This is a genomic window from Streptomyces chryseus (assembly GCF_014650755.1).
GTDB lineage: Bacteria > Actinomycetota > Actinomycetes > Streptomycetales > Streptomycetaceae > Streptomyces > Streptomyces chryseus.
On record NZ_BMVO01000011.1, the window covers coordinates 57,157 to 114,827 of the forward strand.

At 72.2% G+C, this 57,671-nt stretch carries 45 protein-coding genes, 1 tRNA gene and 1 pseudogene (1 of these 47 running past the window's edge); 25 read left to right on the forward strand and 22 right to left on the reverse strand.

All coding sequences use genetic code 11. The features are described from left to right. Positions 1–317 carry the end of a MarP family serine protease gene (locus tag IE185_RS18215; RefSeq protein WP_138894037.1) on the forward strand. Its footprint begins 883 nt before the window's first position, so only the last 317 of its 1,200 coding nucleotides appear in the window; its start codon lies off the left edge, out of view; the stop codon is at positions 315–317. A gap of 35 nt (positions 318–352) precedes the next feature. After that, positions 353–1,741, forward strand: coding sequence for a 6-phospho-beta-glucosidase (locus IE185_RS18220; protein WP_138894038.1), 1,389 nt, complete (start codon positions 353–355; stop codon positions 1,739–1,741). 18 nt (positions 1,742–1,759) lie between these two features. On the opposite strand, the gene IE185_RS33195 is transcribed toward IE185_RS18220, so the two are convergent. From IE185_RS33195 to IE185_RS18245, 6 genes are all read right to left on the reverse strand, one after another. Further along, positions 1,760–1,948 (reverse strand): hypothetical protein, encoded by a 189-nt coding sequence (locus IE185_RS33195; protein WP_078606705.1) that lies wholly within the window; start codon positions 1,946–1,948, stop codon positions 1,760–1,762. 150 nt (positions 1,949–2,098) lie between these two features. Beyond that, a complete protein-coding gene (locus tag IE185_RS18225) occupies positions 2,099–3,037 on the reverse strand; it encodes an alpha/beta fold hydrolase (protein WP_138894039.1) in 939 nt (312 codons plus the stop codon). Then, on the reverse strand, positions 3,034–3,498 hold the full coding sequence (locus IE185_RS18230) for a phage holin family protein (protein WP_138894040.1): 465 nt from the start codon (positions 3,496–3,498) through the stop codon (positions 3,034–3,036). Before IE185_RS18230 ends, IE185_RS18225 begins: the two co-directional genes overlap by 4 nt. 42 nt (positions 3,499–3,540) lie before the next feature. After that, positions 3,541–4,977: a Na+/H+ antiporter NhaA gene (nhaA, locus tag IE185_RS18235; protein WP_138906832.1), complete on the reverse strand. Its 1,437-nt coding sequence runs from the start codon at positions 4,975–4,977 to the stop codon at positions 3,541–3,543. Between the two features lie 363 nt (positions 4,978–5,340). Next, entirely contained in the window at positions 5,341–7,296 is a 1,956-nt protein-coding gene (gene acs / locus IE185_RS18240; RefSeq protein WP_138896501.1) for an acetate--CoA ligase, read from the reverse strand. Positions 7,297–7,641: 345 nt separating this feature from the next. After that, entirely contained in the window at positions 7,642–10,092 is a 2,451-nt protein-coding gene (locus tag IE185_RS18245) for a bifunctional SulP family inorganic anion transporter/carbonic anhydrase (protein ID WP_138896502.1), read from the reverse strand. Positions 10,093–10,380: 288 nt separating this feature from the next. Here IE185_RS18245 and IE185_RS18250 point away from each other — a divergent pair, with 288 nt between their 5' ends. Continuing rightward, on the forward strand, positions 10,381–11,667 hold the full coding sequence (locus tag IE185_RS18250; protein ID WP_138896503.1) for a polysaccharide deacetylase family protein: 1,287 nt from the start codon (positions 10,381–10,383) through the stop codon (positions 11,665–11,667). Here the strand turns inward: IE185_RS18250 and IE185_RS18255 are convergent. Continuing rightward, positions 11,645–12,646, reverse strand: coding sequence for an ATP-binding protein (locus IE185_RS18255; RefSeq protein WP_138896506.1), 1,002 nt, complete (start codon positions 12,644–12,646; stop codon positions 11,645–11,647). The two genes, IE185_RS18250 and IE185_RS18255, sit on opposite strands and share 23 nt — an antisense overlap. Positions 12,647–12,742: 96 nt before the next feature. Between IE185_RS18255 and IE185_RS18260 the strand changes: the two genes are divergently transcribed. After that, positions 12,743–13,567, forward strand: a complete 825-nt coding sequence (locus IE185_RS18260; protein WP_138896504.1) for a Fic family protein — start codon at positions 12,743–12,745, stop codon at positions 13,565–13,567. 368 nt (positions 13,568–13,935) lie between these two features. Here the strand turns inward: IE185_RS18260 and IE185_RS18265 are convergent, their stop codons facing one another. Beyond that, positions 13,936–14,811: an HAD family hydrolase gene (locus IE185_RS18265; RefSeq protein WP_138896505.1), complete on the reverse strand. Its 876-nt coding sequence runs from the start codon at positions 14,809–14,811 to the stop codon at positions 13,936–13,938. A 432-nt stretch (positions 14,812–15,243) separates the two neighbouring features. On the opposite strand from IE185_RS18265, the gene ssd reads away from it, so the two are divergent. From ssd to IE185_RS18300, 7 genes are all read left to right on the forward strand, one after another. Then, a complete protein-coding gene (ssd, locus tag IE185_RS18270) occupies positions 15,244–16,365 on the forward strand; it encodes a septum site-determining protein Ssd (RefSeq protein ID WP_189715528.1) in 1,122 nt (373 codons plus the stop codon). After that, positions 16,362–17,510: a TadA family conjugal transfer-associated ATPase gene (locus IE185_RS18275; protein ID WP_138899423.1), complete on the forward strand. Its 1,149-nt coding sequence runs from the start codon at positions 16,362–16,364 to the stop codon at positions 17,508–17,510. Before ssd ends, IE185_RS18275 begins: the two co-directional genes overlap by 4 nt. Continuing rightward, complete coding sequence (locus IE185_RS18280; protein ID WP_229843575.1) at positions 17,507–18,367, forward strand: type II secretion system F family protein; 861 nt, start codon at positions 17,507–17,509, stop codon at positions 18,365–18,367. Before IE185_RS18275 ends, IE185_RS18280 begins: the two co-directional genes overlap by 4 nt. Further along, a complete protein-coding gene (locus IE185_RS18285; protein ID WP_194552807.1) occupies positions 18,364–19,152 on the forward strand; it encodes a type II secretion system F family protein in 789 nt (262 codons plus the stop codon). The genes IE185_RS18280 and IE185_RS18285 overlap by 4 nt, the downstream gene beginning before the upstream one ends. 36 nt (positions 19,153–19,188) lie before the next feature. After that, entirely contained in the window at positions 19,189–19,395 is a 207-nt protein-coding gene (locus IE185_RS18290) for a DUF4244 domain-containing protein (protein WP_373303740.1), read from the forward strand. After that, the gene (locus tag IE185_RS18295; RefSeq protein WP_189715530.1) at positions 19,382–19,753 is read left to right on the forward strand and encodes a TadE family type IV pilus minor pilin; all 372 of its coding nucleotides are present in this window, start codon (positions 19,382–19,384) and stop codon (positions 19,751–19,753) included. The genes IE185_RS18290 and IE185_RS18295 overlap by 14 nt, the downstream gene beginning before the upstream one ends. A gap of 227 nt (positions 19,754–19,980) precedes the next feature. Further along, entirely contained in the window at positions 19,981–20,358 is a 378-nt protein-coding gene (locus IE185_RS18300; RefSeq protein WP_373303741.1) for an Rv3654c family TadE-like protein, read from the forward strand. Here IE185_RS18300 and sftH read toward each other — a convergent pair. Then, positions 20,261–22,798: a DEAD/DEAH box helicase gene (sftH, locus tag IE185_RS18305; protein ID WP_138897337.1), complete on the reverse strand. Its 2,538-nt coding sequence runs from the start codon at positions 22,796–22,798 to the stop codon at positions 20,261–20,263. The genes IE185_RS18300 and sftH overlap by 98 nt on opposite strands. A gap of 81 nt (positions 22,799–22,879) precedes the next feature. On the opposite strand from sftH, the gene IE185_RS18310 reads away from it, so the two are divergent. From IE185_RS18310 to IE185_RS18360, 11 genes are all read left to right on the forward strand, one after another. Beyond that, positions 22,880–23,233: an STAS domain-containing protein gene (locus IE185_RS18310; RefSeq protein ID WP_028810414.1), complete on the forward strand. Its 354-nt coding sequence runs from the start codon at positions 22,880–22,882 to the stop codon at positions 23,231–23,233. Between the two features lie 93 nt (positions 23,234–23,326). After that, entirely contained in the window at positions 23,327–23,800 is a 474-nt protein-coding gene (locus IE185_RS18315; protein WP_138897336.1) for an ATP-binding protein, read from the forward strand. A 270-nt stretch (positions 23,801–24,070) separates the two neighbouring features. Then, complete coding sequence (locus IE185_RS18320) at positions 24,071–26,488, forward strand: sodium-translocating pyrophosphatase (protein WP_138897335.1); 2,418 nt, start codon at positions 24,071–24,073, stop codon at positions 26,486–26,488. 208 nt (positions 26,489–26,696) lie between these two features. After that, positions 26,697–27,275, forward strand: coding sequence for a small secreted protein (locus tag IE185_RS18325; RefSeq protein ID WP_138897334.1), 579 nt, complete (start codon positions 26,697–26,699; stop codon positions 27,273–27,275). 152 nt (positions 27,276–27,427) lie between these two features. After that, complete coding sequence (locus IE185_RS18330) at positions 27,428–28,954, forward strand: DUF7059 domain-containing protein (RefSeq protein WP_138909048.1); 1,527 nt, start codon at positions 27,428–27,430, stop codon at positions 28,952–28,954. 260 nt (positions 28,955–29,214) lie between these two features. Further along, on the forward strand, positions 29,215–29,412 hold the full coding sequence (locus IE185_RS18335; protein ID WP_138906451.1) for a hypothetical protein: 198 nt from the start codon (positions 29,215–29,217) through the stop codon (positions 29,410–29,412). Positions 29,413–29,624: 212 nt separating this feature from the next. Beyond that, positions 29,625–32,522: a type I DNA topoisomerase gene (gene topA / locus IE185_RS18340; RefSeq protein WP_138898048.1), complete on the forward strand. Its 2,898-nt coding sequence runs from the start codon at positions 29,625–29,627 to the stop codon at positions 32,520–32,522. 138 nt (positions 32,523–32,660) lie between these two features. Next, a complete protein-coding gene (tmk, locus tag IE185_RS18345; RefSeq protein ID WP_189715532.1) occupies positions 32,661–36,032 on the forward strand; it encodes a dTMP kinase in 3,372 nt (1,123 codons plus the stop codon). Positions 36,033–36,589: 557 nt separating this feature from the next. Continuing rightward, on the forward strand, positions 36,590–37,804 hold the full coding sequence (locus tag IE185_RS18350; RefSeq protein ID WP_138899155.1) for a DNA polymerase III subunit delta': 1,215 nt from the start codon (positions 36,590–36,592) through the stop codon (positions 37,802–37,804). Positions 37,805–37,895: 91 nt separating this feature from the next. Further along, positions 37,896–39,431: an alpha/beta hydrolase gene (locus tag IE185_RS18355; protein ID WP_189715533.1), complete on the forward strand. Its 1,536-nt coding sequence runs from the start codon at positions 37,896–37,898 to the stop codon at positions 39,429–39,431. A 98-nt stretch (positions 39,432–39,529) separates the two neighbouring features. Next, positions 39,530–39,603: transfer RNA gene (locus IE185_RS18360), tRNA-Thr, on the forward strand. A 47-nt stretch (positions 39,604–39,650) separates the two neighbouring features. On the opposite strand, the pseudogene IE185_RS33200 reads toward IE185_RS18360, so the two are convergent. From IE185_RS33200 to IE185_RS18375, 4 genes and pseudogenes are all read right to left on the reverse strand, one after another. Then, a pseudogene (locus IE185_RS33200) lies at positions 39,651–39,882 on the reverse strand (tyrosine-type recombinase/integrase); the annotation flags it as partial. A gap of 28 nt (positions 39,883–39,910) precedes the next feature. Next, positions 39,911–40,471: a hypothetical protein gene (locus IE185_RS18365; protein WP_138897645.1), complete on the reverse strand. Its 561-nt coding sequence runs from the start codon at positions 40,469–40,471 to the stop codon at positions 39,911–39,913. A 3-nt stretch (positions 40,472–40,474) separates the two neighbouring features. Beyond that, on the reverse strand, positions 40,475–42,274 hold the full coding sequence (locus IE185_RS18370; protein ID WP_211362588.1) for a DEAD/DEAH box helicase: 1,800 nt from the start codon (positions 42,272–42,274) through the stop codon (positions 40,475–40,477). Between the two features lie 2 nt (positions 42,275–42,276). After that, entirely contained in the window at positions 42,277–43,191 is a 915-nt protein-coding gene (locus IE185_RS18375; RefSeq protein WP_138897646.1) for an MFS transporter, read from the reverse strand. 711 nt (positions 43,192–43,902) lie between these two features. On the opposite strand from IE185_RS18375, the gene IE185_RS18380 reads away from it, so the two are divergent. Continuing rightward, positions 43,903–46,182 (forward strand): catalase, encoded by a 2,280-nt coding sequence (locus IE185_RS18380; RefSeq protein ID WP_189715535.1) that lies wholly within the window; start codon positions 43,903–43,905, stop codon positions 46,180–46,182. A 170-nt stretch (positions 46,183–46,352) separates the two neighbouring features. After that, positions 46,353–46,889, forward strand: coding sequence for a 2'-5' RNA ligase family protein (locus IE185_RS18385; RefSeq protein WP_229843578.1), 537 nt, complete (start codon positions 46,353–46,355; stop codon positions 46,887–46,889). A gap of 3 nt (positions 46,890–46,892) precedes the next feature. Here IE185_RS18385 and IE185_RS18390 read toward each other — a convergent pair whose 3' ends face one another. Next, complete coding sequence (locus IE185_RS18390; RefSeq protein ID WP_138897359.1) at positions 46,893–47,852, reverse strand: SIS domain-containing protein; 960 nt, start codon at positions 47,850–47,852, stop codon at positions 46,893–46,895. Positions 47,853–47,981: 129 nt separating this feature from the next. Between IE185_RS18390 and IE185_RS18395 the strand changes: the two genes are divergently transcribed. Beyond that, positions 47,982–48,776: a DeoR/GlpR family DNA-binding transcription regulator gene (locus IE185_RS18395; RefSeq protein WP_138897360.1), complete on the forward strand. Its 795-nt coding sequence runs from the start codon at positions 47,982–47,984 to the stop codon at positions 48,774–48,776. A gap of 84 nt (positions 48,777–48,860) precedes the next feature. On the opposite strand, the gene IE185_RS18400 is transcribed toward IE185_RS18395, so the two are convergent. From IE185_RS18400 to IE185_RS18435, 8 genes are all read right to left on the reverse strand, one after another. After that, complete coding sequence (locus IE185_RS18400) at positions 48,861–49,892, reverse strand: beta-sandwich domain-containing protein (protein ID WP_138897361.1); 1,032 nt, start codon at positions 49,890–49,892, stop codon at positions 48,861–48,863. A 31-nt stretch (positions 49,893–49,923) separates the two neighbouring features. Then, positions 49,924–51,381, reverse strand: a complete 1,458-nt coding sequence (locus tag IE185_RS18405; RefSeq protein WP_138897362.1) for a Gfo/Idh/MocA family protein — start codon at positions 51,379–51,381, stop codon at positions 49,924–49,926. A 641-nt stretch (positions 51,382–52,022) separates the two neighbouring features. Beyond that, positions 52,023–52,838 carry a VOC family protein gene (locus IE185_RS18410; protein ID WP_138897363.1) on the reverse strand — a complete coding sequence of 272 codons (816 nt, stop codon included), beginning with the start codon at positions 52,836–52,838 and terminating at the stop codon, positions 52,023–52,025. 94 nt (positions 52,839–52,932) lie between these two features. Further along, positions 52,933–54,351, reverse strand: coding sequence for a cytochrome P450 (locus tag IE185_RS18415; protein ID WP_189715544.1), 1,419 nt, complete (start codon positions 54,349–54,351; stop codon positions 52,933–52,935). Between the two features lie 46 nt (positions 54,352–54,397). Continuing rightward, positions 54,398–54,799: a Dps family protein gene (locus tag IE185_RS18420; RefSeq protein ID WP_373303739.1), complete on the reverse strand. Its 402-nt coding sequence runs from the start codon at positions 54,797–54,799 to the stop codon at positions 54,398–54,400. A 188-nt stretch (positions 54,800–54,987) separates the two neighbouring features. Continuing rightward, on the reverse strand, positions 54,988–55,398 hold the full coding sequence (locus tag IE185_RS18425; RefSeq protein WP_138899113.1) for a DUF6479 family protein: 411 nt from the start codon (positions 55,396–55,398) through the stop codon (positions 54,988–54,990). Positions 55,399–55,543: 145 nt separating this feature from the next. Continuing rightward, complete coding sequence (locus tag IE185_RS18430) at positions 55,544–57,241, reverse strand: bifunctional 3'-5' exonuclease/DNA polymerase (protein ID WP_189715546.1); 1,698 nt, start codon at positions 57,239–57,241, stop codon at positions 55,544–55,546. Positions 57,242–57,427: 186 nt separating this feature from the next. Beyond that, complete coding sequence (locus tag IE185_RS18435; RefSeq protein WP_170198454.1) at positions 57,428–57,580, reverse strand: hypothetical protein; 153 nt, start codon at positions 57,578–57,580, stop codon at positions 57,428–57,430. Positions 57,581–57,671: the final 91 nt, after the last annotated feature.

Genomic DNA, 57,671 nt, shown 5'->3' on the forward strand with positions numbered 1-57,671 from the left:
TCGCGGGCTTCCCGGAGAACGGCGCGTACGACGTCCGGTCCGCCCGCGTCCGCGGCCGGATCAACGCCAACGGCCCGGACATCTACCACCGCGGCACGGTCCAGCGTGACGTCTACTCGCTGTTCGCGACCGTCCGTCAGGGCAACTCGGGCGGCCCGCTGCTGACGCCCGACGGCAAGGTCTTCGGCGTCGTCTTCGCCAAGTCCCTCGACGACGCCGACACGGGGTACGCCCTGACGGCCGACGAGGTCCAGGAGGACGTCCGCCTCGGCCGCGCCGCCAACCAGCAGGTCGACAGCGAGGGATGCGCGCTCTGAGCGGAGCGCTCCGAAGAGGCGGCGGGGAGAAGCACATGCGTCTGACGATTCTCGGCGGTGGCGGCTTCCGCGTCCCCCTCGTGTACGGCGCGCTCCTGCGCGACCGCGCCGAGGGCCGCGTCACGCATGTCACCCTGCACGATCTCGACCGGGCGCGGCTCACCGCGATCGCCCGGGTCCTGGCCGACCAGGCCGACGGGGTCGCGGACGCGCCGTCCGTGACCGTGACCACCGACCTCGACGAGGCGCTGCGCGGCGCCCACTTCGTCTTCTCCGCCATCCGGGTCGGCGGACTGGAGGGCAGGGCCGCCGACGAGCGCGTCGCGCTGGCCGAGGGCGTCCTGGGCCAGGAGACGGTCGGCGCGGGCGGCATCGCGTACGGGCTGCGTACGGTCCCGGTCGCCGCCGACATCGCGCGCCGGGTGGCGCGGATCGCCCCCGAGGCGTGGGTCATCAACTTCACCAACCCGGCCGGACTCGTCACCGAGGCCATGTCCCGCCACCTCGGCGACCGCGTCATCGGCATCTGCGACTCGCCGGTGGGCCTCGGCCGCCGCGTCGCCCGGGTGCTCGGCGTCACGGACCCGGCGCGGGCCCGGCTCGACTACGTCGGCCTCAACCACCTCGGCTGGCTGCGCGGCGTGTACGACGACGAGGCCCCCGGTCGCGGGAACCTGCTCCCGGCCCTGTTCGACGACGAGCGGGCGCTGACATCGTTCGAGGAGGGCAGGCTGTTCGGCGCCGCCTGGCTGCGCTCGCTCGGCTCCGTCCCCAACGAGTACCTGCACTACTACTACTTCAACCGTGAGACGGTCACCGCCTACCGCGAGGCGAAGCAGACCCGGGGGGCCTTCCTCCGCGACCAGCAGGCGCGGTTCTACGACGGCATGACGGACCGTACGTCGGGCGCCCTCGCCGCGTGGGACCGTACGCGCGCCGAGCGCGAAGCCACGTACATGGCGGAGAACCGGGAGGCGGCGGGCGCGGGAGAGCGCGCCGCCGACGACCTGGAGTCCGGTGGCTACGAGTACGTCGCGCTCGCCCTGATGCGGGCGATCGCCCGCGACGAGCGCGCCACGCTCATCCTCAACGTCCGCAACGGCCTCGGCGGGGACGACGGCACGGTGCCGTTGTCGCTGCTCGACGAGGCAGCCGTCGTCGAAGTCCCGTGCCTGGTCGACGCGACCGGCGCGCGCCCCGTCGCCGTATCACCGCTGACCGGCCATGAGGCGGGCCTGGTGGCCGCGGTCAAGGCGGTGGAGCGGTGCGTACTGGAAGCGGGGGAGAGCGGATCGGCGCGGGCGGCGGTGAAGGCGTTCGCCCTGCACCCGCTCGTCGACTCGGTCGGGGTGGCGCGGCGGCTGCTCGACGGCTACCGCGGCGCGCACCCCGGACTCGGATACCTCAGGTTCGAAGCGGAGTAGTACGGATCTCGAACTGCCTCAGTCGCGGGGATGGCGCAGTCGCGCCGAGACCCAGCGGGCCCGGCGGCGGAGGATGCGCGGAATCCCGATCGCGCGGGAGGGCGGGCCGTGGCCCTGGTCCCGAGGACCGCCCCCTTCGTGGGTGCTCAGCGCTGTGGCGGAGCGGCGGTTGCGTGCTGCGTCACCGTAGTCGTGCGTCCAGCCCATACCCCGACGTTTGCCCGGGCCCCATGGTCCGTAATCGCGTTGGGGGCAGCCAATTGGCCTATGCGCGAGGCAATTGGCTGTTCGTAGGACAAGCGTTCCGGCGGGGCGTCGGGCGGACGGTGACCGGCCGCCGGCTCGCCGGGCGGTGGGTCAGCGGTCGGGCTCGGGGTCCTTCAGCCAGTTGACCAGCTCGGTCGAGAAGGCCACCGGGTCCTCCTCGTGCGGGAAATGGCCCAGACCGTCGAACAGCCGCCACCGGTAGGGGGCTTCGACGTACTCGCCGGAGCCGGCCGCGCTGCGCGTGCGCATCACCGGGTCCAGCGATCCGTGCAGATGCAGTGTGGGCACCCGTACGGGCCGCTTCATGCGCCGGTTGAACTGGACGCCGTCCGGGCGCGCCAGAGACCGCACCATCCACCGGTACGGCTCGACCGAGCAGTGCGCCGTCGACGGAATCGACATCGCCCGCCGGTACACGTCGACGTCCTCGTCGTCCGGCAGCCGGGGCCCGGACCAGTCGCGGATCAGCCGGCCCACCAACGCCGAGTCGTCCGCCGTCAGCTGACGCTCCGGCAGCCACGGCCGCTGAAAGCCCCAGACGTGCGATCCGGCCCGCGTCTGCGACAGGTCGGAGAGCATCGCCGAGCGCCAGCGCCGGGGGTGCGGCATCGAGGAGACCACCAGGCGGCGCACCAGCTTGGGCCGCATCACGGCCGCCGTCCACGCCAGGTACCCGCCCAGGTCGTGCCCGACGAGCGCCGCGTCCGGCTCGCCGAGCGAGCGCACCACGCCGGTGATGTCGAGCGCGAGGTTCGCCGGGTCGTATCCCCGGGGCGTACGGTCGCTGCCGCCGACGCCCCGCAGATCCATCGCCACGGCCCGGAACCCGGCGTCCGCGAGCGCGGTCATCTGATGCCGCCACGTCCACCAGAACTGCGGGAAACCGTGCAGCAGCAGCACGAGCGGGCCGTCCCCGACCTCCGCGATGTGGAAGCGCGCGCCGTTGGCCGCGACGTCGCGATGGGTCCATGGGCCGTCGGGGCGTACGACGGACAGAGGGGTGGCGGAGCCGGAATCTGGGGCGGTCATGTGGATGAGCGTGCCACAGCCACCGCCTTGTCACCGACCTGGCGCGGGTGAGGCTTGACGCCCTGCAGTACGGCCGCCGTCTGCTTGGCCGAGGCGATGCTCTTCTCCGGCGGCTTGACCTTCTTGAACTTGGTGACGGCGATCAGCGCGAGCAGACCCGCCAGCAGCAGAAACGCTCCGCCGACGATCAGGAAGGACCAGGCGAGCCCGAGTCCCAGGTTGTGGATGCCGTACGCCGCGGCGAAGCTCAGCACCGGCAGGGAGAAGAGCGCGAACACCCCCGCGACACCGATCGCCGTGCCGCCCATGCCGACGCGCTTGGCGTCCTGCCGCAGCTCGGCCTTGGCCAGTGCGATCTCGTCGTGCATGAGTGCGGACATCTCGGCGGTCGCCGACGCGACCAACTGGCCGAGGCTGCGGTCGACGCTGTCAGCCGTCGCTGTGCGGGCGGGGTCGCTCATCGCTCTCTCCCTCTTCTCCGTCTGTCTGTATCTGATGTCGAATCATGCCGGACTGTCGTCCTTGCCGCTGGATGCCCCCGCGAGTTCCGCGAGCTTGCGGTGCTCGGCGGCCTTCGCGTCGTGGATCGCGGCCATTCTCAGGTGGTACTCGCGCTGGCCTTGCTCGTAGATGTCCGGAATGCCGTCCTGGTCCTCGTCGCGCTCCTCCTCCTCTACCATCGCGCGGTACTTGCGTACCCGAAGCTTGAGCAGGATCCCGGACAGCACGGCGGCGATCAGCGAACCGGCGAGCACGGCGGCTTTGATCCGGCCGGTGAGTGCGGCGTCACCGGTGAAGGCGAGTTCGCCGATGAGCAGGGACACGGTGAAGCCGATGCCGGCCAGCGAGGCCACGGCGAAGACGTCCGGCCAGGCGAGGTCGTCGTTGAGCTCGGCCCTGGTGAAGCGGGCCGCGAGCCACGTGCCGCCGAAGATGCCGACGGCCTTGCCGACGACCAGGCCGAGGACGACGCCGAGCGTCTCGGGCCGGGTGAACACGTCGCCGATCGCCGCCCCGGACACGGAGACCCCGGCGGAGAAGAGGGCGAACAGCGGTACGGCGACGCCCGCGGAGACCGGCCGTACGAGGTGCTCGATGTGCTCGCCGGGGGAGTGCGCCTCGTCCTCCTCGCGGGTGCAGCGCAGCATCAGGCCCATCGCCACACCGGCGACGGTGGCGTGCACGCCGCTGTTGTACATCAGGCCCCAGATCACCAGGGCGAGCGGTACGTAGAGGTACCAGCCGCGCACCCGCTTGCGCAGCAGCAGCCAGAAGACGGCCAGCGCGGCCACCGCTCCGCCGAGCGCGGCGAAGTTGAGGTCGCTGGTGAAGAAGACGGCGATGATCAGGATCGCGAACAGGTCGTCGACGACGGCCAGGGTGAGCAGGAACGCGCGCAGCGCCGACGGCAGCGAGGTGCCGATGACCGCGAGGACGGCGAGCGCGAAGGCGATGTCGGTGGCGGTCGGGACGGCCCAGCCGTTCATGCTTCCGCCCCCGGCGGCGTTGACCACGACGTACACGAGGGCCGGCGCCAGCATGCCGCTGAGGGCGGCGATGACGGGGAGTGCGGCGGCCCTGGGGTCGCGCAGTTCGCCCGCCACCAGTTCGCGCTTGAGCTCGATGCCCGCGACGAAGAAGAAGACGGCGAGGAGGCCGTCGGCGGCCCAGTGCTGGACGGAGAGGTCGAGGCCGAGGGAGGCGGGTCCGAAGTGGAAGTCGCGTACGGACGCGTAGCTGTCGCTGAGAGGGGTGTTCGCCCAGACCAGCGCGGCGATGGCCGCCACGAGGAGCAGTACGCCGCCGACCGTCTCGGTGCGCAGCGCGTTGGTGACGAAGGTGCGCTCGGGGAGCGAGAGGCGTCCGAGGAACTTCCGGCCGCCGGGCGGTGCCGGTGGTGTCGAGGGGCCGGGCGGGGCGGTCGGACGGGGCGCGGTCACGGGGGGAACCTCCGGTCGGTGGGCAGCATGGAGCACATTGCCGACCAGACTTCCCGGCGCACCTCTGGAATTTTGACGCGTTCCTGACGCGGTCGACCACTCTACCCGGAGGGCGCAAGGGCGTAATCCGGAGATCTTTACCTTACGAGTGGAACGCGCCTGATGTCCTTTAACTGCCAGAGTAGGAGGTACGCGTACGAACGGGCACCCGGCGCGGGGGCCGGGTGCCCGTTCTGGACGCTCGCGGAGCTGCTGACGTGGATTGCTTGCCGCGTCACTGCCGCGTATCGCTGCCGCGCACCGCTTCCGTGTACCGGTGCGGCGGGCGGCCCTCGGGGCGGAGGCCGCCGGGGTGGAGGGCCGTCAGTCCTCGCTGGACGCGCTCGGCAGCTTCGTCTGGATGAGGTCCATCACCGAGGAATCGGTGAGGGTGGTGACATCGCCCAGCTGCCGGTTCTCGGCGACGTCCCGCAGCAGCCGCCGCATGATCTTGCCGGAGCGGGTCTTGGGCAGCTCGGCCACCGGCAGGATCCGCTTGGGCTTCGCGATGGGACCGAGGGTGGCGCCGACGTGGTCGCGCAGCTCGCCGACGAGGGTGTCGGTCTCGGAAGCCGTACCGCGCAGGATGACGAACGCGACGATGGCCTGGCCGGTCGTCTCGTCGGCCGCGCCGACGACCGCCGCCTCGGCGACGGACGGGTGCGACACGAGCGCCGACTCGACCTCGGTGGTCGAGATGTTGTGGCCGGACACCAGCATCACGTCGTCCACCCGGCCGAGCAGCCAGATGTCGCCGTCGTCGTCCTTCTTCGCGCCGTCGCCCGCGAAGTACTTGCCGGGGAAGCGCGACCAGTAGGTGTCGAGGAAGCGCTGGTCGTCGCCCCAGATCGTACGGAGCATGGACGGCCACGGCTCGGTGAGGACGAGGTAGCCGCCGCCCCCGTCGGGCACCTCGTTCGCCTCGTCGTCGACGACGGTCGCGCTGATGCCGGGCAGCGCGCGCTGGGCGGAGCCGGGCTTGGTGGCGGTGACGCCGGGCAGCGGCGAGATCATCATCGCGCCGGTCTCGGTCTGCCACCAGGTGTCCACGATCGGGGTCTTGCCCGCGCCGATGTTCTCCCGGTACCAGATCCACGCCTCGGGGTTGATCGGCTCGCCGACCGACCCGAGCACGCGCAGGCTGCTCAGGTCGAACTTGGCGGGGATGTCGTCGCCCCACTTCATGAACGTGCGGATCGCGGTCGGCGCGGTGTAGAGGATCGTGACGCCGTACTTCTGCACGATCTCCCAGAAGCGCCCCTGGTGCGGGGTGTCGGGCGTGCCCTCGTACATGACCTGCGTCGCGCCGTTGGCCAGCGGCCCGTACACGATGTACGAATGCCCGGTCACCCAGCCGATGTCGGCCGTGCACCAGTAGACGTCGGTCTCCGGCTTGAGGTCGAAGACGGCGTGGTGGGTGTACGCGGCCTGGGTGAGGTAGCCGCCGGAGGTGTGCAGGATGCCCTTCGGCTTACCCGTCGTACCGGACGTGTAGAGGATGAAGAGCGGGTGCTCGGCGTCGAACGCCTCGGGGGAGTGGTCGGCGGACTGGCGGGCGACGATCTCGTGCCACCAGACGTCCTTGCTGGCGTTCCACGCGGTGTCCTGACCCGTGCGGCGTACGACCAGGACGTGCTCCACCTGCGGGCACTTGGCGACGGCCTCGTCGATGGCGGGCTTGAGGGCCGAGGGCTTGCCGCGCCGGTAGCCGCCGTCCGAGGTGATGACGATCTTGGCGTCGGCGTCCTGGATGCGGGAGGCGACGGCGTCGGCCGAGAAGCCGCCGAAGACCACGGAGTGGGCGGCTCCGATGCGGGCGCAGGCCAGCATCGCGACAGCGGCCTCGGGGATCATCGGCAGGTAGACGGCGACCCGGTCGCCCTTGCGTACGCCCAGTTCCGTCAGGGCGTTGGCGGCGCGCGCGACCTCGTCCTGGAGCTCCGCGTAGGTGATGGCGCGGGTGTCGCCGGGCTCGCCCTCGAAGTGGATGGCGACCCGGTCGCCGTTGCCGGCCTCGACGTGGCGGTCCACGCAGTTGTACGCCACGTTGAGTTTGCCGTCGGCGAACCACTTCGCGAACGGCGGGTTCGACCAGTCGAGCGTCTCCGTCGGTTCGGTGGCCCAGGTGAGCCGCCGGGCCTGCTCGGCCCAGAACCCGAGCCTGTCTGCCTCGGCCTGTTCGTACGCCTCCGCCGTGACGTTGGCGTTGGCGGCCAGCTCAGCAGGCGGCGAGAAGCGGCGCTCCTCCTTCATGAGGTTGGCCAGGCTTTCGTTGCTCACGACATCTCCCATTCCCAGGGCGTCCGATGTGTCCCGTGCCCTAGCTCATCAGTCCCGTGCCCGGGTGACAAGAGCCTTCCGGAAATTGGTTTAGACCTGTGAGCCGAGGTGGGGTGCATCCGTGCCGGTGTTGGTGGTGGCGTACGGCCCCTCCTCGCAGGGCGGCGCGAGAAGGGGCCATACGGTCTCACGGACGCGGCGGCCGGTTGGTTCAGACGCGTCGGCACAGGCGCGTCGGTTCGGCGATCCGATTCAGGCGGTCCGATTCAAGCGGTCCGGTTCGGGTCGCGGTTCTGGCGCGTCGGTTCAGGGGCTCGGCTCGGGCACACGGCTCCGGCACGCGGTTCAGGCGCGCGACTCTTCGAGGGAGCCTTCCGCCTCCGGGTCCTCGACGGGGCCGACCCGGTCGAAGACCGCGTCGGTCTCACCGATCCGGATGCCGTCCTGGAGCAGGTACGCCTGGGCCTCGCCGACATGGAAGTACATGCCGTGCAGTTCGAGCGTGCCCTCGTCGAGCCGCCGGCGCACCGCCTCGTGCGCGTGCAGGTGCTCCAACTGCTGCACCACGTTGGTCAGGCAGAGCTGCTCGACCGCGTCGGCCGGCAGCCTCCCCGAGATCCTCGCCCAGGAGTGCTTCTTGCTGCGCATCCGGTCCAGGCTGGGCGCGGCGTGCCGCAACCAGCGCCGCAGCGGCGTCCGGTCCTCGTCCGGCGGGGTGTCGGCCGGCGAGTTCAGCAGGGCCTGCATCGCACCGCAGCCGGAGTGCCCGCAGATGGTGATGGACTGCACCTTCAGTACGTCCACGGCGTACTCGATGGCCGCCCCCACCGAGTCGTCCGCGCTCTCCGCGCCGGGCGGCGGCACGAGATTGCCCACGTTGCGCACGGTGAAGAGGTCGCCGGGACCGCTGGACGTGATCATGCTCGTGACGAGCCGGGAGTCGGCGCAGGTGATGAACAGCTGCGACGGCGTCTGCCCCTCCCGCGCCAGCCGGGCCAGCTCCTCGCGCACCAGCGGCGCCGTGTTGCGCTGGAACGCGCTGAGCCCGGTGGCGAGTTGGCCCGCGCTGCGGCCGCTCCGGCCCGGTGCGGCCGGCGACGGGGCGTCGGCGCGGTGGTCGCAGTGGTGGTTGCGCCAGGGGGTCCACGGACGGCAGCAGGTGTGGGTGGAGTGCGCGCCGTGGGATCCGGTGCCGGTGGATTCGCCGGCGCTGGCGCCGGTGACCGGACCGGTGAACCGGTTGCCCGACCGGCCGGTGATCTCGACCTGGCCGCCGCGCGCGGTGTGCGCGTCCTGCCAGTACTGGAGCGTCTCGTACGCCGCGTGGTCCATGAACGACCCGTCCAGTTCGACCACGACGGCCGTTCTTTCGGGCACCTGGTTCAGAGCCCGGCTGAGCCGGGGCACCGCGAGGAACGTCAACTGGCCGCGCACCTGGATGTGATGGGCGCCGTCCGTCGTGGTGGCGGTGGTGATGTGCGTCTTGGCCAGCCGGTGGAGTGCCACGGCGACCGCCATGGCGATGCCGATGGCCACTCCCTCCAGTACGCCGAGGAGGGCGACACCGGCCACCGTCACCGCGTAGACCAGCATCTCCCGGTGTCGGGAGGCGCTGCGGATGTGCGTGATGCTCAGCATCTGGAAGCCGACGACCATCACCAACGCGGCGAGCGCGGGCAGCGGGATCAGGTCGATGGCCGGTACGAGGAACAGCGCGGCGAGGACGATCCACAGGCCGTGCAGCATCGTGGAGTGCCGGCTGACGGCGCCCGCCGAGACGTTGGCGACGCTCCGGACGGCGACGCCCGCGACCGGCAGACCGCCGAGTGCGCCCGACACGATGTTCGCGGCGCCCTGCCCGGCCAGCTCGCGGTCGAGGTTCGAGCGCTGTCCGTCGGTCGGCGGTTCCTTGCGGGCGGCCACCAGCTTGTCCACGGCGACGGCCGAGAGCAGGGACTGGACGCTGGTGACCAGAGTGACGGTCAGGACGGCCGCGGCGATCCCGAGCACGGGGCCTTCCGGCAGCCCCGGCAGCGCGTGACTGCTCCAGGAGGGCAGGTCGACCCGCGGCACGTTCATCCCGGTCAGCACGGTGAGCACGGCGGCGGCGGTCACGGCGACGAGCGCTCCGGGGACCTTCCGGGCGATCCGGCCCGTACGCCCCGGGAGGTGCGGCCAGGAGAGCAGCACGGCGACGGTGAGGGCGCTCACCAGGACGGCGGGTCCGTGCAGGTTCGCCAACTGGGCTGGCAGCACCCGGACGTTGTCGACAGCTGAGCTCTCCGGGCTGCCGCCGAGGACGATGTGCAGTTGGGAGAGCGCGATGGTGACGCCGATGCCGGCGAGCATCCCGTGCACGATCGCGGGGCTCACGGCGAGGGCGGACCGGGCCACGCGCACGGTGGCCAGTACGAGTTGGGAGAGGCCGGCCAGCGCGGTGATGGCGCAGGTCGTGCGCCAGCCGTACCGCTGGATCAGCTCGGCCGTGACGACGGTGAGGCCCGCGGCCGGCCCGCTGACCTGAAGCGGGGCTCCGCCGAACCGGCCGGCGACCAGTCCGCCGACGGCGGCGGCGACCAGTCCGGCCTGGAGGGGTGCGCCGGTGGCCAGCGCGATGCCCAGGGAGAGCGGCAGCGCGATGAGGAAGACGGCGATCGAGGCGGACAGGTCCGCTCCCGCGATACGGAAGCGGCGGCGGGGGCCACCGCCGGTCGGGGGGCTGTGCGGACGCTGGAACTGGGACGCGTCCGTGGTGGACGAAGAGTGGTCGGTGCTGGTCGGGACGCAAGCAGTCATGGTTCCCGTCTCCTCCGGGGCAGCGCGGTCGCGGAACGTGGGGACGCGGCCGTGGGTCACGGCGTGCAGCGGCGGGATCTTTCAACTCTCGGTAAATGAATCGTAATGCTGAGTAAAGAACGAAGGGTGCGAATAGGGCCAAACGGCGCAAGTTTTCACCCTTTGTGGTGACGTGAAAATCTAAGCGGCTTGTCATATCAATACCCCTGTCGGGACGTGCGAAGTTTGCACCGCTGTGTAGGCATTTCAGCGGATAAGCAGATAAATCCGACAGGAAGAGGTGGGCGGATGATGGCCGCTACGAAGAGGATGGCCTTCGGCGTCGCCGCCGCGGCCCTGGCCGGCGCGCTCGCCGCCTGCTCGGGGCCACCCGGGGGCGCTTCCGGAGCCAAGGAAGGCGCGCACGGAGCGAAGAAGCAGGCGCCCAAGGCGGCGCCCAAGAGCGCGGTGCGCCTGATCGGCGACGGCTCGACGGCGTACACCGGCAAGCAGCCGCACGTGTCCCGGCCCGAGCGGCTGAAGCCCGGTCAGACGCCGCCGCAGTTCGTCGTGTTCTCGTGGGACGGGGCGGGTGAGGACAGCCAGCGGCTCTTCTCGCACTTCCGCGAGGTCGGCAAGAAGTACAACGCGACGATGACGTACTTCCTCAGTGGCGTGTACCTGCTGCCGGAGGACAAGCGGCACCTCTACGACCCGCCGCAGCACTCCCAGGGGCGCTCCGACATCGGCTTCAACGACGTCGCGGGAATCAGCGACACCGTCGACCAGCTACGCGGCGCGTGGCTCGACGGCAACGAGATCGGGACGCACTTCAACGGCCACTTCTGCGGCAAGGACGGTGGCGTCGGCACGTGGTCGACGGAGGAGTGGAAGAGCGAGATCGCGCAGGCCAAGGCGTTCGTGAAGCGCTGGAAGACCAACTCGGGCCTCAAGAACGCCAAGCCCCTGCCCTTCGACTACGACAAGGAACTCGTCGGCGCCCGCACCCCCTGCCTCGAGGGGCAGAAGAACATGATGCTTGCGGCGAAGGAGCTGGGCTTCCGCTACGACTCCAGCGGTGTCGGCAAGCAGGTGTGGCCGAAGAAGACCGAGGGCCTGTGGGACATGCCGCTCCAACTGGTCCCGGTGCCGGGGCGGGCCTTCGAGACGCTCTCGATGGACTACAACTTCATGGTCAACCAGTCGGGAACGGTCAAGGGCGACCCGTCCCGGCACAGGTTCTGGGGCAATCAGATGCGCGACGGTCTGCTCCAGGCCTTCGACCGCTCGTACAACGGCAACCGCGCCCCGCTGATCATCGGCAACCACTTCGAGTCCTGGAACGGCGGCACGTACATGCGCGCCATCGAGGAGACGATCAAGACGGTCTGCGTGAAGCGGGACGTGCGCTGCGTCTCGTTCAAGCAGGTCGCCGACTGGCTGGACGCGCAGGACCCGGAGGTCCTGGCGAAGATGCGCACCCTGGAGGTCGGAGAGGCGCCGAAGGAGGGCTGGGCTTCGTTCCTCACCAAGCGGGCCACGGCCGCCCCGAGCGCCGGGGCGGCCTCGCAGGTCAAGCGGGCTGAGCGGCACTAGCCTCCGCGAAACGCTCCCCGAGGACGAAGGCGGGGTCGACCTGGGCAGCCAGGTCGGCGCCCGTCTTCGCGTTGCCCCAGCTCTCGGCGTTCCGCAGGTGGAAGTGCACCATCTGGCGCGTGTAGCGCTCCCAGTCGCGCTCCGCGTACGAGTCCTCCGCGGCGTTCTGCAGGGTCTGCAGGGCCAGGCGGTTGTCCGCCTCCAGCAGCTCGAAGCGGGACGGGCGGCCCTTCTCCATGGACCGCACCCAGTCGGACGCGCGGACGGTGACCAGGAGGTCGTCACCCACCTGCTCGCGCAGGAAGTCGATGTCGTCCTGCCCCTGCACCTTGTTGCCCACCACCTTGAGGGACACCCCGAAGTCCCGTGCGTACTCCTTGTACTGGCGGTACACGGACACGCCCTTGCGGGTCGGTTCCGCGACCAGGAAGGTCATGTCGAAGCGGGTGAACAAGCCGGAGGCGAAGGAGTCCGAGCCGGCCGTCATGTCGACGACGACGTACTCCTCGGGGCCGTCGACGAGGTGGTTCAGGCACAGCTCCACCGCTCCCACCTTGGAGTGGTAGCAGGAGACGCCCAGGTCCGACTCGGTGAAGGGGCCCGTGGCCATCAGCCGGATCTCGCCGTCGTCGAGCCGGACGGTACGGGCGCACGCGTCGTACACCGGGTTGTCCTCACGCACCCGGAGCAGGCGCGAGCCCTCTCCCGGCGGCGTGGTTTTGATCATCGTCTCGGCGGAGGTGATGCGCGGGTTGGTGCCGCGCAGGTAGTCCTTGATGAGCGGCAGGTGCGCGCCCATCGCGGGCAGCGCCTCGGCCTGTGCCTCGTCCAGGCCGAGGGCGGCGCCCAGGTGCTGGTTGATGTCGGCGTCCACGGCGACGACCGGGGCCTCGTTGGCGGTGAGGTGGCGGATGAAGAGCGAGGACAGCGTCGTCTTGCCGCTGCCGCCCTTCCCTACGAAAGCGATCTTCATGTTCACCAAGGGTAATCGCATGATTGCTTGCCGTGCCCACCTGAAGTGAAGAAGACCACTCCAAGGTGGGGTGCGTGCCATGGGTGCGTAGGCTCCTTACTTATGAGTACGACTGCTGATCCACTCGCGGCGCTGGGCGCGCTGCCCGGCGTGCCCGAGGCCGTGGACTCCGTACGCAAGGCCGTCGACCGGGTCTACGGACACCGCGTCATGCGGCGCCGCAGCAACGAGATCACCGCCGAGGCCGCGCTGCGCGGCGCGCGCGGGTCTGCGGCCCTCTCGGGTGCGGACTGGGCGCTGGAGGAGGTGCGACGGCGTACCGACTTCAGCATCGACGCGGAGTCCCGCACGGTCGGCGCGGCGCTGCGGCTGACGGCCGAGGCTGGGCAACTCCTGTCCATCTGGCGCCAGTCGCCGCTTCGCGTGCTGGCCCGGCTGCATCTGGTGGCGGCGGGCGGCGCCGGCGTGTCGGACGAGCTGGTGGGCCGGCCGCGGCTCGCGGGAGAGCCGGTGGACGAGTCCCTGGTCGAGCTGCGGCTGCCGTCCGCCGGTGAGGTGGCGGGCCGGCTCGAAGGGCTGTCGGAGCTGATCATCGCTGGCGGTTCCGCGCCGGCGCTGGTGACGGCGGCCGTGGTGCACGGCGAACTGATGGCGCTGCGCCCCTTCGGCTCCCACAACGGCCTGGTGGCGCGCACCGCCGAGCGCATCGTGCTGATCGGCAGCGGGCTGGACCCGAAGTCGGTCTGCCCGGCGGAGGTGGGGCACGGGGAACTCGGGCGCGCGGCGTACGTGGCGGCGCTGGACGGCTACGCCTCGGGAACGCCGGAGGGGATGGCGGCGTGGATCGCCCACTGCGGGCGCGCGGTGGAGCTGGGAGCCAGGGAGTCGACGGCAGTGTGCGAGGCGCTTCAGCGCGGCGCCGCCTGAGGGGCCGACTTCTGGCCTTTCCGGCCAGGTCCGGCCGCGCGAACGCGGCGGTCGGTCCCGGCGGGATCGTCCGCACAGGGTTGCGGCGGTACCGGTCACCGGTACCGCCGCTGGCATGTCCGCCCAGTTACCAAGCGTCCTCGAAATATGCCCATCAGGTCGGGTGCTTTGCCCGTCACCTGGTGCGGCTGGCCCGTAATCGACGGGTCGACGTCGCGTGGGTGCTCGGCTTCCATGCTCGGTCCGTGGGGCCTTACTGCGTTATAGGTCATCCTCTCGGATGTCCCTGGTCTCGCGGGCCGTTAAGTCCTTTGTACTCCTGAAATGGGGGAAGCGAAAGCCCTGGACGCGCTTCTTTGCTTATCGGTTCAAATACGGGCAAAACTTTCCTGCGCGCGGCGCGCCCTGCGGCCCGGCCGTCGGCTGACGTACCACACGAGACCCGCGGTGGCCGCGGCCGCTCCGACCGCGGCGGCGGCGACGAGCGCGGGCCGGGGCGGCATGGAGAAGGCGGGCAGCCGCTGCTTGAGGCGGACCGGCCGGTTGAAGGTGAGAACCGGCCATTCGCGGGCGAGCGCTTCGCGGCGCAGCGCCCGGCCCGGATTGACGGCGTAGGGGTGGCCGACCGATTCGAGCATGGGCACGTCGGTGGCCGAATCGCTGTACGCGTAGCAGCGCGAAAGGTCGTACCCCTCGGACACCGCCAGCTCCTTGATCGCCTCGGCCTTCGTCGGGCCGTACGCGTAGTACTCCACTTCGCCCGTGAAGCAGCCGTCCTCGCCGACGACCATCCGGGTCGCCACGACGCGGTCGGCTCCCAGGAGCTCACCGATCGGCTCGACCACCTCCGCGCCGGACGTGGAGACGATCACCACGTCGCGGCCGGCGGTGTGGTGCTCCTCGATGAGGGAGGCCGCCTCGTCGTAGATGATCGGGTCGATCAGGTCGTGCAGGGTCTCGGCGACGATCTCCTTGACCTGCTGCACATTCCACCCCTTGCACAGCGCGGAGAGGTACTCGCGCATGCGTTCCATCTGGTCGTGGTCCGCGCCGCCGGCGAGGAAGACGAACTGGATGTACGCGGTGCGCAGAGCGGCTCTGCGGCTGATCAGTCCGCCTTGATAGAAGGACTTGCTGAAGGTCAGCGTGCTCGACTTCGCAATGACGGTCTTGTCGAGGTCGAAGAAGGCGGCTGTTCGCGGCAAGGAGCGTTTTTCCACGAGGCGAGCATAGGCGCCCACCATTCGGCGTACGCTGTGGCGCGTGGGTTTGCCTGAGAAGGCTCTCGGGTACACCATGGAAGTCACGGATCGTTCGCGACCGTGCTACCCCGGTCCGACTCCTCCCCCCCCGAGTCGGCCGTGGAGACGACCCCCGTTCTCCCCCCCGACGGGGGTCGTCGCATGTCCGGATGCTTTTCCGCCTTCCGGTACTGATCATTTCTCCCCCTCTTGGCCTGTGGCCCTCTATGCCTTCCCCCTCCTGAGACGCGTCACGCTGTGTAGTCGTTTCGCCGCTCTCCGGAAGTCACTGGTATAGGTGAGCGGGATATTCACAACCGATGACTTGTCCACAGTTTTTCAGCAAGATCCACACGATTTTGCAAGTCCCGTCACGGTGATTCCGTCCGCGAAGTTCGTGGGCAGCAGGAATCGCTGGGAGAGGGGGCGGAGATCGTGGCCGGATCCATCACACCCGACCGACCGCAGGTGGCCGAGGCGCGGCAGGGCGGACCGCTGATCGTCACCGAGGACGTCGACCTGCTCGACGATCTGCTGCGGCTGTGCGCCGCGGCCGGCGCCGAGCCGGAGGTTCATCACGCGGTGCCCGAGCGCAGGGGCAGCTGGGAGAGCGCGCCGCTGATCCTCGTTGGCGACGACGCCGCCGAGCGCGTGCGCGGGGCGGTTGTCGGGCGCGGGGGAGCGCGCAGAAGCGGCGTGCTGCTCGTCGGCAAGGACCAGGACGACCCCCATGTGTGGCGGCGGGCCGTCGAGATCGGCGCCGATCACGTGCTGCGGCTGCCCGACGCGGAGAGCTGGCTCGTCGAGCGCATCGCCGATGTGGCGGAGGGCGTGGGGCGCCAGGCGGTGACCGTGGGAGTGGTCGGCGGCCGGGGCGGGGCAGGGGCCTCCACGCTGGCGTGCGCCCTGGCGGTCGCGGCTGCCCGTTCGGGGCAGCGCACCATGCTCGTCGACGGAGATCCGCTGGGCGGCGGGCTCGACGTCCTGCTCGGCGGGGAAGCCGTTGAAGGCATGCGCTGGCCGGATTTCGCCGAATCCCGGGGGCGGGTCGGCAGCGGCGCGCTGGAGGAGTCGCTCCCCGAGCTGCATGCGCTGCGTGTCCTGAGCTGGGACCGCGGCGACCGTGTGGTGATCCCGCCGGAGGCGATGCGGGCGGTGCTTGCCGCCGCCCGAAGGCGTGGCGGGGTGGTGGTCGTCGATCTGCCGAGGCGGGTCGACGAAGCGGTGGCCGAGGCGCTGGCCCAGCTCGACCTCGGCCTGCTGGTGGTGCCGGCGGAGCTGCGTGCCGTCGCGGCGGCAGGACGGGTCGCGTCGACCGTCGGCATGGTGCTGCGGGACCTGCGGGCCGTGGTGCGCGGGCCCTTCGCGGCGGGCCTGGACGAGGAGACGGTGGCGAGACTGCTGGGGCTCCCGCTGGCCGGTGAGCTGCCGGTGGAAGCGGGACTGCTGGAAGCGCAGGCCGGAGGAACGCCACCGGGCGGCAGTGCGCGCGGACCGCTGGCCCGGTTCTGCACGGCGTTCTGGGAGCGGGCGCTGACCGGGGGCGGTGTGTCATGAGCGCGGGAATGCTGGACGCCGTGCGGCGGCGGCTCGCGGAGAGCGGGGCCGAGCCGACCCCGGCGCGCGTGGCCGCCGCGCTGCGGGCGCAGGGCCGGCTGCTGGGCGACACGGAGGTACTGGGGGCGGCCGAGGAGCTGCGCTGCGAGCTGGTGGGCACGGGAACGCTGGAACCGCTGCTCGCCGACCCTTCGGTGACCGATGTGCTGGTGTCCGCACCCGACCGCGTCTGGGTGGACCGGGGCAACGGCCTCGAACTCACCCCGGTCGGCTTCGCCGACGCGGCTGCGGTGCGCCGGCTCGCTCAGCGGCTCGCGGCCGCGGCGGGGCGGCGACTGGACGACGCGAGGCCGTGGGTGGACGCCCGGTTGCCCGACGGGACACGGATGCACGCGGTGCTGCCGCCGGTCGCCGTCGGCTGCACGTGCCTGTCACTGCGGGTGGTTCGTCCGAAGGCGTTCTCACCGGCCGAGCTGGTCGCCGCCGGGACGGTGCCGCCCGGTGGGGAGGCGGTGCTGCGGGCGCTCGTCGAAGCCCGGCTGTCGTACCTGGTCAGCGGCGGCACGGGCACGGGGAAGACCACGCTCCTGTCGATGCTCCTGGGGCTGGTCGGAGAGCGGGAGCGGATCGTGCTGGCCGAGGACTCGGCGGAGCTGAGGCCCGATCACCCGCATGTGGTGCGCCTGGAGTCGCGGCCCCCGAATCAGGAGGGCGCCGGGCAGGTCACGCTGCGGGACCTGGTGCGGCAGGCACTGCGGATGCGGCCCGACCGGCTGGTGGTCGGTGAGGTGCGCGGCGCCGAGGTCACGGAGCTCCTGGCCGCGCTCAACACCGGGCACGAGGGCGGGTGCGGCACCGTGCACGCCAACGCGGCGGCGGACGTCCCGGCCCGGCTGGAGGCGCTCGGTGCGGCGGCGGGACTGGACCGGGCGGCGCTGCACAGCCAGTTGGCCGCCGCTCTCGGGGTGGTCGTGCATCTCGCGCGAGGCCCGGGCGGGTCCCGGCGGGTCGCGGAGGTGCATGTGCTGGAGCGGGATCCGGCGGGGCTGGTGGTGACGGTGCCGGCGCTGCGGTGGGGTGCGCGGGCCTTCTCGTACGAACGCGGCTGGCCCCGGCTGCGCGCGCTGCTCGGCGGTGGGGCGTGACGGGGGCGGGCGCGGCGCCGGTGTACGCGGCGGCCGTGTGCGCGGGGGCGGCGGCCTGGCTGCTGGCCGGGCGGGACGCGGACCTGCGGCGGGCACGGCTGCTGCTGGCGGGCGGGGTGGTGGACCCCGGCGGGCCGGAAGCGCTGTGGGAACGGGTGGCGGCGGCGGTGCGGGGACGGCTGGGGCGCGAGTGGCTGTGCGCGCCGGTCGCGGTGCTCCTGGCCGTACTGGGCGAGTCGGTGCTGCCGTTGGCCGCGGGGGCGGTCGCGGTGCCGCTCGTGCGACGCCGGCTGCGGGCCGGCGAGCGGCGCAGGGAGCGGGACCGCCGGACGGACGCGGTCGTGGCGCTGTGCGGCGCGGTGGCGGGTGAGCTGCGGGCCGGGAGACAGCCGGGGCAGGCGCTGTTCGCCGCTGCGGGCACCGGTGGGCTGGGTGGTGCGGAGGCCGAGGTGATGGCCGCGGCGCGGTTCGGCGGGGACGTGCCGGAGGCACTGCGCAGGGCGGCTCGGGAGCCGGGAGCGGACGGGCTCGCGGGCGTCGCCGCGTGCTGGCGGGTGGCGGTGGACGGCGGTGCCGGTCTCGCGGCCGGACTCGACCGGCTGGAGGGGGCGCTGCGGGCCGAGCGGGACCAGCGGGAGAACCTGCGGGCCCAGTTGGCGGGGGCCTGGGCGACGGTGGCGCTGCTCGCGCTGCTTCCGGTGGCCGGGCTGTTGATCGGCAGTGCGCTGGGGGCCGGACCGCTCCGGGTGCTGCTGCACACGCCGGCCGGACTCGGGTGCCTGCTGGTGGGCGGGTTGTTGGAAGGCGCGGGTCTCCTGTGGGCCCGGCGCATCGTACGAAGGGGGGAGGGCTCGTGAGCGGTGAACTTGTCCACAAGCTGGGGACGGCGGTGTCGCTCGCGGCCGTCGTGGTGTGGATGGCGTTCGTGTGGGCCGGGTGGCGCCGGGAGCGGTCGCTGCGCAGACGGCTGGCGGCGCTGCTGGCCGCCGACGTGGCGGGGGGCGCCGGGCAGGGCCCGTGGCACGGCCGACGGATGCGGGCCGAGTACGGGGCCCGGGTGCTGCGCTGGGGGCCGCCGCTCGGGGCCGTCGCGGTGGCGTACGCGCTGGTCGGAGGGCCGGCCGGCTGTGCGGTCGGCGTGGTCGCGGCGATCGGGATCGCGTGGTGGCAGCGCGGGCGCGAGCCGTCGGAAAGCCCGGTCGACGCCCGGCGGCTGCCACTGGCCGCCGATCTTCTGGCGGCCTGCGTCTCGGCGGGGGCCGGGCCGCGCGAGGCCTCGGAGGCGGTCGGGGATTCGCTCGGGGGCCCGGTGGGCGAGCGGCTGGCCCGGGCCGCCGCCGAGCTTCGGCTCGGAGGCGAGCCGGCGGACGCGTGGGGCCGGCTGGGCGCGATACCGGGCGCCGCGGGGCTGGCGCGCGCTCTGGAACGGGCGAGTGCCTCGGGAGCCCCGGCGGCCGAACCCGTCACCCGGGTGGCGGAGAGCCTCAGAGCCGCACGGGCGCGGGAGGCGTCGGCCCGTGCGCAGCGGGCGGGCGTGCTGATGGTCGGGCCGGTCGGGCTCTGCTTTCTGCCGGCCTTCCTGGTCGTCGGAGTGGTGCCCGTGGTGATCGGGCTGGCGAGCGGACTGATGCACAGCAACTGACCTGAACGACAACTGGCCTCGGGGGTCGAGATGTGGATGTGGATGCGGGTACGGGCGCGAGGTCCTGTGCGCGGGGCGGCGGGAGCCGGCGGCGGGGACGCGGGGATGACGACATCGGAGTACGCGATGGGCACGATCGCGGCCTGCGGCTTCGCGGCGGTGCTCTACAAGGTGGTGACGAGCGACATGGTCTCGTCGGCGCTGGCTGCGGTCGTGGGGAGGGCGCTCGATGTGCCGTTCTGAGACCGGTGGGCGGGGCGACCGGGGTTACGTCACGGCGGAGGCGGCCGTGGTGGTGCCGGCACTGGTGCTCTTCACCATGGCCCTGGTGTGGGCGCTGATGGCGGCTGCCGCGCAGATCCAGTGCGTGGACGCGGCCAGAACGGGCGCCAGGGCCGCCGCGCGGCAGGAGCCGCAGGACGCGTCGATCGCCGCGGCGCGGCGCGCGGCCCCGCACGGCGCGCGCGTCGGGATCACCCGCGAGGGCGACTTGGTCCGCGTGAGCGTCGAGGCCCCCGCCCCGGGCCTCGGCGCCCTGCCGCTGACGCTGCGGGCGGAAGCGGTCGCGCTGGCCGAGGAGAGCGTGGGGGTGGCGGCGTGAGCGGCACCGGTGGCGGTGTGAGCGGCACGCCGGGCCGTGGCGCCGGGCCGGGGCGGCCGGCGGGAGCGGAGCGCGGGCCTGGCGGCGGCGGTGTCCGGGCCGGCCTGCTGGGGGGCCGTCTCCGTGGCTGTCTCGGACGGTTCGCCCGGCTGCCGGGGCCCCGGGCGCGGGGTGAGCGGGGTGCGGCGACCGTGTGGGCCGTCGCCGTGGTGGTGGTGCTGGGGGTGGTGTGGGCCGGGGTGCTGGCGATGGGGCAGGCGGTCGTGGCTCGGCATCGGGCCGGGGGCGCCGCCGATCTGGCGGCGCTCGCGGCGGCGGGGGTGTGGATACGGGGTGAGACGGCCGCCTGCGGCAAGGCGGCCGAGGTGGCTGCGGCGCAGGACGCGCGCCTGGTGCGGTGCTCCGTGCGCGGCGAGGTCTCCGACGTCACGGCAGAGGCGGGCACAGGCCCGTTCAGCGTCGCTGTGCGGGCCCGGGCGGGGCCGGCCGGGCCAGGTGTCGAGGGAACTACTCCGAGGGGCTCTCAGCGGCCTCAGGGGGCTTCGGTGCATCCGAAGGGAGGTCCGGTGCGTCAGGAGAGACCGGGGCCGGCGGGGCTCCCCTGAGGAGGACCGTCAGAAGGCGGACGGCGGCGCGTTTGTGCAACGGGTCGTTGCCGTTGCCGCACTTCGGCGACTGGATGCAGGAGGGGCACCCCGCCTCGCACTCGCAGGAGGCGATGGCCTCCCGGGTCGCTGTCAGCCACTCCCGCGCCGTGTGGAAGGCCCGCTCGGCGAAGCCCGCGCCGCCCGGGTGGCCGTCGTACACGAAGACCGTGGGCAGCAGCGTGTCCGGATGGAGTGGGATCGAGACGCCGCCGATGTCCCAGCGGTCGCAGGTGGCGAAGAGCGGCAGCATGCCGATCGAGGCGTGCTCGGCGGCGTGCAGGGCGCCGCCGAGCTGCTCCGGGGCGACGCGGGCCGCGTCGAGCTGGTCCTCGGTGACGGTCCACCACACCGCGCGGGTGCGCAGCGTACGGGGCGGCAGGTCGAGCTTGGTCTCGCCGAGCACCTCGCCGGTGATCAGCTTTCGACGGAGGAAGGAGACGACCTGGTTGGTGACTTCCACGGAGCCGAAGCAGAGGCGGCCCTCGCCCCAGGGGATCTCGGTGTCGGTCTCCAGGACGGAGATGGCGGTGGTGTCGCGGGCGGTGGTGGAGTACGGCGGGTTCGCCTCCTCGACCAGGGCGACGGCGCCGTGCGGGTCCTCCAGGTCCAGGTGCCGGACCAGGTAGGTACGGCCCTGGTGGAGGTGGACCGCGCCGTCGTGGACGGAGGTGTGGGCGGCCGACGCGTCGACCGTGCCGAGCAGCCGGCCGGTCTCCGCCTCGACGATCTGCACGGGCCGGCCGCCCTCGCCCCGGATGTCGGCGAGGTCGGCGGCCCGCTCGCGGCGGGTCCAGTACCAGGACCTGCCCCGGCGGCGGAGCAGGTTGGCGGCCTCCAGCTGCGGCATCAGCTCGGCGGCGGCAGGACCGAAGAGCTCCAGGTCGGCGTCGGTCAGGGGGACCTCGGCGGCGGCGGCGCACAGATGCGGGGCGAGGACGTACGGATTGGCGGGGTCGAGGACGGTCGACTCCACCGGCTGGCGGAACAGGGCGTCGGGATGGTGGACGAGGTACGTGTCCAGCGGATCGTCACGGGCCACGAGGACCGCCAGGGCGCCCTCGCCCGACCGGCCGGCCCGCCCGGCCTGCTGCCAGAGCGAGGCGCGGGTGCCGGGGTATCCGGCGATGACGACGGCGTCCAGGCCCGACACGTCGACGCCGAGCTCCAGCGCCGTCGTCGCGGCGAGGCCCAGGAGCTCGCCGGAGTGCAGGGCGCGTTCGAGGGCCCGGCGTTCCTCCGGCAGGTAACCGCCGCGATAGGCCGCGACCCGGGCCGGCAGGGAGCGGTCGACGGCGGCCAGGCGTTCCTGGGCGATGAGGGCGATCAGCTCCGCGCCGCGCCGGGAGCGTACGAATGCGACCGAGCGGACTCCCTGCACGGTCAGGTCCGTGAGGAGGTCGGCGGTCTCGGCGGTGGCGGTCCGTCGTACGGGCGCGCCCTTCTCGCCCCGCAGTTCGGTCAGCGGCGGTTCCCACAGGGCGAACACCAGTTCACCGCGCGGTGAGGCGTCGTCCGCGACCTGCCGGACGGGAACGCCGGTGAGGCGGCCCGCGGACACGGCGGGTTCCGCCGACGTGGCGGAGGCGAGCAGGAAGACGGGGTTCGCGCCGTAGCGGGCGCACAGGCGGCGAAGGCGGCGGATCACCTGGGCCACGTGGGAGCCGAAGACACCCCGGTAGGTGTGGCACTCGTCGATGACGACGTAGCGCAGGGCGCGCAGGAAGGCGGCCCAGCGCGGGTGCGAGGGCAGTACGCCGAGGTGCAGCATGTCCGGATTGGTGAGGACGTAGTTGGCGTACTGGCGTACCCATTCGCGTTCCTCGACCGGCGTGTCGCCGTCGTACACCGCGGGCCGCACGGCGTTGCCCAGGGGCGCGGCCAGGGCCTTCACCGCACGGCGCTGGTCGGCGGCGAGTGCCTTGGTGGGGGCGAGGTACAGGGCCGTCGCGCCGCGACCGTTCGGCGCCTCGGACCCGTCGAGCAGGGTGCTGAGGACGGGGGCCAGGTAGGCCAGCGACTTGCCGGACGCGGTACCGGTGGCGATGACCACGGACTCGCCGTCCAGGGCGTGCTCCGCGGCCACGGCCTGATGGGTCCAGGGGTGCTCGATCCCGGCGTCCCGGATCGCCGCGATCACTTCCGGGCGGATGCGGTCGGGCCACACTGCATGAGACCCCGCACGTGGGGGCAGGTGCTCCGTATGAGTGATGCGCGAGGACCGGCTCTCGCCTGCCGTGAGCCGGTCGAGGACCGTACGGGGAGAGGGGCGCGCGCCCGCGTTCTCCCCAGGTCTGCTGGGACGGTGATTCTTGGCCATCGGCACCGAGTGTGTCACTGGCGTGGCGGACAATGGTTCCAAGGCATCGTGCATGCCTGCAGGTAAGTGATTGAATGCCATCGCGGCTGGCGTTCCGTCCTCTGGCTCCGCCGGGGAGACCTCAGGGGGGCGGCCGCTCGATAGCAAGGTGCTGGAGGATCCGTGGACCTGTCCCTGTCGACTCGCAACGTGTCTGGACCTGGTGGCGACCGTACGGTCGTCGAGGTCGGTGGCGAGATTGATGTGTATACCGCGCCCAAGCTGCGCGAGCAGTTGGTCGAGTTGGTGAACGACGGCAGCTACCACCTGGTTGTCGACATGGAGGGCGTGGACTTCCTCGACTCCACCGGGCTCGGCGTGCTCGTGGGCGGACTCAAGCGTGTCCGGGCCCATGAGGGCTCGCTGCGCCTGGTCTGCAACCAGGAGCGCATTCTGAAGATTTTCCGAATCACCGGTCTGACCAAGGTGTTCCCCATTCACACCTCGGTCGACGAAGCCGTCAACGCCACCGACTGACGGCTTCCGGGACACCGGAAGCAGGAACAGGGGCACCGGGCCGAAAGCCTGGGCCCCTGAGAAGCACGCCCGTACGTCCGAGGGGGACCGCAGATGGCCACCGTTGAACTCCGCTTCAGCGCCCAGCCCGAGCACGTCAGGACGGCCCGCCTGGTGGCGGCCGCCGTGGCGCGCAGGGCCGGGGTGGACGAGGCGGTGCTGGACGAAGTCCGCCTCGCGGTCGGCGAAGCGTGCACCCGTGCGGTGGGGCTCCACCGCAGCAATGGCATCTCGGCTCCGGTCCGGGTCGCGCTGACCGAGGAGGAGAAGTCGTTCTCCATCGAGGTCGGGGACGAGGTGCCCGGTTCGGGTGGCGGTGCGGCCGGATCGGTCCCCGGGGTGCGCAGCACCACGGGGCCCGGAGCCGGCCCGGCGCAAGCCGAGACGGACACCGAAGCGGACGGTGAGGACGAGATGGGGCTGGCGGTCATCAGCGGACTTGTCGACGATGTCGAAGTCGTCACCGGCGCGTCCGGTGGCACCATCCGCATGAGCTGGCCGACGACACCGGCGCCCGTTTCTTCCTGATCTTCCGCCGGTTCCAGCGGACCGGACGGACCGGATCACTTACGTGAGGCCCTGCTGAGCAGGGCCTTTCGTATTTCTCTAGATCTTTTCGGAGATCATTCCGAAATCGTGAATGCCTTTGTCCCGTTACTGTTTTCCGGGGATCAAGGCGACGCGATCATTTGCAGAGTGGCAAGCGAAGGTCAATTCGGTTTGCGGCGCTCTGTTTTGATCAGGTTCCGCTCCCTACAATCCGTCCACATCTTGAGCGCTGAGCGTCAAGGAGGACGAATGGCGGGGCACTTCACAACGGATCAGCTGGATCACCCCTCTACTCTCGCGGCGGCAGTACTGACCGACGAGAACCGGATCATCGTGATCGTCGTCGCCGTAGTGGCACTGGCGGCCCTGGTCGTCGCCCAGCTGCTGGTACGTCAGGTACTGGCGGCCGGCGAAGGCACCGACAAGATGAAAGAGATCGCGGCGGCGGTGCAGGAAGGCGCGAACGCCTATCTCGCACGCCAGTTGCGCACGCTCGGCGTATTCGCCGTCGTGGTGTTCTTCCTGCTCATGCTGCTTCCGGCCGACAACTGGTCGCAGCGCGCCGGACGATCCGTATTCTTCCTGGTGGGTGCGCTTTTCTCGGCGGCGACCGGTTACATCGGGATGAGGCTGGCCGTACGCAGCAATGTGCGTGTGGCGGCCGCGGCGCGGGAAGCCACACCGGCCGCGGGTGAGCCGGAAAAGGATCTGACGGCCGTCTCGCACAAGGCGATGAAGATCGCTTTCCGTACGGGCGGCGTGGTCGGCATGTTCACGGTGGGCCTCGGCCTGCTCGGCGCCTCCTGCGTCGTCCTCGTGTACGCGGCCGACGCGCCCAAGGTGCTGGAGGGCTTCGGCCTCGGCGCCGCGCTGATCGCGATGTTCATGCGCGTCGGCGGCGGTATCTTCACCAAGGCCGCCGACGTGGGCGCCGACCTGGTCGGCAAGGTCGAACAGGGCATCCCGGAGGACGATCCGCGCAACGCGGCGACCATCGCCGACAACGTGGGCGACAACGTCGGCGACTGCGCCGGCATGGCGGCCGACCTCTTCGAGTCGTACGCCGTGACGCTCGTCGCGGCGCTGATCCTCGGCAAGGCCGCCTTCGGGGACGCCGGACTGGCCTTCCCGCTGATCGTTCCGGCGATCGGCGTGGTCACCGCGATGATCGGCATCTTCGCGGTAGCCCCGCGGCGCGCCGACCGCAGCGGAATGACCGCCATCAACCGCGGCTTCTTCATCTCCGCGGCGGTCTCCCTCGTCCTGGTGGCGGTGGCCGTCTTCACCTACCTGCCGTCCTCGTACGCCGACCTGGACGGCGTGAGCGACAGCGTCGTCAGGGGCCACGGCGGCGATCCGCGCGTGCTGGCGCTCGTCGCCGTCGCCATCGGCATCGTGCTGGCCGCCCTCATCCAGCAGCTGACGGGCTACTTCACCGAGACGAACCGGCGCCCCGTGAGGGACATCGGCAAGTCCTCGCTGACGGGCCCCGCCACCGTGGTCCTGGCCGGCATCGCCATCGGCCTGGAATCCGCCGTCTACACCGCGCTGCTCATCGGTCTGGGCGTGTACGGCGCGTTCCTGCTCGGCGGTACGTCGGTCATGCTCGCCCTCTTCGCGGTCGCCCTGGCCGGCACCGGGCTGCTCACCACCGTCGGCGTCATCGTCGCCATGGACACGTTCGGCCCCGTCTCCGACAACGCCCAGGGCATCGCCGAGATGTCGGGCGACGTCACGGGCGCGGGGGCCCAGGTCCTCACCGACCTGGACGCCGTCGGCAACACCACCAAGGCCATCACCAAGGGCATCGCCATCGCCACGGCGGTCCTCGCGGCGGCGGCACTCTTCGGCTCGTACAAGGACGCCATCGCGACGGCCCGCGACGACGTCGGGGCGAAGGTGAGCGAGCTGGGCCTCCAGATGGACATCTCGCAGCCCAACAACCTGGTCGGCCTGATGCTCGGCGCCGCAGTCGTCTTCCTGTTCTCGGGACTGGCGATCAACGCGGTGTCCAGGTCGGCGGGCGCGGTGGTCTTCGAGGTGCGGCGGCAGTTCCGCGAGCACCCCGGGATCATGGACTACACGGAGAAGCCGGAGTACGGCCGGGTGGTCGACATCTGCACCAAGGACGCGCTGCGCGAACTGACCACACCGGGCCTGCTCGCGGTGCTGACCCCGATCGCGGTCGGATTCTCCCTCGGGGTCGGCGCGCTCGGCGCGTTCCTCGCGGGCGCCATCGGCACGGGCACGCTGATGGCCGTGTTCCTCGCCAACTCCGGCGGCGCGTGGGACAACGCCAAGAAGCTCGTCGAGGACGGCCACCACGGCGGCAAGGGCAGCGAGGCCCACGCCGCGACCGTCATCGGTGACACGGTCGGAGACCCGTTCAAGGACACCGCCGGCCCGGCGATCAACCCGCTGCTGAAGGTCATGAACCTGGTGGCGCTGCTCATCGCCCCGGCGGTGGTGCAGTTCAGCTACGGCGAGGACGCCAACGCCGGGGCACGGGCGGTGGTGGCGACGCTCGCCATCGTCGTCATCGTCGGCGCGGTGTACGTCTCGAAGCGGCGCGGGATCGCCGTGGGTGACGCGGACGACTCCGGGGACGCCTCGGGGCGGGTGCCCAGGCCGGCCGATCCGGGGGTGCCGTCCAAGGTCGTCTCGTAGTACTCGTCACACCGGCGCAGAAGGCGGGTGGACGGGGCGTGCTGACGCCGCGTCCGCCCGTCCGCGTTGATTTCCCGGGGGTTTCGTGAGGTGTCTCTCCCTTGGTGCAAATGGCTTCAATAGCCCATGGACCGGACGTACGGCATGCGGATGTCGCCCACTTGGCGTGTATGTTCCGGGGCCGAGAGCCTTGGAAGGGACCAATCCGGTGAACAAGAAGTTTGCGGCCGCGCTGTCCGGCGGCGCGGTACTGGTAATGGCGCTGTCCGGCTGCAGCAGCGACGACAGCGACGACAAGGTCAACGACTGGGCGAAGACGGTCTGCGACCAGGTGCAGCCCCAGTTGAAGAAGATCTCGGACGCCAACACCTCCATCCAGGAACAGACCGCGGACAACAGCAAGCCCGCCGACGTCCAGAAGACGGACGCCCAGGCCTTCCAGCAGATCTCCGACGCCTACAAGGCGATGGGAACGGCTGTGGACAAGGCGGGCGCCCCGCCGGTCGACGACGGTGAGACCACCCAGAAGGAAGCGGTCAAGGAGCTCAACGCCTCCTCGGTGGCGTACGCCGACCTGAAGAAGCAGGTCGAGGGACTCGACACCAAGGACCAGGCGAAGTTCGCCGACGGCCTCAAGGGCGTCGCCGACGAGCTGAGCAAGATCAGCAAGAGCGGTGACCAGGCGCTCAAGAAGCTCCAGTCCGGCGAGGTCGGCACGGCGATGTCCAAGCAGCCCGGCTGCCAGAAGCCGGGCGCGACCTCCGCCTCGCCCGACGCGAAGGCGTAGTACGGCCGAGGTGGCGTGGTACGCCGCCGCGGGCCCATGCCGCCGCGGCGACGGCCCGGTTGCGGCGCGAACGGCCCTGCCGCGCGGCCCGGTGTCCCGAACAGGGGCCGGGCCGCGCGGCTTTTGTCAGTGCCAGCGGTGACAATGGCCGGGTGAGTACGACCAGCCTCCCCGTGAGCCTTCCCGCGCCCGAAAGCTCAGCCCGACTGCGCGACGCGCTCCTCGCCGCCGACTTCACCGCCGACGGCCTCCTGGAGCTGCTCGGCGCGCCCGCGTACGCCGCGCTCGCCCGCAGCGAGACCGTGCCCGCGCTGCGAGCCACGCGCGGCGACAGCCCGCTCGAGACGCTCGTGCGGCTGTTCCTGCTCCAGCAGGCCGTCCCGGACGACCGCGTCGGGGCGGCCCTGCCCCTGGACCAGTGCCTGGCCGACGGCTGGCTGGTCCGCGAGGACGCGTACGGCGGCGGATCCGCGGGCGTACGGGCCACCGTGGACGTCCGGCCGTACGGCGGCGAGGAGGGCCAGGACTGGTTCATCGTCTCCGACCTCGGCCGCGCGGTCGGCGGCGCCGGCGGTGCGGGCACCCGCGAGGAGGGCGTGGTCCTCGGCGTCGGCGGCGCGTCCACCACGCTCGCCGGGATCACCGTCCGGGCGCCGGTCACCCGGGCCCTCGATCTCGGCACCGGGTCCGGGATCCAGGCGCTGCACGCCGCGCAGCACGCCGTGCACGTCACCGCCACCGACCTCAACCCGCGCGCCCTGCGCTTCACGCGGCTGACGCTCGGACTCTCCGGCGCGCCCGAAGCGGACCTGCGCGAGGGCTCGCTCTACGAGCCGGTCGGCGAGGACACGTACGACCTGATCGTGTCCAACCCGCCCTTCGTCATCTCGCCGGGTGCGCGGCTGACGTACCGCGACGGCGGGATGGGCGGGGACGATCTGTGCCGCACGCTCGTTCAGGGGGCGGGGGAGCGCCTGAACGACGGGGGTTACGCGCAGTTCCTCGCCAACTGGCAGCACGTCGAGGGCGAGGAGTGGCAGGAGCGGCTGCGATCGTGGGTGCCGCGCGGGTGCGACGCCTGGATCGTGCAGCGCGAGGTGCAGGACATCACGCAGTACGCCGAACTGTGGCTGCGCGACAGCGGCGACCACCGCACCGACCCCGCGCAGTACGCCGCGCGCTACGACGCCTGGCTCGACGAGTTCGAGGCCCGCAAGACCAAGGGCGTCGGCTTCGGCTGGATCTCGCTGCGCAAGTCCGGCGCCGAGGACCCCTCGATCACCATCGAGGAATGGCCGCACCCCGTCGAACAGCCGCTCGGTCCAGTCGTACGGGCCCACTTCGAGCGCCAGGACTACCTGCGGGCGCACGACGACGCGGCGCTGCTCGCCGGTCACTTCAAGCTCGCGGACGAGGTGGTGCAGGAGCAGATCGGACTGCCGGGCGCCGAGGACCCGGAGTACGTCGTACTCCGTCAGAACCGGGGCATGCGGCGGGCGACGAAGGTCGACACGGTCGGTGCGGGCTTCGCGGGCGTGTCCGACGGGTCGCTCAGCGCGGGCCGCATCCTCGACGCCATCGCGCAGCTCCTGGGCGAGGATCCGGTGCTGCTGCGCGACCGGACGCCCGAGGCGATCCGGCTGCTGGTCGAGCAGGGCTTCCTGGAGCCGCTGGACTGAGCGGCGGCGGGCGGGGGCGCGCTCTCCCACCACCCGCCGCCCCGCGCCCCGCCTGGGGGCCCGCCGCCCCGCGCCGGCTCCGGGGCTGCTGGGCCCGCCCCTCGGCCCGGCTCAGGCCCCCGGCCGCCCCGGCGGGCCCCGGACGCCCACGCGGCGTTCACCGCCGGTTCGCGTCCGCGTCGCCGGGTGGTGTCCCCGGAATGCCAGCCTCACCGTCCGGGAGATCCGGGCGGGCCGGGGCGAGGGTGGGGGGTACGGGGATGGAAAGCGGGCCTGCGGTCTTCGCCGGAACGGCGTTCTCGGTGTTCGGGGCCGCCCTGCTGTGGTGGACGGGGGCGCGCGCTCTGCGTCGTGCGCCGGTGGCGCACGGGGCGAGTCCCGTGACCTCCTTCGCGCTGGCCACCGCGTTCGGAGCGGCCTTCGTCGTTCTCGGAGTGTGGTGTTTCGGCCGGATCTGATCGGAAGAGATCCACACGGCATCTGCACGAGGTCTCCAGAGGGGTCCCGCAGAGGCGGTCGGGCGGTCCGGGCGGCAGGAATGCCGGGAGTCGGGTTACCGTTCGAGTGGCCGTTGCGGGCTTTTGCCGTTTGACACGGGGACGGGTTGTACCGTCACACTCCGCAGCGTCACGTACGGACCACTGAGTGTCGACCGGAGAGAAGAGCCAAGTTGTCCCCGACCAGCGAGACCGCACACGGCGGCCGCCGACTCGTCATCGTCGAGTCGCCCGCCAAGGCGAAGACGATCAAGGGCTACCTCGGCCCTGGTTATGTCGTCGAGGCGAGCGTCGGGCACATCCGCGACCTCCCGAACGGCGCCGCCGAGGTGCCCGACAAGTACACGGGCGAGGTGCGCCGCCTCGGCGTCGACGTACAGAACGACTTCCAGCCGATCTATGTCGTCAATGCCGACAAGAAGTCGCAGGTCAGGAAGCTGAAGGACCTCCTCGCGGAGTCCGACGAACTCTTCCTCGCCACCGATGAGGACCGCGAGGGCGAAGCCATCGCGTGGCACCTCCTGGAAGTGCTGAAGCCCAAGGTCCCGGTCCACCGGATGGTCTTCCACGAGATCACCAAGGACGCGATCCGCGAGGCCGTGTCCAATCCGCGCGACCTCAACAAGCCCATGGTCGACGCCCAGGAGACCCGCCGCATCCTCGACCGCCTCTACGGCTACGAGGTCTCGCCGGTCCTGTGGAAGAAGGTCATGCCGCGGCTGTCCGCCGGCCGTGTGCAGTCCGTCGCCACCCGGCTCGTCGTCGCCCGGGAACGCGAGCGCATCGCTTTTCGTTCTGCTGAGTACTGGGACCTGACCGGTACGTTCTCCACGGGACGCACCGGTGACGCCTCCGACCCGTCCTCTCTGGTCGCCCGCCTGACGACGGTCGACGGCCAGCGCATCGCCCAGGGCCGCGATTTCAACTCCGTGGGACAACTCAAGAGTGACGTCCTTCACCTCGACGAGGCGAACGCCCGCGCCCTGGCCGCCGCCCTCGCCGACTCGCCGTTCGCCGTCCGCTCGGTCGAGTCCAAGCCGTACCGGCGCTCGCCGTACGCCCCGTTCCGTACGACGACCCTCCAGCAGGAGGCTTCGCGCAAGCTGGGCTTCGGTGCGAAGTCCACGATGCAGGTCGCGCAGAAGCTGTACGAGAACGGCTTCATCACCTACATGCGTACGGATTCCACGACGCTCTCCGACACCGCCGTCCAGGCCGCCCGCGCCCAGGTGACGCAGCTGTACGGCGCCGACTACCTGCCGGACAAGCCCCGCACGTACGCCGGCAAGGTCAAGAACGCGCAGGAGGCGCACGAGGCGATCCGCCCCTCCGGTGACCGCTTCCGCACCCCCGCCGAGACGGGTCTGAGCGGCGACCAGTTCCGGCTGTACGAGCTGATCTGGAAGCGCACCGTCGCCTCCCAGATGAAGGACGCCGTCGGGAACAGCGTGACGGTCAAGATCGGCGGCCGGGCGAGCGACGGCCGCGACGCCGAGTTCTCCGCCTCCGGCAAGACGATCACTTTCCACGGCTTCATGAAGGCGTACGTGGAAGGCGCCGACGACCCGAACGCCGAGCTCGACGACCGCGAGCGCCGGCTGCCGCAGGTCGCCCAGGGCGACGCGCTCACCTCCGAGGAGATCTCGGTCGACGGGCACGCGACCAAGCCGCCGGCCCGCTACACCGAGGCTTCGCTGGTCAAGGAGCTCGAAGAGCGCGAGATCGGCCGCCCGTCGACGTACGCCTCGATCATCGGCACGATCCTCGACCGCGGGTACGTGTTCAAGAAGGGCACGGCGCTCGTGCCGTCCTTCCTGAGCTTCGCCGTGGTCAACCTGCTGGAGAAGCACTTCGGCCGTCTCGTCGACTACGACTTCACGGCGAAGATGGAGGACGACCTCGACCGCATCGCGCGCGGCGAGGCCCAGGCCGTGCCGTGGCTGCGGCGCTTCTACTTCGGTGAGGGCGACGCCGACGCGGGTGTCGCCCCGGGCGGCGCGGCGGACGCGGGCAACGGTGACGGGGACCACCTCGGCGGCCTCAAGGAGCTCGTCACCGACCTCGGCGCGATCGACGCCCGCGAGATCTCGTCCTTCCCGGTCGGCGAAGGCATCGTGCTGCGGGTGGGCCGCTACGGCCCGTACATCGAGCGCGGCGAGAAGGACGACGAGAACCACCAGCGCGCCGACGTGCCGGAGGACATGGCTCCGGACGAGCTGACCGTCGAGTACGCCGAGGAGCTGCTGGCCAAGCCGAGCGGCGACTTCGAGCTGGGCGCCGACCCGGAGACGGGCCGCCAGATCGTGGCGAAGGACGGCCGCTACGGCCCGTACGTCACGGAGATCCTTCCCGAGGGCACTCCGAAGACCGGCAAGAACGCGGTCAAGCCGCGCACGGCCTCGCTGTTCAAGTCGATGTCGCTGGACACCGTGACGCTGGCGGACGCGCTCAAGCTGATGTCGCTGCCGCGCGTCGTCGGCACGGACGCCGAGGGCGTCGAGATCACCGCGCAGAACGGCCGGTACGGCCCGTACCTCAAGAAGGGCACGGACTCACGCTCGCTGGAGACCGAGGACCAGCTCTTCTCGATCACCCTCGACGAGGCGCTGGCGATCTACGCCCAGCCCAAGCAGCGGGGCCGCGCGGCCGCCAAGCCGCCGCTCAGGGAACTGGGCACCGACCCGGTCAGCGAGCGTCCGGTGGTCGTGAAGGACGGCCGCTTCGGGCCGTACGTCACGGACGGCGAGACGAACGCGACGCTGCGGACCGACGACAGCGTGGAGGACATCACCCCGGAGCGGGGTTACGAGCTCCTCGCGGAGAAGCGCGCCAAGGGCCCGGCGAAGAAGAAGACCGCCAAGAAGGCCCCGGCGAAGAAGACAGCCGCCAAGAAGGCGACCACGGCGAAGACCGCCGCGGCGAAGAAGACGGCTGCCAAGAAGACGACGACGGCCAAGACGACGACGGCCAAGACGACCGCCGCCAAGAAGACGGCCGCAAAGAAGGCTCCGGCGAAGAAGGCGACGGCCTCCAACGCCTCGGCGGCCTCCGCTGCCGCCTCAAAGGAGTAGGCAGCAGGCGCGTCAAGCGGCCCCCGACGCCCTGGTGGGCGCCGGGGGCCGTCCTGTGCGGGCGCCCGTACGACCCGGGAGCAGACGTTTGTTCGGGCGGGCCTCCGGCGACTGGCGGCGTCCGGATAGGCTGGGCGGATGACGCGAGCCGAGCAGCCAACGGTCGTGAGCCCCACCTCCGACGCACTAGCCGCAGACTCACGCGAGCGAGCCGTACGAGCCCTGCTGCGCCTTCCTCCGCTCCGGCGGTTGTGGAGCGCACAGCTCGTCGGCAATACCGGCGACGCCCTCGCCCTTCTCGTGCTGCTGTTGCTGTCGCTTCAGGCGGCGATCTCGGAAGGGTCGTTCGGCGGTGGTTATCGCGGTGCGGCCTTCGCGGTCGCCGCGGTGTTCGGGGCTCGGATCCTTGCCACCTTCATCTTCGGAGCCCTGCTCCTGGGCCCGGTCTCCACGCTGACCGGGCCGTCGGGCCCCCTCGACCGCCGCTGGACGATGATCGGTGCGGACGGGCTGCGGCTCGCCCTCCTCGTCGTCGCCCCGCTGTGGATCGACTGGACCCCGGACAAGGCCCAGGCCGTACTCCTGAGCACCGTCTTCGTCTCCGGCGTCGCCGAGCGGTTCTGGACGGTCGCCAAGGAGGGCGCCGCACCCGCGCTGCTGCCGGCCCCGCCGCCCGAGGGCGCGACGGTGCGGCCGCTGCCGGACCACCTGGACGCGCTGCGCCGGCTGTCCCTGCGTACGAGCTTCGTCGCGCTGCCCGCGGCCGGCGCCGTGCTGCTGGCGGCGACGCTGGTCGGCAATCTGCTCGGCTCCGGCATCGACTGGTTCACGCACCACCAGGCGGCCCTCGGGTCGTACGTCGCCGCGGGACTGTTCGCCGCGTCCGTGTCCACGCTGTACTTCCTGGAGCTGCCCGACGGGCAGACGCCTCGCGCGCGCTCCCCGCTGGAGGGCCTGCGCCGGCCCAAGACCGGCTCGGGCGTCGACAAGGGCCGTACCGGCGCTATGCGCCTCATCGTCGTGGCCTGCGCCGCGGTCGCCGGAGCGATCGCCGCCGCGGCGGCCGTCGCCGTACTGCACGCGAAGGACCTCGGCGGCGGGCCCGTCACCTTCGCCCTGCTCTTCCTCGGCCTGACCGGTGGCACGGCCCTAGGCATCCGCAGCGCGCGGAAGGTGCTGCCCACGCTGTCGCGGCGCCGCCTCCTGTCGCTCGCGATCGCCGTCACCGGCGTCGCGCTGCTCGCCATGGGCCTGGTGCCCGACACGGCGACCGTCATCATGATCACGCTGCTCGCCGGCTTCTGCGCCGGAGTCTCCGCGAACACCGGGCACACGCTGCTCGACCAGGAGACCGAGGACTTCCGGCGGGCGCGCACCACGGAGCACCTGCAGGCCGTCGCGCGGGTCTGCATCGCCCTCGGCGCGGTCGTGGCCCCGGTGCTCGCGGCCGCGATCGGCCCGCACCGCCTGGCCAACGGAAGCTTCGTCTTCGCCCACGGCGGCGCGGCCTTCACGCTGATGCTCGTCGGCGCGCTGCTGCTGCCGGTGGCCGCGCTCGTACTCGCCAAGGCCGACGACCGGCAGGGCGTCCCGCTCCGCCGCGACCTGCGCGAGGCGCTGCGCGGCGGCGAGCCCGACCAGGCGCCCGCCGCGACCGGGTTCTTCATCGCGATGGAGGGCGGCGACGGGGCGGGCAAGTCCACCCAGGTCGAGGCGCTCGCCGAGTGGATCCGCAACAAGGGCCACGAGGTCGTCGTCACCCGCGAACCCGGCGCGACGCCGATCGGCAAGCGGCTGCGTTCGATCCTGCTCGACGTGTCCAGCGCGGGCCTGTCGAACCGCGCGGAGGCGCTGCTGTACGCCGCCGACCGCGCGGAGCACGTCGACTCGGTCGTACGTCCGGCGCTGGAGCGCGGCGCCGTCGTGATCACCGACCGGTACGTCGACTCGTCCGTGGCGTACCAGGGCGCGGGCCGCGATCTCTCGCCGACCGAGATCGCCCGCATCTCGCGGTGGGCGACGGACGGGCTCGTACCGCATCTGACGGTGCTGCTCGACGTCTCCCCGGAGACCGCGCGCGAGCGGTTCACGGAGGCGCCGGACCGGCTGGAGTCGGAGCCGCCGGAGTTCCACGCGCGCGTGCGGCACGGTTTCCTGACGCTGGCCGCCGGCGACCCGGGCCGGTACCTGGTGGTGGACGCCGGGCAGGACCCGGAAGCGGTCACCACCGTCGTACGCCACCGGCTGGACCGGATGCTGCCCCTCTCCGACGCCGAGATCAAGGCGCGGGAGGAGGCGCGGAAGGCCGCCGAGGAGGAGGCGCGGCGCAAGGCCGAGGAGGAAGCCGCCCGCAAGGCGGAGGAGGAGCGGCTGGAGCGCGAGCGGCAGGCGCAGCTCGCGAAGCTCCGCGCCGAGGAGGAGGAGCGCAAGCGCCGGGAGATCGAAGAGGCGCGGCAGCGCGAGGCCGAGCGGCAGGCGGAGGAGGCCCGGCGCAGGGCCGAGGAGGCCCGCAGGCTGGCCGAGGAGGAGCGGCAGCGTCGCGAGGCCGAGGAGAAGGCGCGGGCCGCCGAGCAGGAGCGGCTGCGCCGGCAGGCCGCGGAGGAGGCCCGGCTGCGGGCGGAGGCGGAGGAACGCCGCCGCGAGAAGCAGCGCAGGGCCGAGGAGGCGTTGCTGCGGGCGGAGGAGGCGCGCCGGCTCGCGGAGTCTGCTGCGGCGGCCTCAGCGGCGGCGGCGCTGGCGCAGGGCGCGGCGGAGCCGTCCGGGCCCCGGCCTTCGTCCGGAACCCCTTCGACGTCCGCGTCCCCGTCCGCGTCCCCGTCGGGGTCCGGGCCGGGGGAGGACCTCGGATCGCCGTCGGCTTCCGGGCCTCGGCCGGCGTCCGACTCCCGGTCGGCGTCCGAGTCCTCGTCTCCGTCCCCGTCCCCGTCCCCGTCTCCGTCCGACGCCGAGCTGACGGTGCCGACGCCGGTCGTGCGTCCGGACGAGGTGACGCAGGCGGTGGAGAAGCCGCGCGTCGACATGCGCAAGGAGGAGCCCGCCGCCCCGGCGCGCACCGCGGAAGACACGGCGGTGCTGAGGCCGGTGCGGGACGTGACGCCGGCGGAGGAGACGGCCGTACTGCCGCCCGTGCGCGACGCGGCCCCGGCCGAGGAGACGACGGTGCTGCCGCAGGTGCGGGACACGGCGCCGGCGGACGAGACGGCCGTACTGCCCTCCGTGCGGGACGAGCCTTCGGACCGGGTCCCGCCGGGCTTCTTCCGCGACGAGCGGGCCGCGGCCGCCGATGCCGAGGGCGACGGCGGCAATGAGCGCACGCGTGAGCTGCCGTGGCTGGACCCGGAAGCGGCGCATCCGACCACCGGTCAGAACACGCGCGCGGCCCGCCGGCGCTCCGACTGGGCGGAGGAGACCCCGCTCGACGATCTGCCGTCGCTGGCGGACGAACTGCTCGGTGGCCGGGACACCGACGAGGACGACACGGGCGGTCGCGGACGCGGCGGACGCCGGTAGGCGGACGCCGGTACGCAGCACGGGCGGTACGGGCGCTTCCTCGGCCCGTACCGCCCGAGGCGTTTGTGCGGCGGGCACCGGCCGCGGCTGGACGGTCGGCCTTGCCGCACGACGGGGCGGGGCCGCCGGAAGATTAGGCGGGGGCTCCCGTCCCTCGCACGCCGTACGGGCAGATCGGCCCCGACCGTGGGCCTGAAGCGAGGGGCTTGCGGGGGCCGGCGGGATCATCGGCGCGCCGCTGTACGGCGGGGCCGAGCGCGCCGGAGGACCGGACGGGGCTCCCGTACTTCGCACGCCGTACGGGCCGACGGGCCTGCGGTGGGGGGCTTGAACCGGTGGGCTCCACAGGCCCCGGGGGGAACGGTCGGCACCGCCGCGCGACGAGGCCGGGCCGCGCCGCAGGACCCGTGCGCGCACGCCGGAAGACCGTGGGCGCACGGCGGGATGTGGCTCGTGGGCCGTGATGTCAGTGGGGTCGACCACAATAGGGGTGGTCGGGGTTCGAGAACGTAAGCACGTAGGCAGCAGCGCGAGAGCGCGGCGGAGGCGGTAGCACCATGGCCGTATGGGACGACCTGGTCGGGCAGGCGCGGGTTCAGGCGCAGTTGGCCGACGCCGCGCGGGATGCCGACGGGCTTGTCACCGCTGTCGCGGACCGGTCCGGGGCCACGCCGGCGCCCGCCGCGTCCCGGATGACGCACGCCTGGCTGTTCACCGGGCCGCCGGGCTCAGGGCGGTCCACCGCCGCCCGCGCGTTCGCCGCCGCGCTGCAGTGCGTCAGCCCGGACCGGGCCCTCGGCGGGGAACCGGGCTGCGGCTTCTGCGACGGGTGCCACACGACCCTGGTCGGCACCCACGCCGACGTGGAGATCGTCCGTACCGACCAGCTGTCCATCGGCGTGAAGGACACCCGCGAGCTCGTCCGGCGGGCCCAGCTCTCCCCGGCGGGCGGCCGCTGGCAGGTCATCGTCCTGGAGGACGCGGACCGGCTCACCGAGGGCGCCGGAAACGTGCTGCTCAAGGCCATCGAGGAGCCCGCTCCCCGTACGGTCTGGTTGCTGTGCGCACCGTCCCTGGAAGACGTCCTGCCGACCATCCGCTCCCGCTGCCGCCACCTCGTCCTCAGCACGCCGTCCGTCGACGCCGTCGCGGATGTGCTCGTACGGCGTGACGGAATCGACCCCGCGACCGCCGCGAGCGCCGCCCGCGCCACCCAGGGCCACATCGGGCGGGCCCGCAGGCTCGCCACCGACGAGCGCGCGCGGGCGCGGCGCGCCGTCGTCCTCAAGGTTCCGCTGCGCGTCGCGGACATCGGCGGCTGCCTCAAAGCGGCCCAGGAGCTGGTCGACGCGGCGGGCGAGGACGCCAAGCAGGTCGCCGAAGAGATGGACGTCAAGGAGACGGACGACCTGAAGGCGGCGCTCGGGGCGGCGGCGGGCGGCCGGATGCCGCGCGGCACGGCGGGCGCGATGAAGGAGCTGGCCGACCGCCAGAAGCGCCGCTCGACCCGTACCCAGCGCGACAGCCTCGACCTGGCGCTGAGTGACCTCACCGGCTTCTACCGCGACGTCCTCGCGCTTCAGCTCGGCTCCCGGGTCGCCCTCGCGAACGAGGACGTGCGGGACTCCCTGGACCGCGTCGCGCAGAGCTCGACGCCCGAGCGCACCCTGCGGCGGATAGAGGCGATCATCGCCTGCCGCCAGGCCCTGGACCGCAACGTCGCGCCGCTGCTCGCGGTCGAGGCCATGACGGTGGCCCTGCGCGCCGGCTGAGCCGCCGGCCCGCACACCACTGCGCGGGGACCGGATCACTCGTACGAGCCATGCGGCGCACAATCCGTCACCACCGCACTACGCTCCGAGGATGGACACCAGGCATCTGATCCGGATCTCTGCCACCGCCCTCGCGACAGCCGGGCTGCTCATCTCCGGCTGCTCCCCGGGAGGATCGTCGCCCAGTGCCTCGGCGTCCGCGCCGCAGTCACCGGTCCCGGCCGCCCTGAAGACCTACTACGCCCAGAAGCTGACCTGGCGCGAGTGCGGTGCCTCCGGCTTCCAGTGCGCCACGATGAAGGCCCCGCTGGACTACCGGAAGCCGGAGCGGGCCGACATCAAGCTCGCGGTGTCCCGCAAGAAGGCCACCGGCCCCGGCCGGCGCCTCGGTTCCCTGCTGGTCAATCCGGGCGGGCCCGGTGGCTCCGCGATCGCCTACCTCCAGGCGTACGCCGCGATCGGATACCCGGCGCCGGTCCGCGCGCGGTACGACGTGGTGGCCGTCGATCCGCGCGGCGTGGCCCGCAGTGAGCCCGTCGAGTGCCTGACGGGCAAGGAGATGGACGCGTACACACAGGTGGACCAGACCCCCGACGACCAGGGGGAGACCAACAAGCTGGTCACGTCGTACAAGAAGTTCGCGGTCGGCTGCGAGAAGCGCTCGGCCGCGATCCTGCCGCACGTGTCCACCGTCGAGGCAGCCCGCGACATGGACATCCTGCGCGCGGTCCTGGGCGACCGGAAGCTGAACTACATCGGGGCGTCGTACGGGACGTTCCTGGGCGCGACGTACGCCGAACTCTTCCCCGCCCGCGCGGGCCGCCTCGTCCTCGACGGCGCGATGGACCCGTCGCTGTCCGCCCGGGACATGAGCCGCGACCAGACGGCGGGCTTCGACACCGCGTTCCGGTCGTTCGCCGCGGACTGCGTCAAGCGCAAGGACTGCCCGCTGGGCACCGGTACGCCGGCCGAGGCGGGCAAGCGTCTGAAGTCCTTCTTCGGCAAGCTCGACGCCGAGCCCGTCCGCACCGGCCAGAGCCGCCCGCTCGGCGAGTCCCTCGCGACCACCGGAGTCATCGCCGCGATGTACGACGAGTCCGCCTGGGCGGAGCTGCGGACCGCCCTCACCCGGGCGACGGGCGGTGACGGCGCGGCCCTGCTCGCGCTCGCCGACAGCTACTACGAGCGGGCCGACGACGGCACCTACCAGAACCTCATGTACGCCAACGCGGCCGTGAACTGCCTGGACCTCCCGCCCGCCTTCACCGCCCCCGCCGAGGTCCGCACCTCGCTCCCCGCTTTCGAGAAGGCGTCCCCGGTCTTCGGCGGCGGCCTCGCCTGGGCCTCCCTGAACTGCGGTTACTGGCCGGCGAAGGCGACCGGCACCCCGCACCGCATCGAGGCGAAGGGCGCCGCCCCGATCGTCGTGGTCGGCACCACCCGCGACCCGGCGACCCCGTACAAGTGGGCCCGGTCCCTGGCCGGCCAGCTGGCCTCCGGCACCCTGCTGACGTACGACGGCGACGGCCACACGGCGTACGGCCGGGGCAGCGACTGCATCGACACCGCGATCAACACCTACCTCCTGGAGGGAACGGCCCCGCAGACCGGCAAGAAGTGCTCCTGACCTGCGCGGATGTGCGCCGGGGAGGGTTGTGCGGAGCACCCCTCGAAACTGTGTAGACTTGTGCCCGCTGCTGATCGCACCATGGTGTCGGCAGCGGCGCCGCCTTAGCTCAGTTGGCCAGAGCAACGCACTCGTAATGCGTAGGTCTCGGGTTCGAATCCCGAAGGCGGCTCTGTGGAAGCCTCAGGACTCACTCGCCGTGACCTGGGGCTTTTGCTATTACCGGATGCGGCGGCGCCGTCGAGCGCGGGCCGCGCGAGTGTCGGCGGTCTCAGTTCTGGTCTCAGTGGGGCCAGGCTCCGGCTCCGGGGACGCGGGAACGAAGAACTCGCCCATCCGACGCACGGCGTCCTTCGGCAGGTGGGAGCTCCCTTCACGTATCGCCGGGTCTGACTGATCTGGGTGTCCGAAGGATCTCCATGATCGTGGGCATGTCCACGCCCAGCTCGTTTCCTCGACGGGCTTCCGGTTGGCCCGGGTCACTCCGCCACGATGAAGTAGGCGGCGGGGTCCAGGGCGTTGAGTGCGATCCATCGCCGCGGTGTCGCCGGCGTGGGCGCCTCGGAGTTGTCCGCCGAGGCGCGGAAGAAACCCTGCACATGGAGAGCGATGCGCGGGTCGTCGTCGATGCGCCGCGCCATGTCGTAGTAGACGGCCAGCTCATGGATGCACCGGAGGCCAGCCGCCGGGCAGGAGCAGTCGACGGAGACGAGCTCCGGTCGGGGCGGGTGGCCCGCGTCGGTGATCGCGACGTACAGATCGTCGGTGAGGACGGGCTGGGCGCCGCTCAGCTGACGGCAGACCTCGGCCGTCGCCCCCGGGGACATCGGCGCCACCTCGATCGTGATGGCCGTGGTGCCGCGGCCGCGGTGCACGACGGCGCGAACGGTCCGGCCGTCGAACGTGATCTGCACCTTCCCGTCGCGCACCATCCGGCGCGCGCTCGGCAGTTGAGGATTCGGGCGGGTCTGGCGCAGGGACTCGGCGAACCGGACCCAGTCCTTCCCCCATTTCGTGTAACCGAAGTCGTTGTCGGCCATGGGTCAGTTGCCCCGATTCCGTCGCAGGACCTCGATGAGGCGGTCGTCGTCCAGGCGGGTCAGCTCGGCCACGCTGGACAGGTCGGCGATGTCCGAGAGGGCGGATTTCCGGGAGTGCATGGCCGCGATGTGCTCCTCGACGGTGGCTGCCGTGGTGAGGGTGGTGACGGTGACGGTGCGGGTCTGGCCGATCCGGTGGACCCGGTCGGACGCCTGCGCCTCCACGGCGGGGTTCCACCAGCGGTCGAAGTGGATGACGTCGGCCGCCCGGGTGAGTGTGAGCCCGGTGCCGCCTGCCTTCAGGCTGAGGACGAGCACCTTCGGACCGTCGTCGGCCTGGAACCGGCGGACGATGTCGGCCCGTTGCTCCTGGTTCAGGCCGCCGTGGAAGAACGGCGCGCGCACGCCGAACTGTTCGGCGAAGTGCCGGATCAGCAGCTCACCCGTCTGCCGGTACTGGGTGAAGACGATGGTCGGAGCGCCGTTCTCCAGGTTGTTGGCCACGATGTCGGTGCACAGGTCGAGCTTTCCCGACCTCCCCGCCAGCTCATCGAGGTCGTCCGTGACCAGGCCCGGGTGGTTGCAGACCTGCTTGAGCGAGGTCAGGACGGCCAGCACCTTGGTCTGGCGCCGGGCGCCGCTGCCGAACCCGTCGTCGATGACCTGCTCCAGCAACCGGTCGTACAGCCGCTGCTGTTCCTCGGTGAGTTCGCAGATGAGGTCGGCGTGGATCTTGGACGGGAGCGAGCTCGCGACCTGGGACTTCTTCCGCATCAGCACGACCGGCTCGATGGCCCCGCGCAGCCGGGCGGAGGCGGCGAGGGAGCCGTCCGTGATCGGCCGGACGAAGCGGCGATGGAACTGCGTCCGGTTCCCGAAGAGATGCGGGGCGACCAGATTGAGCAGGGCCCAGAGCTCGTCGAGATGATTCTCCACGGGCGTTCCGGTCAGGGCGATCCGCGCCTCGGCAGCGACGGTGCGCGCGGCCTTCGACACCTGCGTACGGGGGTTCTTCAGCACCTGCGCCTCGTCGAAGACCGCGGTGGTCCACCGGTGCCCCGCCAGGGCCGGGCCGTGCGTGCGCAGGGTCGGGTAGCCGGTGAGCACCACCGTCCCGCGCTCCATCGCCTTCAGCGGGCCGCCGCGCCAGATCTCGGACCGCAGGTCCGGTGCGAACCGGGCGATCTCGTGCGCCCAGTTCCCGACCAGCGACGTGGGGCCGACCACCATCTGCGGCCCCTCCTCGGCGCGCCCGACGAGGCAGCCGATGGTCTGGAGCGTCTTGCCGAGCCCCATCTCGTCGGCCAGCACCGCGCCGCCGTGGGCGGCGATGGTCTCGCGCAGCCAGCTCACCCCCCGTACCTGGTACGGCCGGAGCGTGGCGGTGAGCGTGGTGCGGAGCTCGGCCGCCACGGCGGTGGTGTGCCGGAAGACGGCGGCGGCGTGCTCCGCGGTCGTCACGGCGACACCCGTGGCGTCGGGCACGGCGTGTGCCGCGACCGGCAGGGCCGATGTGCCGCCCGCGATCCACGACCGCCAGACGTCCACGGACCGGCCGGGCGCGTCGAGGGGGGTGTCCGTGAGCCGGTCGGGCTCGATCAGCGCGCAGTCGACGTCGGAGACCTTGAGCCTGCCGAGGTCCGGCGTCGGGACGGCCAGGGGAAGGGTCTCGATGTCCCCGACCGGCGGGGCCGCCCCCACGGTGCCGCCGGACCAGGTCCACAGGGCGAACATGTGACGGTCCGGCAGGTACGTGGCCTGGCTGTCCGACGGCGCGGCGGGAAGTTTCTGCCTGGTTGCCATGGTCAGTGGCCGCCCACGTCGTCGCCCGCGCGCCCGAGGGCCGGTCGGTCGGTGGCCTCGGCGATGTGCCGGGCCTGTTCGGCGGAGATCCGCGCCTGGACCTGTACGGCTCCGGGTACGCCGTCCAGGGCGGGCTCGATCGCACGCCGGTGGACGATCGACATGATCGTGCCGCCGACGGCGATCCCGATGACGGTGCCGGTCTGCCGCCCGGTGTTGGTGACGGCCGACCCGGCGCCGGCCCGCTCCAGCGGCAGTGTGCTGACCAGCGCGGCGGTCACCGGGCCGATCACCATGCCGATGGTGAGGCCCTGGGCCAGCAGCAGGAGCTCGATCCACAGGAGCGGGGTCTGAAGGCCGAAGAGCCCGTACGCGCCCGTGGTCAGCGCCGCGACGGTGAGGGCCGGGACGGTGACCAGCGCAGGCGACCAGCGCTGGACCAGGCGCGCGCCGACGGGCGCCCCCGCGACCGCGCCGATCGCGATGAGCAGTTCGACCAGCACGAACACGGCGAGCAGGACCAGTCCGACGACGATGGCCGGGTTGGCCGGCGTGATCAGCGCGCTGCCGACGCCCATCGCGGCCCGCGCGGCGATCAGCTGCCCCGCGTCGCCCGCGTACGCCGCCCACACCGAGGCCCCGGCGAAGACCACCAGACCGCTCACGAGCACGGCCCGGTGGCCGAAGCGATCGCCCAGGGCGCCCGCGGCGAACATCAGGGTGGCGAAGGCCGGCGTATACGGGCCGGTGGCCCATTGCGGCTCGGACGGGACGGCATTCAGCCTGCGGGCCGGGTCCGCGAGGGTTTCCGGGGTGGTACTCAGGACGGTGTTGTCCAGCCAGATCAGCAGTGAGCACACCATGAGAACGGAAAGAATCAGCTGCCGCCTGAACTTCGGCACAGCAGTGGTAGTCATGAATGCCTTCGGGTGCGATCGGGAGAACCTGACGAGCGGACCGTAGGCAACCGTCAGGCATGTGTCAATTCCCGGGAGCCCGGAAACAGTTGCCGATTTCCGGGCGCTGCCGAGGGCACGCCGCCACGTTCTGTGTCAATTCTTGAGCGCGTGACGGACTGCCGGTCGAGCAGGCCCTCGAGGGCATGCCGCCAGCGCCCTGTCAATTTCGGTCCCGGTGTTTGACCTCGCGAGTATTTCGTGCCCCCGCCGAGCATGTGGCACCTCGCTCCGGGCTCCCGTACCGGCGGCCCACTCTTTCCCGCGCATCTTCCGAATAGAGAATCGGAATTCACCCGGTTCGGCGGATCGGAATTCGCTAGGGATATGCGCGGAGAGGTGGGGGCGCTCTCCGGTCGCGAAATGATTCTCCACGGATTATTCCATGCGCTGCGCGACAGTGGCGTGCGGAAAGGGGATGTGGCGGCCATTCCGGTCGCTTCCAACAGCCCGGACGTGCTGACCGCCCCGGTGCCCCGCGGAATTCGGATGGCGCGATGCAGTGGCGGCGGTCGGCTGAAGACGGCCGGTTCGGGGGCCGGGGGCGGGGTACCCGCGCGGGCGCCGACCACAGGCCCTGGTCTGTGCGGTCGCGTGGGCCCTCAGCGCAGTTTCCTCTTCTGCGGTGCGGGTCATAGCTGTCACGTTGCCCCCCACACGGTTGGAGAACAGATGAGCGAGAAGAACCCGGTCAAAGCGGCGGCGGCGAAGGCCGTCGACATGGTCAGCGGTGACCACGGCCCGCAGGACGGCATTCCGGGGAAGCCCGGCACCGAGACGCCGCCGGTCGACGAGCCGACAGAGGTCCGGGACCCCCTGCCGCCCAAGCCCGACCAGAACGGCCCCGCGACGGTCGGCCCGACCGGCAAGCCCACCGGCGCCGCGCGGACCGACGTGGCCCAGGGGGGCGCGTACCTGACCACGGCTCAGGGGGCGCGGCTGTACGACACCGATCACTCCCTCAAGGCCGGCGCGCGCGGGCCGGTCCTGCTCCAGGACCACCACCTGCGCGAGAAGATCACCCACTTCGACCACGAGCGCATCCCGGAGCGGGTCGTGCACGCGCGCGGCGCCGCCGCGCACGGGATCTTCCAGGGGTACGGCACCGCCTCGAAGGTCACCAAGGCGGCCTTCCTGGGGAAGGACGTCGAGACGCCGGTGTTCGTACGGTTCTCTACCGTCCTCGGGTCACGCGGCTCCTCGGACACCGTGCGGGACACCCGGGGCTTCGCGACGAAGTTCTACACGGAGGAAGGCACCTTCGACCTCGTCGGCAACAACATCCCGGTCTTCTTCATCCAGGACGCGATCAAGTTCCCGGACATCATCCACGCGGGAAAGCCCCACCCGGACCGGGAGATCCCGCAGGCTCAGAGCGCCCACGACACGTTCTGGGACTTCGTCACCCTGCACACCGAGGCGACCCACCACACCCTGTGGAACATGTCGGACCGGGGCATCCCGCGCTCGTACCGGATGATGGAGGGCTTCGGCGTCCACACCTTCCGGCTGGTCAACCTCGAAGGCGCGACGACGCTGGTGAAGTTCCACTGGAAGCCCAAGCTGGGGGTGCACTCGCTGGTCTGGGAGGAGGCGCAGCTCGTCAACGGCATGGACCCCGACTTCCACCGCCGGGACCTCGCCGACGCGATCGAGGCGGGCGCGTACCCGCAGTGGGAGCTCGGCATCCAGACCTTCCCCGACACGCCCGAGCAGGTCTTCGAGGGCATCGACCTGCTCGACCCGACGAACATCGTCCCGGAGGAGCTGGCGCCCGTACAGCCGATCGGTCTGCTGACGCTCAACGCCAACCCGACGAACTTCTTCGCCGAGACCGAGCAGGTCGCCTTCCACCCCGGGCACCTCGTGCCCGGCATCGACATCACCGACGACCCGCTGCTCAGCGGCCGGCTCTTCTCGTACCTCGATACCCAGATCAGCCGTCTGGGCGGGCCCAACTTCGCCCAGATCCCGATCAATCGCACCCACGCGCCGGTCAACGACATGCTGCGCGACGGCATGCACCAGACGGCCGTGCACAGCGGAGCGGCACCCTACCGGCCCAACTCCCTCGACGGCGGCTGCCCGTTCCTGGCGGGTGCGGACACCGGCGCGTACATCGAGGTGCCCCGGGAGGTGCCGGCCGCGAGGAAGGTGCGCGAGGCGCCCGCCTCCTTCGCGGACCACTTCAGCCAGCCCCGGCTGTTCTGGCTCAGCATGACGCCCGTCGAGCGCGAGCACATCATCGCGGCGTACACCTTCGAGCTGAACAAGTGCTACGAGCAGTCCGTCAAGGAGCGCGCGCTGAAGGTGCTCGCCAACATCGACCCGGAACTGTGCGAGCAGGTCGCGACGGGCCTCGGCCTGCCGGCGCCGGCGGCCACCGTGACCCTGACGACCCCGGAGCCCAGCCCGGCCCTGTCCCAGCTCGGGCAGAGCTGGCCGCTGGACGGACGGATCATCGGGATCGTCGCCGACTCCGACGGCGATCTCGACGGGGTGCGGTCCGTACGGCAGGCGGTGCTGGACGCCGGGATGGTCCCGCTGCTGATCGCCCCGGAGGGCGGCAAGCTGGAGGGCGGCGGTGAGCCGCTCGCCGTCCAGCGCACGTATGTCACCGCGCGGTCGGTCGAGTACGACGCCCTGCTGGTGGCGGGGGTGCCCCGGGTCGGAAGTGACGCTTCCGGCGTGCGGGACGCCAAGTCCGCCGAGGCGGTGGCACCGGCCGGGGCGGCGACCGATCCCCGGGTGCAGCTGATGCTGCTGGAGGCGTTCCGGCACGGCAAGGCCATCGGGGGCTGGGCGGGCGCCGAGCGGGTGCTGGAGTCCGCGGGGGTTCCCGTCGGGGCGCCGGGCGTGGTGACGGCCGGCAGCGGTACGGACGTGCTGGAGCAGGTCACGCGGCTCCTGGGGCAGCACCGGGTGTGGGAGCGTTTCCCCACCTCCGTCTGACGCTGCCGGCGCTTCAGCCACTGCTGCCTCTGTGGCCGCACACCCCCGGCGCGACCCTCTCCGGGCGCGCCGGGGGTGTGCGGTGGGGGCCGCGTGCGGGGCGTGTGGTTCCCTTGGCCCCTCGCGGGGAGCGGCCGGCGGGTGACGGGTGACGGGTGATGGGGCGGCGGGTGACGGACGGGGGCGGGGCGCTGGGGTGGCCGGACGTCGCCGGGGACACGGCGTTGACGATCAAGGTGCCGGAGGCCGATCCGCTCGTCAGGACCGGGATCGCGGCCCATGTGACCGTCCTCTACCCCTTCCTGCACGAGAGCCGGATGGACGGCGCGGTCCACCGCGAACTCCTCGGCCTGTTCCGCTCGCACGACGCCTTCGAGCTGACGTTCACCGGGTTCGGGCGGTACCCGGGCGTCCTCTACCTCGACCCGACGCCGGCCGATCCGGTACGGGCGCTCACCAAGGAACTCACCGCGCGCTGGCCCGAAGTGGTTCCGTACCGGGGCCTGTTCGGCGAGGGCCTCGACCCGCATCTGACGGTGGCCAACCACGAGGGTCCCGGGACCTGGGAGCGCGCGTACGACGTCCTGGAGGCTCAGTGCGCTCCCGCCCTGCCCGTGACCTCGCGGATCGAGGCGGTGCACCTGATCGTCCGGGAGGGCGACCGCTGGCGGGACCGTACGGCGTACCGGCTGGGGGAGACGGGCTGAGGGTTACGACGCGCTCTGTTCCAGCACCACGGACCGGGTGAGGTTGCGGGGCCTGTCGGGGTCGTGGCCCCGGGACTCGGCGAGCGCGACCGCCAGGCGCTGCGCGCGGATCAGGTCGGCCAGCGGGTCCAGGGCGCCGGCGGTGCCGCTCCGGGACGCGGCGGTCGTCGTGCCGCCGACGCGCGCGATGTCGTCGGTGAGGCCGTCCGGCGGCGTGCCGAAGATCCACGCCACGCGGCCGGGGCCGGTGATGCTGATGGGCCCGTGCCGGTACTCCATCGCCGGGTACGCCTCGGTCCAGGCGCCCGCCGCCTCGCGCATCTTGAGCCCGGCCTCCAGGGCGAGTCCGTACGTCCAGCCGGTGCCGAGGAAGGTGAACTGCTCGGCACCGAGCACCTCGGCGGGCAGCGGTACGGCGATCGCCCGCGCGGCGTCCTCGATGGCCTCGGAGAGAGGGCGCACCCCGGGCGGAAGCGCACCCTCCGTCTCCAGGTGGGCGCGCAGCAGCGCGAGGACGGTGGTGGCGAAGCGGGTCTGCACCACCGATTCCTCGTCGGCGAAGTCCAGTACGGCGACGGCGTCCGCCGCGTCCATGACGGGTGTGCCGGGGTCGGCGGTGATCGCGCCGGTGGGCACCGCGCCCCGCAGGCGCCGCAGGACCTCAAGCACCTCGGTCGTGGTGCCGGAGCGGGTGATCGCCAGGACGCGGTCGTAGCCGGCGCGGTACGGGAACTCCGAGGCGGCGAAGGCGTCCGTCTCGCCGTGGCCGCCGCTCTCGCGCAGTACGGCGTACGCCTGGGCCATGAACCAGGAGGTGCCGCAGCCGACGACGGCGACGCGCTCGCCGCGGCGGGGCAGGGCGTCCGTGTGGGCGGAAAGCGTCCTGGCGGCCTGGGCCCATGTGGCAGGTTGAGAGGTGATCTCGGCGGTGGTGCGGGAGGTGGAAGGACCGGCGGTGGGCATGTAGTGGCTCCCATATGATTGAAGCTGCTCGAAGGGCGGGCTTTCCAAGCAGATTCGAGCGTTGCCCGCCGTGGGGCGAGTATCCACCAAGCCGAACCCGCAGTCCATGTCGTGAAGGAGTCCGACCGCATGTCGAAACACGAGCGGTGGAGCGCACTGCTGGAACTGCTGGCCGCCGAGGGCAGGCTGGAGGTCGAGGAGGCCGCGAGCACCCTGGAGGTCTCGGCCGCGACCATCCGCCGGGACCTGGACGAGCTGGCGGAGCAGCAGATGCTCGTACGGACGCGGGGCGGGGCGATCGCACACGGTGTCTCGTACGAACTGCCCCTGCGCTACAAGTCCTCGCGCCACGCGTCGGAGAAGCAGCGGATCGCGGCGGCCGCGGCGGAGCTGGTCGCCGACGGGGACGTGGTCGGGCTCAACGGCGGCACGACGACCACGGAGGTGGCGCGGGCGCTGGCGCTGCGGGCGTCCGCGGCCGGCCCGGGCACCGGGGGCGCGGGGCCGGCGCTGACGGTGGTCACCAACGCGCTCAACATCGCGGGGGAGCTGGCCGTACGGCCGCAGATCAAGATCGTGGTCACGGGCGGGGTGGCGCGGCCCCAGACGTTCGAGCTGGTCGGGCCGCTGACCACGGGCGTACTGCACGAGGTCGTGCTGGACGTCGTGGTGCTGGGCGTCGACGGGGTGGACCCGGACCTGGGGGTGATGGCGCATCAGGAGGACGAGGCGAGCGTCAGCCGGCTGTTCGCGGAGCGGGCGCACCGGGTGATCGTGGTGACGGACTCGTCGAAGATGGGGAAGCGGGCGTTCGCCCGGATCTGCGGGCTGGACCGGATCGACGTGGTGGTCACGGACGCGGGGATCTCGGCGGAGGCGGTGGAGCGGCTCACCGCTGCGGGGATCAAGGTGATCGCCGTGTGAGAAGGGGGCCCGGCCCCTCGCCACGGCCTCCCGCCCCTCCGGGTCGGCTCGGGGCCGGTCCGGAGGGGCGGTCCGGGCACGGGGTTACGGCCCGGCTATCGCCATGGCGAAGAGGTGGATGTTGGCGTTCGCCGGCAGGACCACGAACTCCACCGTCTTCTCCTGGTCCAGCGGCACCGCGTGCGCGAAGACGCTGTACTTCACCGTGGCGTTGCCGTACCCGTCCTGGCGGTTGCGGCCGTCGGTCGACTTGACCAGCGTCGCGCCGTGCGCCGTCACGGGGTCGAAGGACCAGTTGGGGAAGCCGAAGGCGCCCGTACTGGAGGTCCCGTCGGTGTAGTGGACGGTCGCGCTGCCCGTCGCCGCGCTGGTGACGCCCGAGCCGAGGAACACCAGCCTGGCGCCCTTGCCGCCCAGGGCGATCGCCTGCCCGCCGCTCGCCACGTTGTCCTTCGTCCCGGCCGGCACGTCCGGCCAGGTCAGCCTGGCCCCGAGGGCCTCGACGGAGGCTCCCGGCGTCAGGCCCACCGCCGCGAGCCTCTGCGCGGAGAAGCTGTTGCCCTCGCCGTCGTAGTCGCCCGCCCTCGTCGCGGACTCGTCGGTGATCGCGACGTTGTTGTACGCCGCCGCCAGGTTCGGCTGCGGCGTCCCGGACCGCTCCGTCCGGGTGCCGGTGGCCGTGCCCTCGCCGTCGCCGCCCGTGTACGTCGCCGTCGCCCGGAACGTACGGATCACGAAACCGGGCCGCTTCTCCGGCACCTGGATCCGGAAGGTCGCAGCGGCCGTGGCGCCGGCCGCGAGCGAGCCGTCGACGGCCCGTACGGACGGCTGGACCGCCCATCCGACCGGTCCGGCGAACGCCACCCGCAACGCGCGCATGCGCTGCGGACCGGCGTTCTTGACGGTCACCTTCACCGTCGAGACGGCCGGACCGTCCAGGTCCACGGGCGAGACGGTCACCTCCGTCCCGGCCGCCGCCGTCGTGGCCCGCGGCCCGGCCGCGGTCGCCGTCTGGGCCGGGACGAGCAGCACCGCGCCCGCCACCGCGGCGGCCAGTGCGCGCAGAGGGGTGATCAGTCGTGCGGGGGCTGAGGCTGGGACAGAGGCTGATCTCATGGCCTGCTCCTTCGACGGTGCGTCCGGCAGCTCAGGAAACGGGGGGCATCTCGGTCATGCGCGAGTCCAGGCCGGAGCGCAGGTTGACCCAGCCGCCGCGCGTGAAGTCGGGTATCGCGACCGGCCGTCCCTTGGCGGCCAGCGACATGACGCTCAGCGGTACCGGCGAGCACCAGGCCGCCGAGTCGTACACGTCGATGTCCGGCACCAGCCCCGCTCGCATCGTCTGCACCGTGCGCCACTGGAGTACGTAGTCCATGCCGCCGTGGCCGCCGTTGTTCGCGGCGTCGTCGCCGATCTTCTTCCACAGCCAGTGGTCGAACTCCTTGCGGTACGTGTCGAAGTCCCGCCAGGAGTGGCCGCCGTGGTCCGGCTCGACGTAGATGCGGCCGCCGGTCGTCGACGTACCCGCGTAGTCCTCGAAGATCCCGCGCGTCCCGGCGATGGAGTTGATGCGGCTGTACGGGCGGGGCGAACTCACGTCGTGCTCCGCCCTGATGGTCCGGCCCTTCGCCGTCTCGATCGAGCAGGTCACCAGGTCGCCGTTGACGTACGTCTCGTTCCACGACGGGTGCGACCGGGGGACGAAACGCTCCCGGTAGTCGGCGAGGCCCTTCGGCGCGGTCGCGGTCGCCTTCAGCGTCGTCATGCGGTCGCCGCGGTTGATGTCCATGGCCGCCGCGATCGGGGCCAGGCCGTGCATGGCGTAGAAGGACGCGGTGCTGCGGGTGTGCCAGAGGCGGCGCCAGGAGTCGGTGTAGTACGTGGGGGAGAAGAGCAGGGCGCGCAGATCGTGCAGGTAGCCGCCGTGGCCGTTGGTGATGTCGCCGAACAGGCCCTCGTGCGCGGCCTTGAGCATGGCCAGTTCGTTGCGGCCGTAGTTGCAGTTCTCGGACAGCATCAGGTTCTTGCGGGTGCGCTCCGAGGTGTCCACGAGGTCCCACAGCTCGCGCAGTTCCGTAGCGATGGGCAGCTCGACGACGACGTGCTTGTCCGCCAGCAGCGCGGCCTTGCCCTGCTCGTAGTGGAACTCCCACGGCGTCGCGATGTACACGAGGTCGATGTCGTCGCGCTTGAGCATCTCCTCGTACGCGTCCGCCGAGCCGCCGAACTCCGCCGGGCGCGGCTTGCCCTTCGCGACCAGCTGGTCGGCGGTGCGCTTGGCCCGGTCGGCGCGGATGTCGCAGACGGCGGTCACGACGCAGCCGGGGACGACGGACCAGCCGGTGGTCATGCCGGAGCCGCGGTTGCCGAGTCCGATCACGCCGACGCGGACCGTCTTGTAGGGCGTGAAGGGCACGTTGATCATCGACTTCTGGCCCGGCCTGCGGCGCGGCGTCTCGGCGGAGCCGACGGCAGCGGCGCTCTCGGCGGCCGTGGGCGCCGCCGCCGCGCTCGGGGCCGATCCGATCCCGGCGGCGAGCGACGCTCCGGTGGCCAGCGTCCCTCCCAGGAGCAAGCGACGTGAGACTGCGGGGATTTCGGGCATACGAGACGCTCCTCGATACGTGACCGGCATCACTTCACTGGCGGGGTCGACTCTCGCGGGATTGCCAGTTGCATGTCAATAGGTGCTCGCAGGATGCGTCTTACGAACAGAATCAAGCATTCAGGGGTGCGGGGGCGCCCGGCCGACGGTGTACCCAGGTGCAAGGATGTTCCGCCGCACGGAGCGCAGCCGACGGACGGCCACCGCCCTGCGGCTCGTATCGGTCGGCAAGGTCTACGGAACGGCGGAGAGCGCCGTGACCGCGCTCGACGGGGTGACGCTCAGCCTGGGGACCGGCACCTTCACCGCCGTCATGGGCCCCTCGGGGTCCGGGAAGTCGACCCTGCGGCACGATCGCGGGGCTCGCCCTTCACCTACGCCCGAACTGACGGGACCCGCCCGGCCAGGGGCTCGGCATCTGGCTCGGCATCGTGGCAGTCGCCGCGGCCTGAGCACGGAGGGAGCGCGGAGGGAGCGCGGAGGGAGCGCAGGTGGCGACGCGCGGCAGCGCACGCGGGGGTCCGGGCCGGCGCCGCGCCGGTCGGGCTCCCGCGCGCAGGAGCGCGGCTCCTGCCGGAGTACCGGAGTACCGGAGTACCGGAGTACCGGTGGCCGCGATGCCGGTGGGGCCGGCGGCCGCCTCAGGCCGGGGCCGGTGTGGCAGGGGTGAGCACCACGAAGTCCGCGCCGTGCGGGTCGACGCACAGGGCCATCCGGCCGACGTCCTCGGCGTCGTCCGGGCCCATCAGCAAGCTGCCGCCGTTCGCGGTGACCTTGGCGACCGTGGCGTCGCAGTCCTCGACGGCGAACACCGGGTGCCAGTACGGCCGGCCGCTGTTCAGCGCCAGTGCCTCCGACGGGACCTCCAGGAGGCCGCCGTGCATCCGTTCCGCGGGCTGGCCGGCCGGGGTGATCATCGAATACGTCCCGCCGCCCCCCGGCATCTCCATGTCGTCGGTGGTCCAGCCGAACAGCCCGCCGTAGAACTGCTTCGCGGCCGCCGAGTCGGTGGTGTAGAGCTCGGTCCAGCACAGGGTGCCCGGCTGGTCCGCGGCCTCCATCCCCTTGGTGGAGCCCGGCTCCCAGACGGCGAACTGGCCGCCCTGCGGGTCGGTGAACTGAGCCATCCGCCCCTCGCCGTCGGCGTCCATCGGGGTGACCCTGACCGTGCCGCCCGACCGCTCCACGGCCTCGGTGGTCGCGTCGGCGTCCGGCGTACAGAAGTAGATCATCCAGGCCGAGCGGGCCCCTTCCTCGGTGAGCTTCCCGATTCCGGCGACCGTCTTCCCGTCCCGCTGGAACATGCCGTAGTCGCCCGCGTCCGGTGCGTCCTGCGGGCCCATGCCCTGGAACTGCCAGCCGAGCACGGCGCTGTAGAACCCGGCCGCGGCGGGGACGTCGGGAGCGCCGAGGTCGATCCAGCAAGGAGAGCCGGGCACGAAGTCGGTGGTGATCATGACCTTGCCTTTCGTCGCGCAGATCCTCGTAGATCCAGCCTGGCACCCACCACTGACAAGCGCCGCTCGGCGCCCCGGCACGCGGGAGTGCCCCTCAGGGCCGCGCGGCGACGGAGAAGCGCAGGGCGAAGTGGTCGAGGGTGTACGGCAGCGACCGGCCGGAGCGCGGCCCGCCGGGCCCGCGCAGCCGGATGTCGTGCCGCTCCAGCAGCGCGGCCACGAGGGTCGAGGTGACCAGCAGGACGACGTCCTCGCCCGGGCACACGCCGGGCCCCGCGCTGAAGGGCACGAGCTCGGGGCCGGTGTACGCCGTGCCGTCCAGCCAGATCTCCGGCACGAAGCGGTCGGCGTACGGCGCGGAGCCGTCCCGGTGGAAGTACGGGGTGTACAGGAGGACCGCCGTGCCCTCGGGCAGGGTTCCCTCGCCCCACCGGGTTTCCCGGGTGCTCTCCCGCAGCAGGAACGGCGTGGTCGGCCACAGCCGTACGGACTCCATGACGCTCGCCCGGGTGTACGGCAGCACCTGCGGCCGGGCCAGGTCCGGTATGACCAGCTCGTTGCGCACCTGCTGCTCCTGCGCCGGATGGGTGGCCAGCAGCGCGAGCGTGCGCGCGGCCGCGATGCCCGCCGCGTCGAACGCGAACAGCCAGTGCGGCACCTGGCCCGCGGGGTCGACGCCCGGCTTGGCGGGCGTGCGGCCGAGCGCCTCGGCGAGGCTGCCCGGCTCCGCCCGGTCCAGGCACGCGCGCAGGTCGCGCAGGAAGCGCTCGCGGGAGGCGGCGGTGACGCGCTGCGGCACCACGGGCGCCCAGTTGCCGAAGGCGCGCAGCCGTTGGAGACGGTCGGTGAGCGTGGTGTCGTCGCGCGCCGCGTCACCGAGCACCACCCGCCGTACGATCCGCCACCAAGCCGTGTTGAAGGCGTCCCAGTCCAGCGGGCCGGTGCTCCCGAGCAGCTCGGCGGCCTCCTCGCGGACCGTGTGCACGAACCGCGGGGCGAGGTGGTGCAGATGGCGGCCGGTTTCCAGGACGTCCTCGTTGAAGGCCCGTCGTTCCTCGCGGTCCTGGCCGGTGGAGATCAGCACGCCGTTCGGCTGGAAGTGGCCGAGCGCGGCACGTTTCTCGCGCGCCGCCGGGGTGAAGGGCTCCGGCGTCTCGTCCAGTACCCGCCGGGCGTCCTCCGCCGAGAGCGGCAGGGCGACGTCCCGGCCCGCCAGGCGCAGGTGGAGCGGGCCGGGACCGTACCGCCGGCGCAGCTCGTTCAGGAGCTCCACCGCGTGGCGGTCCGCGTCGAGGCGGGCGGCGAGCGCCATGCCCCGCCTGCGGCGGACGACGACACCCCCGGCGAGCGTCGGAAGCGCCACCCGTACGGCGACACGGGCGGTGTCCCGTGCGGACGCGCGGGCGGGGGTGGAGGGGCGGCGCGCGGCGCGCTCGTCCTGTTCGCCGCCGGCGCCCGGCTCACCCGGGTGCGCGCCGCCGGTCCTTCCGGTGACTCGGTGTGTCCCGGCCATCGTGGGGCTCCCTCGGTGCTGGCGGGCCGGCGGCGCCGGGCGGGCCTCAGTGCTGGTTCTCGGCCTGGAACATCCAGCGCTGCTTCTCCAGCTCCGCGGTGAGCCCGATGAAGATGTCCTGCGTCACCGGGTCCGGCTTCTCGGTCGCCCCGATCCGCTCCCGCATCCTGGTGGCGATCACGCCGAGCGCCTCGACGACCAGGGCCACGACCTCGCTGTCCTGCGTCCAGCCGTCGACGGGCGTGGGCAGTTCGGCGGTCTTGGCGACCGTCTCGACCCGCCCGTCCGGCGCGACGCCGATGGCCGACGAGCGCTCCGCGACCACATCGGCGTACGAACGGGCGAAGGTCACCACCTCGTCGAGCTGGAGGTGGATGGAGCGGAAGCGCGGTCCCACGATCGTCCAGTGGACCTGCTTCGCCAGCAGTGACAGGCCGAGCAGGTCCACCAGCGTGCCCTGGAGGGCCGGGCCTGTGCGGTGGTCTTGCGCGCGGCTTCGGGCAGGGTGCTCGTGAGGGCGGTCATGCAGGTGCTCCTTGTCGACACTCCCGTCACGTCTGTGGTCGGTCTCCGTCCGGTTCTGGTGCGGTCCGGGTTCGTTCCAGGTCCGCAGGGCGTCGCCGCGCCTGCCGGGGGTCAGGCGCCTGGGCCTCCGCTGCCGAACGAACCTCCGGACTTCTCGTCCCACCGGGGCGTGTCCTGGGGATCGCCGGTGCTGGGCCGGCCGGAAGCGTTGCCGGTGTTCCGCAGCTCGTGCGGAAGGAGCCGTCCGCGTCCGCCTTCGGGGGGAACCACCTCGTCGGGCTCCCGGCGTTCCGTGACCTCGGGCGGGCCGGAGCCGTCCGGGCGGTGCGGTTGCTCCTGGGGCGTGGGCGGCGACGGTTCGCGGTTCCTGATGCGGATGCCCCACCACACGGCGGCGATCAGAGCAGCCGCGATCGCGAGCCCGGCGACGAACGGCGCGATGCCGACGAGATGGTCGTTCGCGGCCAGGGGGTACACGAGGCCGGCGAATTCGCTCGGGCTTGTGCTCTGGATTGCGCTCATGCGCGGCGGGTACCCACCGGTGCCCGAGTCATGAGCGGCCGTCCAGGTGAAACATTTCCGCACGTTCACCGCACCCCCGCCGACCTGCGACGACACCCTGTCCTGCCGAGTACGCCGGACCACGCGCGCAGAGCCCCCCGCGCCGTCATTTCGCGTCGGCGTAGCACTCCACGACGGCCGTCGTGAAGGGGAAGCGCACCGGCGTCTCGCCGAAGGCGATCCGCCCGGCCAGTTCACCGGCGGCGCGGATCGCCTCCGCCACGGCCGGCGCCTCCTCGGCGGGGCAGTGCACGATGACCTCGTCGTGCTGGAAGAACACCAGCTCCGCCCGCAGCCCCGCCGCCCGCAGGCTCTGCCGCAGCGCCGCCATCATCAGCAGCGCCCAGTCGGCGGCGCTGCCCTGCACCACGAAATTGCGGGTGAAACGGCCCCGGGCGCGGGCGTTCGTCGACGCGTACCCGGGGGTGAACTCCCCGTCGACCTCCTGCTGCCGGGACGGACCGTCTTCCTGGGGGATGCCGGCCTCCCCGTCCTCGCCGGCCCCGGCGGCCGGCGGGCAGGTCCGCCCCAGCCATGTCCGTACGAGCCGCATCTCCTCGCCCGCGCGCGCCGCGTCGTCCACGTACGCGACGGCGCGCGGGAAACGTCTTCGCAGCGCCGCGAGGTTCTTCAGGCCGTCCCCGGAGGTCTGCCCGTACACCGCGCCGAGCACGGCGAGCTTCGCCTTCTCACGGTCACCGGAGAACGCTCGGTCCGACACCGCCTTGTAGAGGTCGCCGGGCTGCCCCGCCACCTCCATCAGCCCCGGGTCGCGCGAGATCGCGGCCAGGACGCGCGGCTCCATCTGGTCCGCGTCGGCGACCACGAGCCGCCAGCCCTCGTCCGCGATCACCGCGCGCCGGATCACCTTCGGGATCTGGAGGGCGCCGCCGCCGTTGGTGACCCACCGGCCGGTGATGGTCCCACCGGGCAGGTACTGGGGTCTGAACCGGCCCGCGCGCACCCAGTCCTGGAGCCAGCCCCAGCCGTGCGCGGTGTGGATGCGGTACAGCTTCTTGTACGCGATGAGCGGCTCCACCGCCGGATGGTCGACCTCCGCCAGCTCCCACCGCCGGGTGGACCGGACCTTGATCCCGGCCTGGGCGAAGGCCCTGATCACGTCGGCGGGCAGTTCCGGCCGCACCCGCCGCCCGAACGCCGCCGAGATCTCGTCCGTCAGCTCGGCCATGCGGCGCGGGTCGCCGCCGCCCGCGTACCGCTCGCCGAGCAGCTCCTCCAGCACCGCCCGGTGCACGTCCGCCCGCCACGGGAGCCCCGCCCCGTTCATCTCGGCGGCCACGAGCATCCCCGCCGACTCGGCGGCCGTCAGCAGCCGCATCCGGTCGGGGTGCTCCGCCGCACCGTGCCTGCGCTGCTGGTCGGCGTACACCTCCAGCAGGTCCTCGAACGGCACCGGTACGGGCTGCGGTTCGAACAGCGACGACTGCGATCCGGGCTCGGCGGCGCGCTGCGGGGGGTCGGGCGGCACGGGGCGGTCGTGCAGCCGCGCCCAGGCCGCCGCCGCGGAGCGCGGTTCGCCGTGGCGCCCCTCGTGGCCCAGTAGCAGCGACTCCGCGTCCTCCACGTCGTAGCACCGCTCCACGCGCACGCCCGCGTCGAGCAGCCGGGGGTAGATCTCGGCGGTGGACCGCCACACCCACCGCCCGACCCCGGGCCTGGAGCCGACCGCCGTCACGAGGTCGGGCTCCTTGAGCACGTCGCCGGCCGGCCGCCCGTCCCGCCCCAGCGGCACGAGCAGCGCCCCACCCCCGTCCGTCGCGGCGACGGCCCAGCGCTCGCTCATGGGTGCGAGTCTGGCACCCGGCACTGACAACGGGCTTCTCGGCGGCGCAGGTGGGTGCGGGTGGTGCGGCTGCGCGGGTGGGCGGCGGGTGGTGTGGTGCGGGTGCGCGGGTGGTGCTGGTGCGGCGGCTTCGGGGTCGGTGCCGCGCCGGGGCGTCTCCTCGGGCGCCGAACGTCCGGGTACTGCTCACGGCCCTTCGGCGTAGTCGCGTTCGACGCCCTGCGGGGAGCGCCCCGGCACGTCCCCTCCTGGCAGGTCGGAGCGCGGAGCCGGGGCGGGAGTGGACTCGGCCCCCGCTTCGAGCGGGAGGCCCGCGCTGCGGCCGGCCGGTGCGATCATGCGGCCGGCCTTCCGGGCGGACGCCCGCCGGACACGACCGCTGAGCCGACTCCCGGGGTATGCCTGGCCCTACCCCCACGTCCCCGCGTGG

Excerpts from the sequence above, each read along its gene's own strand:
- IE185_RS18220 (WP_138894038.1), top strand. The coding sequence starts at position 353 with ATGCGTCTGACGATTCTCGGCGGTGGCGGCTTCCGCGTCCCCCTCGTG.
- IE185_RS33195 (WP_078606705.1), bottom strand. The coding sequence starts at position 1,948 with ATGGGCTGGACGCACGACTACGGTGACGCAGCACGCAACCGCCGCTCC.
- IE185_RS18225 (WP_138894039.1), bottom strand. The coding sequence starts at position 3,037 with ATGACCGCCCCAGATTCCGGCTCCGCCACCCCTCTGTCCGTCGTACGC.
- IE185_RS18230 (WP_138894040.1), bottom strand. The coding sequence starts at position 3,498 with ATGAGCGACCCCGCCCGCACAGCGACGGCTGACAGCGTCGACCGCAGC.
- IE185_RS18245 (WP_138896502.1), bottom strand. The coding sequence starts at position 10,092 with ATGACTGCTTGCGTCCCGACCAGCACCGACCACTCTTCGTCCACCACG.
- IE185_RS18250 (WP_138896503.1), top strand. The coding sequence starts at position 10,381 with ATGATGGCCGCTACGAAGAGGATGGCCTTCGGCGTCGCCGCCGCGGCC.
- IE185_RS18260 (WP_138896504.1), top strand. The coding sequence starts at position 12,743 with ATGAGTACGACTGCTGATCCACTCGCGGCGCTGGGCGCGCTGCCCGGC.
- IE185_RS18265 (WP_138896505.1), bottom strand. The coding sequence starts at position 14,811 with ATGGTGGGCGCCTATGCTCGCCTCGTGGAAAAACGCTCCTTGCCGCGA.
- IE185_RS18275 (WP_138899423.1), top strand. The coding sequence starts at position 16,362 with ATGAGCGCGGGAATGCTGGACGCCGTGCGGCGGCGGCTCGCGGAGAGC.
- IE185_RS18290 (WP_373303740.1), top strand. The coding sequence starts at position 19,189 with ATGTGGATGCGGGTACGGGCGCGAGGTCCTGTGCGCGGGGCGGCGGGA.
- IE185_RS18295 (WP_189715530.1), top strand. The coding sequence starts at position 19,382 with ATGTGCCGTTCTGAGACCGGTGGGCGGGGCGACCGGGGTTACGTCACG.
- sftH (WP_138897337.1), bottom strand. The coding sequence starts at position 22,798 with ATGGCATTCAATCACTTACCTGCAGGCATGCACGATGCCTTGGAACCA.
- IE185_RS18315 (WP_138897336.1), top strand. The coding sequence starts at position 23,327 with ATGGCCACCGTTGAACTCCGCTTCAGCGCCCAGCCCGAGCACGTCAGG.
- IE185_RS18320 (WP_138897335.1), top strand. The coding sequence starts at position 24,071 with ATGGCGGGGCACTTCACAACGGATCAGCTGGATCACCCCTCTACTCTC.
- IE185_RS18335 (WP_138906451.1), top strand. The coding sequence starts at position 29,215 with ATGGAAAGCGGGCCTGCGGTCTTCGCCGGAACGGCGTTCTCGGTGTTC.
- tmk (WP_189715532.1), top strand. The coding sequence starts at position 32,661 with ATGACGCGAGCCGAGCAGCCAACGGTCGTGAGCCCCACCTCCGACGCA.
- IE185_RS18350 (WP_138899155.1), top strand. The coding sequence starts at position 36,590 with ATGGCCGTATGGGACGACCTGGTCGGGCAGGCGCGGGTTCAGGCGCAG.
- IE185_RS18355 (WP_189715533.1), top strand. The coding sequence starts at position 37,896 with ATGGACACCAGGCATCTGATCCGGATCTCTGCCACCGCCCTCGCGACA.
- IE185_RS18365 (WP_138897645.1), bottom strand. The coding sequence starts at position 40,471 with ATGGCCGACAACGACTTCGGTTACACGAAATGGGGGAAGGACTGGGTC.
- IE185_RS18370 (WP_211362588.1), bottom strand. The coding sequence starts at position 42,274 with ATGGCAACCAGGCAGAAACTTCCCGCCGCGCCGTCGGACAGCCAGGCC.
- IE185_RS18375 (WP_138897646.1), bottom strand. The coding sequence starts at position 43,191 with ATGACTACCACTGCTGTGCCGAAGTTCAGGCGGCAGCTGATTCTTTCC.
- IE185_RS18380 (WP_189715535.1), top strand. The coding sequence starts at position 43,903 with ATGAGCGAGAAGAACCCGGTCAAAGCGGCGGCGGCGAAGGCCGTCGAC.
- IE185_RS18390 (WP_138897359.1), bottom strand. The coding sequence starts at position 47,852 with ATGCCCACCGCCGGTCCTTCCACCTCCCGCACCACCGCCGAGATCACC.
- IE185_RS18395 (WP_138897360.1), top strand. The coding sequence starts at position 47,982 with ATGTCGAAACACGAGCGGTGGAGCGCACTGCTGGAACTGCTGGCCGCC.
- IE185_RS18400 (WP_138897361.1), bottom strand. The coding sequence starts at position 49,892 with ATGAGATCAGCCTCTGTCCCAGCCTCAGCCCCCGCACGACTGATCACC.
- IE185_RS18405 (WP_138897362.1), bottom strand. The coding sequence starts at position 51,381 with ATGCCCGAAATCCCCGCAGTCTCACGTCGCTTGCTCCTGGGAGGGACG.
- IE185_RS18410 (WP_138897363.1), bottom strand. The coding sequence starts at position 52,838 with ATGATCACCACCGACTTCGTGCCCGGCTCTCCTTGCTGGATCGACCTC.
- IE185_RS18415 (WP_189715544.1), bottom strand. The coding sequence starts at position 54,351 with ATGGCCGGGACACACCGAGTCACCGGAAGGACCGGCGGCGCGCACCCG.
- IE185_RS18425 (WP_138899113.1), bottom strand. The coding sequence starts at position 55,398 with ATGAGCGCAATCCAGAGCACAAGCCCGAGCGAATTCGCCGGCCTCGTG.
- IE185_RS18430 (WP_189715546.1), bottom strand. The coding sequence starts at position 57,241 with ATGAGCGAGCGCTGGGCCGTCGCCGCGACGGACGGGGGTGGGGCGCTG.
- IE185_RS18435 (WP_170198454.1), bottom strand. The coding sequence starts at position 57,580 with ATGATCGCACCGGCCGGCCGCAGCGCGGGCCTCCCGCTCGAAGCGGGG.